Annotated in this window: 45 protein-coding genes (2 of these 45 cut by a window edge); 26 read left to right on the top strand and 19 right to left on the bottom strand. The window is 74.2% G+C overall.

From position 1 onward, the window contains the following. Together IE265_RS09405 and IE265_RS09400 are read right to left on the bottom strand one after the other, a co-directional pair. Positions 1–1,268, bottom strand: partial view of a pyruvate dehydrogenase gene (locus IE265_RS09405; protein WP_190034954.1) — the 5' portion only. It extends 475 nt beyond the left edge of the window; 1,268 of the gene's 1,743 nt are visible here — the first part of the coding sequence; its start codon is at positions 1,266–1,268; its stop codon lies beyond the left edge, outside the window. 65 nt (positions 1,269–1,333) lie between these two features. After that, entirely contained in the window at positions 1,334–3,271 is a 1,938-nt protein-coding gene (locus IE265_RS09400) for a protein phosphatase 2C domain-containing protein (protein WP_373302925.1), read from the bottom strand. A 917-nt stretch (positions 3,272–4,188) separates the two neighbouring features. Here IE265_RS09400 and IE265_RS09395 point away from each other — a divergent pair. Then, positions 4,189–5,181 (top strand): helix-turn-helix transcriptional regulator, encoded by a 993-nt coding sequence (locus IE265_RS09395; protein WP_190034952.1) that lies wholly within the window; start codon positions 4,189–4,191, stop codon positions 5,179–5,181. Between the two features lie 36 nt (positions 5,182–5,217). Next, positions 5,218–5,700 carry a DUF456 domain-containing protein gene (locus IE265_RS09390; RefSeq protein WP_190034951.1) on the top strand — a complete coding sequence of 161 codons (483 nt, stop codon included), beginning with the start codon at positions 5,218–5,220 and terminating at the stop codon, positions 5,698–5,700. A gap of 9 nt (positions 5,701–5,709) precedes the next feature. Here the strand turns inward: IE265_RS09390 and IE265_RS09385 are convergent, their stop codons facing one another. Continuing rightward, the gene (locus tag IE265_RS09385; protein ID WP_229916104.1) at positions 5,710–6,981 is read right to left on the bottom strand and encodes an SGNH/GDSL hydrolase family protein; all 1,272 of its coding nucleotides are present in this window, start codon (positions 6,979–6,981) and stop codon (positions 5,710–5,712) included. Between the two features lie 256 nt (positions 6,982–7,237). Between IE265_RS09385 and IE265_RS09380 the strand changes: the two genes are divergently transcribed. Next, complete coding sequence (locus tag IE265_RS09380; RefSeq protein ID WP_190034949.1) at positions 7,238–7,606, top strand: PPOX class F420-dependent oxidoreductase; 369 nt, start codon at positions 7,238–7,240, stop codon at positions 7,604–7,606. Here the strand turns inward: IE265_RS09380 and IE265_RS09375 are convergent. The 5 genes from IE265_RS09375 to IE265_RS09355 form a co-directional block, all read right to left on the bottom strand. After that, the gene (locus IE265_RS09375; protein ID WP_308434781.1) at positions 7,545–8,147 is read right to left on the bottom strand and encodes a methylated-DNA--[protein]-cysteine S-methyltransferase; all 603 of its coding nucleotides are present in this window, start codon (positions 8,145–8,147) and stop codon (positions 7,545–7,547) included. The two genes, IE265_RS09380 and IE265_RS09375, sit on opposite strands and share 62 nt — an antisense overlap. Positions 8,148–8,152: 5 nt before the next feature. Further along, entirely contained in the window at positions 8,153–9,571 is a 1,419-nt protein-coding gene (locus IE265_RS09370) for a bifunctional transcriptional activator/DNA repair enzyme AdaA (protein ID WP_190034948.1), read from the bottom strand. A 153-nt stretch (positions 9,572–9,724) separates the two neighbouring features. After that, positions 9,725–10,864 carry a ribosome small subunit-dependent GTPase A gene (rsgA, locus tag IE265_RS09365; RefSeq protein ID WP_190034947.1) on the bottom strand — a complete coding sequence of 380 codons (1,140 nt, stop codon included), beginning with the start codon at positions 10,862–10,864 and terminating at the stop codon, positions 9,725–9,727. Between the two features lie 522 nt (positions 10,865–11,386). After that, a complete protein-coding gene (locus IE265_RS09360) occupies positions 11,387–12,889 on the bottom strand; it encodes a cellulose-binding domain-containing protein (protein ID WP_190034946.1) in 1,503 nt (500 codons plus the stop codon). 258 nt (positions 12,890–13,147) lie between these two features. Continuing rightward, on the bottom strand, positions 13,148–14,479 hold the full coding sequence (locus IE265_RS09355; protein WP_190034945.1) for a radical SAM protein: 1,332 nt from the start codon (positions 14,477–14,479) through the stop codon (positions 13,148–13,150). Between the two features lie 307 nt (positions 14,480–14,786). Between IE265_RS09355 and IE265_RS09350 the strand changes: the two genes are divergently transcribed. The 5 genes from IE265_RS09350 (at position 14,787) to IE265_RS09330 (ending at position 21,004) form a co-directional block, all read left to right on the top strand. Then, positions 14,787–16,031 (top strand): FAD-binding protein, encoded by a 1,245-nt coding sequence (locus IE265_RS09350; RefSeq protein WP_190034944.1) that lies wholly within the window; start codon positions 14,787–14,789, stop codon positions 16,029–16,031. 156 nt (positions 16,032–16,187) lie between these two features. Beyond that, positions 16,188–17,486: an ROK family transcriptional regulator gene (locus IE265_RS09345; protein WP_190034943.1), complete on the top strand. Its 1,299-nt coding sequence runs from the start codon at positions 16,188–16,190 to the stop codon at positions 17,484–17,486. Positions 17,487–17,866: 380 nt separating this feature from the next. Then, complete coding sequence (locus tag IE265_RS09340; protein WP_190034942.1) at positions 17,867–19,129, top strand: ABC transporter substrate-binding protein; 1,263 nt, start codon at positions 17,867–17,869, stop codon at positions 19,127–19,129. A gap of 19 nt (positions 19,130–19,148) precedes the next feature. Continuing rightward, complete coding sequence (locus IE265_RS09335) at positions 19,149–20,117, top strand: carbohydrate ABC transporter permease (RefSeq protein ID WP_190034941.1); 969 nt, start codon at positions 19,149–19,151, stop codon at positions 20,115–20,117. Further along, on the top strand, positions 20,114–21,004 hold the full coding sequence (locus IE265_RS09330; protein WP_190034940.1) for a carbohydrate ABC transporter permease: 891 nt from the start codon (positions 20,114–20,116) through the stop codon (positions 21,002–21,004). Before IE265_RS09335 ends, IE265_RS09330 begins: the two co-directional genes overlap by 4 nt. A 45-nt stretch (positions 21,005–21,049) precedes the next feature. Here the strand turns inward: IE265_RS09330 and IE265_RS09325 are convergent, their stop codons facing one another. Beyond that, positions 21,050–21,550, bottom strand: coding sequence for a hypothetical protein (locus IE265_RS09325; RefSeq protein WP_190034939.1), 501 nt, complete (start codon positions 21,548–21,550; stop codon positions 21,050–21,052). Next, positions 21,547–23,247, bottom strand: a complete 1,701-nt coding sequence (locus tag IE265_RS09320; RefSeq protein ID WP_190034938.1) for a PHP domain-containing protein — start codon at positions 23,245–23,247, stop codon at positions 21,547–21,549. The genes IE265_RS09325 and IE265_RS09320 overlap by 4 nt, the downstream gene beginning before the upstream one ends. Before the next feature lie 351 nt (positions 23,248–23,598). Here IE265_RS09320 and IE265_RS09315 point away from each other — a divergent pair, with 351 nt between their 5' ends. The 3 genes from IE265_RS09315 to IE265_RS09305 all read left to right on the top strand — a co-directional run bounded on the left by IE265_RS09315 (position 23,599) and on the right by IE265_RS09305 (position 26,559). Further along, positions 23,599–24,183: a TetR-like C-terminal domain-containing protein gene (locus IE265_RS09315; protein ID WP_190034937.1), complete on the top strand. Its 585-nt coding sequence runs from the start codon at positions 23,599–23,601 to the stop codon at positions 24,181–24,183. 250 nt (positions 24,184–24,433) lie between these two features. Continuing rightward, a complete protein-coding gene (locus IE265_RS09310) occupies positions 24,434–25,819 on the top strand; it encodes a hypothetical protein (RefSeq protein WP_229916103.1) in 1,386 nt (461 codons plus the stop codon). A 14-nt stretch (positions 25,820–25,833) separates the two neighbouring features. After that, entirely contained in the window at positions 25,834–26,559 is a 726-nt protein-coding gene (locus IE265_RS09305) for a hypothetical protein (protein WP_190034936.1), read from the top strand. On the opposite strand, the gene IE265_RS09300 is transcribed toward IE265_RS09305, so the two are convergent. The 3 genes from IE265_RS09300 to IE265_RS09290 form a co-directional block, all read right to left on the bottom strand. Then, on the bottom strand, positions 26,546–26,962 hold the full coding sequence (locus IE265_RS09300; RefSeq protein ID WP_190034935.1) for an NUDIX hydrolase: 417 nt from the start codon (positions 26,960–26,962) through the stop codon (positions 26,546–26,548). The two genes, IE265_RS09305 and IE265_RS09300, sit on opposite strands and share 14 nt — an antisense overlap. A 252-nt stretch (positions 26,963–27,214) precedes the next feature. After that, positions 27,215–29,005, bottom strand: coding sequence for a DUF2264 domain-containing protein (locus IE265_RS09295; RefSeq protein ID WP_190034934.1), 1,791 nt, complete (start codon positions 29,003–29,005; stop codon positions 27,215–27,217). Between the two features lie 357 nt (positions 29,006–29,362). Then, positions 29,363–30,793 carry an RICIN domain-containing protein gene (locus IE265_RS09290; RefSeq protein ID WP_190034933.1) on the bottom strand — a complete coding sequence of 477 codons (1,431 nt, stop codon included), beginning with the start codon at positions 30,791–30,793 and terminating at the stop codon, positions 29,363–29,365. Positions 30,794–31,432: 639 nt separating this feature from the next. Here IE265_RS09290 and mmuM point away from each other — a divergent pair. After that, positions 31,433–32,380, top strand: a complete 948-nt coding sequence (gene mmuM / locus IE265_RS09285) for a homocysteine S-methyltransferase (protein WP_190034932.1) — start codon at positions 31,433–31,435, stop codon at positions 32,378–32,380. A gap of 327 nt (positions 32,381–32,707) precedes the next feature. On the opposite strand, the gene IE265_RS09280 is transcribed toward mmuM, so the two are convergent. Further along, a complete protein-coding gene (locus IE265_RS09280) occupies positions 32,708–34,261 on the bottom strand; it encodes a carboxylesterase/lipase family protein (RefSeq protein ID WP_190034931.1) in 1,554 nt (517 codons plus the stop codon). Positions 34,262–35,083: 822 nt separating this feature from the next. On the opposite strand from IE265_RS09280, the gene IE265_RS09275 reads away from it, so the two are divergent. Beyond that, positions 35,084–36,196: a LacI family DNA-binding transcriptional regulator gene (locus tag IE265_RS09275; protein WP_190034930.1), complete on the top strand. Its 1,113-nt coding sequence runs from the start codon at positions 35,084–35,086 to the stop codon at positions 36,194–36,196. Here the strand turns inward: IE265_RS09275 and IE265_RS09270 are convergent. Next, a complete protein-coding gene (locus tag IE265_RS09270) occupies positions 36,193–36,960 on the bottom strand; it encodes a ThuA domain-containing protein (RefSeq protein ID WP_190034929.1) in 768 nt (255 codons plus the stop codon). The genes IE265_RS09275 and IE265_RS09270 overlap by 4 nt on opposite strands. A 169-nt stretch (positions 36,961–37,129) precedes the next feature. Beyond that, positions 37,130–37,810 (bottom strand): hypothetical protein, encoded by a 681-nt coding sequence (locus tag IE265_RS09265; RefSeq protein WP_190034928.1) that lies wholly within the window; start codon positions 37,808–37,810, stop codon positions 37,130–37,132. Positions 37,811–37,894: 84 nt separating this feature from the next. Between IE265_RS09265 and IE265_RS09260 the strand changes: the two genes are divergently transcribed. Continuing rightward, positions 37,895–38,296: a VOC family protein gene (locus IE265_RS09260; RefSeq protein ID WP_190034927.1), complete on the top strand. Its 402-nt coding sequence runs from the start codon at positions 37,895–37,897 to the stop codon at positions 38,294–38,296. Positions 38,297–38,357: 61 nt separating this feature from the next. Here IE265_RS09260 and IE265_RS09255 read toward each other — a convergent pair whose 3' ends face one another. Beyond that, positions 38,358–39,077, bottom strand: a complete 720-nt coding sequence (locus IE265_RS09255; protein ID WP_190034926.1) for a DUF6597 domain-containing transcriptional factor — start codon at positions 39,075–39,077, stop codon at positions 38,358–38,360. A gap of 4 nt (positions 39,078–39,081) precedes the next feature. Then, on the bottom strand, positions 39,082–40,017 hold the full coding sequence (locus IE265_RS09250; protein WP_190034925.1) for an AraC family transcriptional regulator: 936 nt from the start codon (positions 40,015–40,017) through the stop codon (positions 39,082–39,084). Between the two features lie 80 nt (positions 40,018–40,097). Between IE265_RS09250 and IE265_RS09245 the strand changes: the two genes are divergently transcribed. Then, positions 40,098–40,934 (top strand): NmrA family NAD(P)-binding protein, encoded by an 837-nt coding sequence (locus IE265_RS09245; protein WP_190034924.1) that lies wholly within the window; start codon positions 40,098–40,100, stop codon positions 40,932–40,934. 221 nt (positions 40,935–41,155) lie between these two features. Here the strand turns inward: IE265_RS09245 and IE265_RS09240 are convergent, their stop codons facing one another. Beyond that, on the bottom strand, positions 41,156–42,307 hold the full coding sequence (locus IE265_RS09240; RefSeq protein ID WP_190034923.1) for a YihY/virulence factor BrkB family protein: 1,152 nt from the start codon (positions 42,305–42,307) through the stop codon (positions 41,156–41,158). 821 nt (positions 42,308–43,128) lie between these two features. On the opposite strand from IE265_RS09240, the gene IE265_RS09235 reads away from it, so the two are divergent. From IE265_RS09235 to IE265_RS09190, 11 genes are all read left to right on the top strand, one after another. After that, positions 43,129–45,624, top strand: a complete 2,496-nt coding sequence (locus IE265_RS09235) for a Pls/PosA family non-ribosomal peptide synthetase (RefSeq protein WP_373302919.1) — start codon at positions 43,129–43,131, stop codon at positions 45,622–45,624. A gap of 45 nt (positions 45,625–45,669) precedes the next feature. After that, on the top strand, positions 45,670–47,985 hold the full coding sequence (locus IE265_RS09230) for a non-ribosomal peptide synthetase (RefSeq protein WP_190034922.1): 2,316 nt from the start codon (positions 45,670–45,672) through the stop codon (positions 47,983–47,985). An 89-nt stretch (positions 47,986–48,074) separates the two neighbouring features. Further along, on the top strand, positions 48,075–49,079 hold the full coding sequence (locus tag IE265_RS09225) for a TauD/TfdA family dioxygenase (RefSeq protein ID WP_190034921.1): 1,005 nt from the start codon (positions 48,075–48,077) through the stop codon (positions 49,077–49,079). Then, positions 49,076–50,341, top strand: a complete 1,266-nt coding sequence (gene sbnB / locus IE265_RS09220) for a 2,3-diaminopropionate biosynthesis protein SbnB (protein WP_229916102.1) — start codon at positions 49,076–49,078, stop codon at positions 50,339–50,341. The genes IE265_RS09225 and sbnB overlap by 4 nt, the downstream gene beginning before the upstream one ends. Positions 50,342–50,400: 59 nt before the next feature. Further along, positions 50,401–51,387, top strand: coding sequence for a 2,3-diaminopropionate biosynthesis protein SbnA (sbnA, locus tag IE265_RS09215; protein ID WP_190034920.1), 987 nt, complete (start codon positions 50,401–50,403; stop codon positions 51,385–51,387). Positions 51,388–51,475: 88 nt separating this feature from the next. Further along, positions 51,476–53,110 carry an acyl-CoA dehydrogenase family protein gene (locus IE265_RS09210; protein WP_190034919.1) on the top strand — a complete coding sequence of 545 codons (1,635 nt, stop codon included), beginning with the start codon at positions 51,476–51,478 and terminating at the stop codon, positions 53,108–53,110. Positions 53,111–53,583: 473 nt separating this feature from the next. Beyond that, positions 53,584–54,909 carry a helix-turn-helix domain-containing protein gene (locus IE265_RS09205; protein ID WP_373302918.1) on the top strand — a complete coding sequence of 442 codons (1,326 nt, stop codon included), beginning with the start codon at positions 53,584–53,586 and terminating at the stop codon, positions 54,907–54,909. 193 nt (positions 54,910–55,102) lie between these two features. After that, entirely contained in the window at positions 55,103–56,485 is a 1,383-nt protein-coding gene (locus IE265_RS09200) for a hypothetical protein (RefSeq protein ID WP_190034918.1), read from the top strand. An 84-nt stretch (positions 56,486–56,569) separates the two neighbouring features. Then, a complete protein-coding gene (locus IE265_RS09195) occupies positions 56,570–57,139 on the top strand; it encodes a GNAT family N-acetyltransferase (protein ID WP_190034917.1) in 570 nt (189 codons plus the stop codon). Between the two features lie 127 nt (positions 57,140–57,266). Next, positions 57,267–57,350 carry a putative leader peptide gene (locus IE265_RS39250; RefSeq protein WP_309500612.1) on the top strand — a complete coding sequence of 28 codons (84 nt, stop codon included), beginning with the start codon at positions 57,267–57,269 and terminating at the stop codon, positions 57,348–57,350. A 128-nt stretch (positions 57,351–57,478) separates the two neighbouring features. After that, a protein-coding gene (locus IE265_RS09190; protein WP_190034916.1) for a nitrite/sulfite reductase crosses the window boundary here: on the top strand, positions 57,479–57,671 show its 5' end (the start). 1,505 nt of this gene lie beyond the right edge of the window; the window shows 193 of its 1,698 coding nt (coding positions 1–193); its start codon is at positions 57,479–57,481; its stop codon lies beyond the right edge, outside the window.

Genomic DNA, 57,671 nt, shown 5'->3' with positions numbered 1-57,671 from the left:
TGGGCTCCGACGGCCTGCGGCAGCGCGTTCGCCATCGAGCCGTGCGAGAAGGAGCCGATGATGCGGCGGCGTCCGTTCGGCGAGATGTAACGGGCCGCCCAGACATTGCACATGCCGGTGTCGACGGTGAACACCGCGTCGTCGTCGGCGAGTTCGTCCAGCACGGAGGCGACGTACTCGGGATGGATCGGGACGTGCTTCTCGACCTTGCGCGTGTACGCCTTGACGACGCCCTCGAGCGCGTCGGCGTGCTTCTTCAGCATCTTGTCGAGGAAGCGGCGGCTGCTCTTGGGGCTCACCTTCGGGGTGAGGCAGCGCAGGGTCTCCTTCACGTCGCCCCACACCGCGAGGTCCAGCTTCGAGCGCCGGCCGAGGTGTTCGGGCCGCACGTCGACCTGGACGATCCTGACGTCGTCGGGCAGGAAGGCGCTGTACGGGAAGTCGGTGCCCAGCAGGATCAGCAGGTCGCACTCGTGGGTCGCCTCGTACGCGGCGCCGTAGCCCAGCAGGCCGCTCATTCCGACGTCGTACGGGTTGTCGTACTGGATCCACTCCTTCCCGCGCAGGGCGTGCGCCACCGGGGACTTGACCTTCTCGGCGAACTCCATGACCTCGGCGTGCGCGCCCGCCGTGCCGCTCCCGCAGAACAGGGTGACCCGGTCGGCCTCGTCGATCATCGCGGCGAGTGCGTCGATCTCCGTGTCGCCCGGGCGGACACTGGGCCGTGAGGTGACCAGCGCCGTCTCGACGGCCTTGTCCGGGGCGGGCCGGTCGGCGATGTCGCCGGGCAGCGTCACCACGCTGACGCCGTTGCGTCCGACCGCGTGCTGGATGGCGGTGTGCAGCAGCCGGGGCATCTGCCTCGGGTTGGAGATCATCTCGCTGTAGTGGCTGCAGTCGCGGAACAGCCGGTCGGGATGCGTCTCCTGGAAGTAGCCGAGCCCGATCTCGCCTGACGGGATGTGCGAGGCGAGGGCGAGCACCGGGGCCATGGAGCGGTGGGCGTCGTAGAGGCCGTTGATGAGGTGGAGGTTGCCGGGGCCGCAGGAACCCGCGCAGGCGGCGAGGGAACCGGTGACCTGGGCCTCGGCGCCCGCCGCGAAGGCGGCCGTCTCCTCGTGGCGGACGTGGATCCAGTCGATCGCGGAGTTGCGCCGGATGGCGTCGACGACAGGGTTGAGGCTGTCGCCGACGACTCCGTACAGGCGTTTCACCCCCGCGCGGACGAGGATGTCGACGAACTGCTCGGCGACGTTCTGCTTGGCCATGGGTCACGCGCTCCTCGGCTGTCCCGGGATCCCTCTCGTGTTCCATGAATCCACACAGGGCGCGGTCACGCCTCCCAGACGGCGGCGGCCGTCCGGTCGTCGGCGTACCCCTTGACCCGGACCTGCGTGTCCGCGAGGAAGGCCGCGAGACCGGGCGCCCCGCCGCCCGACCAGCGGGAGGAGAGGTGCTCGACCAGGCGTGGTTCGCCGCGCAGGGGGTCGGCCAGGCCCCCGGTGCACAGCAGGAGGGTGTCGCCCGGCCGGGCGACGGACGCGCGGAAGCGGAAGGGGTCGCGCGCGGGCGGCTCGGGGGCCGGCTCGTAGGGGCTCGGGGGTGTGGTGATGCCCAGGTCCATGGTCAGGCGGTCGCCCGCGGGGCTCTCGTGCGGCAGTGAGCCGAAGCCGACGACGGGCTCGCCCGCGGTGTCGGCGACGCGCGGCTCGATGTCCTGCCACTCGCCGTCGCGCAGCCGGAAGAGGCCGCCCGCTCCGACCCCGAAGAAGACGCGCGTACGGCACTCGGGGTCGGCGGGCAGCAGCAGGCAGCGCAGGCCCGCGGTGTACTCCTCGGGTTCGACGCCCTGCTCGGCGGCGCTGGCGCGCAGTCTGCCCAGGCTCCGGTCGGTGAGCCGGTGCAGTCCCGACTTCAGGTCGCCCCGTCTGGCGGCCCTGATGTCCTCCGCCAGCCGTGCGTGGCTGCGCCCCACGGCCCGCCCGATCCACCTGCATGCCTCGGCGGCTGCGCGGTGCGCCCCCGGTGTCGCACGGGCCCCGGTCGCCATGGCGACGAGCAGGAGGGCTCCGTCGCCGGTGCCGAAGCGCGCGGTGAGCAGGGCGTCCCTGCGGGGTTCGCCCCGGTAGCGCGCCGAGTCGCCCCGCACGGACGCGGCCCGCAGGACGCAGGTCCCGTAGGAGGCGCCGTCCAGCACGGTGTCCGGCACGAGGTCGTCGAGGGCGTCCGGGTCGGCGGCGGGCAGGGCCGTGGGCTCCGCGTCGTAGGTGGGCGGTCCGGATCCGACGTGGCCGACGGGGCCGGGGGCCTCCGGGACGGCCGGCGGGTCCGACCCCCGGCCGGTGCCCTGCGGGGCGTCGACCAGGGTGGCTGAGGGGCCGTACGGGTCGCCCGGACCGGGCCCGGCGGGCCTCCCGCCGGACTCGGCCACCGCCTTGGGCTCCTCCGGGGGCGGAGGGCCGGCGGCGGGGCGGCCCGCCGGCCGTGGCGGCCACTCGGGCGCAGCGGTGTCCGTGGGGGGCGCCGCGGGCGGTTCGGGCACCCGGCCCGCTGCGGCCCGCGGGTGCGGTTCCCGGTCGTCCCCGGCGGCCGACCGCGGGCCGGGGGCCGGTGCGGAGGGCGGCGGCGGGGAGGCCGGTGGCACCGAGGGGGCGGAGCGCGGGTACGGAACCCGGGCAGGGGGGATCGCGCCGCCGGACGGTCCGGCGGGTCCGCCGCCACGGGGGCCCGTGTCCGGGACCGGCGGCGGGTTGGGGCCGGGCGGGAAGGACGCGGGGCCCCGGGACACGGGCGGCGGCGCCTCCCACGGGGCCGGCTGCCGCCGCAGCCCGCTGCGCCCCAGTGTGTCGTCCGGGGACCCTCCGGCCCCCGGACCGTCACCCGGCGGGTCCTCGGGGGCCCGTCCGGACGCGTCCGCACCCGGTCGTGCCCCGGGCGGGGCGCCACGGCGCGAACCGTCCGCCCACGAGCCGGCCGCCGGGGCGGCCCCGCGCCCCGGACCGTCCCCGTCCTGCCGGGTCCCGGAACCGTGGGGCCCGGAACCTGCGCCACTTCCGGCACCGTCCGCACCCGACCAGGCCGCACCGCCCGGACCGGCGGCCCCGGGGCCGGGTCCTGACCCGCCGGCGCGCCCTGGCCCCGTGCCCGCGCGCGGACCCGGGCCGTGCCCGGGTCCGGTCGGGGGCGCGGCTCCCGCTCCGGTGTCCGGTGCCGGACCCGCGAGTCCTCGGGGGGCGTCCGTCCACGGCCCGTGGGCCGCCCAGCCGGCCACCGGCCCCGGCGTCCCCGATCCACTGCCCGCGGGCCCGACGGGCGGCCCCGCGGCCGGGGGCCCGTCGCCGGCGGTTCCGCCCGGTCCCGCCGGACGCGGCCCGCCCGACGGCCGCCGGGGAGCGGGCGCCGGTCCGTCCACCGGCCGGCGGCCCCACTCCTCGAACGGCGTCCGTGTCCGGGGCGGGGGGACACCCTGCCCCGTGACGGGCGCGTCCGGGGGAGCGTCCTCGGCCCCGGCCACGGTGTCCGCCGCCGAGGCGAACCGGTCGTCGAGGGAGTCGGCCGCGGCTGCGGGCCCCGTGTCCCCCGTGGCGTCGTCGTACAACTGCCGCCACCAGTCGTCCTCTTGACCGGTGGGCCTCTCCCCCTGATGGCTCATGCCCATAATTGTCCACCGCCCGGGCCGGATGAAAACGGTGCATCCGGAAAAACCGGCCACGGGTTCGGGTTCGCACGGTAATGGCGGACCGCCGGACGGTCCCACCCCCCACGGGAGAACCGCCCGGCGGCGCCGGTGCGACCCCTGGCCGGCCCAGTGGGTCGGGCCCGGGGTCACGCTCTGTGCGGCCGCGCCCCTTCCGGAGCCGGCCGGTGCGGTGCGGGGCGGCCGCCTCCCCGGGACGGGGTGGACGGGTCGCCGTCCGGGAGCGGCCCGAGGGGCCGCGCCCGCACGGTCCTCCCGGACCTCGGACACCGCCTGCCACGCGCACGGCCCGGGTCGGGACCGCGCGGAGGAAGCCCGCAGCCCGGTCCACGACCGCCCTCGCACGGGCGGACGTTCACCGGGCGGCACGTCGCACCGCGGTGGCGCCACCTTGGCAGAAGGACGCGGGGTGCGGCGATGATGTGCCGAGGCGGTTTTACGCCGTGGCCCATTTCCGCCACGGCCGGTCTTTCGGGGAGGGGCGTCGCCGCATGCTGGGAGCGATAGGTCTGGACGGCACGCACGAGTCGGCTTACCGGGCCCTGGTGTCCGTGGGCGCCGCCGACGTGCCCGACCTCGCACGACGGCTCACGCTCGGCGAGCACGACACCGAGCGCGCGCTGCGCGGACTGGAGCGGCACGGCCTCGCGGCCCAGTCGTCGGCCCGCCCCGGACGCTGGGTGGCGGCGCCGCCCGGGGTCGCGCTCGGCGCCCTGCTCACCCAGCGGCGCCACGAGCTGGACCGGGCCGAGATGACGGCCGCGCTGCTCGCCGAGGAGTACCGGGCCCTGGCCGCCGAGCCCGCGGTGCACGACCTGGTCGAGGTGGTGACCGGCGCGGCGGCGGTCGCGCAGCGCTTCCTCCAGCTCCAGCTCGGGGCCGGCGACGAGGTGTGCGCGCTGGTCACGGGCAGGCCCTCGGTCGTCTCCGGGACGGAGAACGACGCCGAGGAGCAGGCGGCGCACCGCGGGGTCCGCTACCGCGTGGTCGTGGAACGCTCGGTCCTGGACCTGCCGAACGGCATCACCGAACTGTCCGCCGCGCTCGGCCGCGACGAGCAGGTGCGGGTCGTGGACACGGTGCCGACCAAGCTGGTGATCGCCGACCGGACGCTCGCCCTGGTGCCGCTGACCTCGCGGACCCTGGAGCCCGCCGCGCTCGTGGTGCACGCCAGCGGCCTGCTGGAATCGCTGTCGGGCCTCTTCGAGGCCGTCTGGCGCACCGCGCTGCCGCTGCGGCTCGGCGCGCCCGGCGAATTCGTCGAGGAGGGGCCGGACGGGCCGGACGGGCCGGATCTGGAGATCCTCTCCCTGCTGCTGGCCGGGCTGACCGACGCGAGCGTGGCGAAACAGCTCGACCTGGGCCTGCGGACCGTGCAGCGCCGGGTCAAACGGCTGATGGAACTGGCGGGCGTGACGACCCGGCTCCAGCTCGGCTGGCACGCGTACGAGCGGGGCTGGGTGGCCCGGGAGCGACAGGACTGATCTGCGGTTTCGCCCGGACTCGGGCACTCTGGGCAGATGGGAGCGTGGGAACTCCTGCTGGTCGGCGTGGTCATCCTGCTCGGCCTCGGCGGAGTGCTGGTACCGGGCGCACCCGGGTCGTGGCTCGTGTGGGCCGCGGTCCTGTGGTGGACCTTCGAGGACCCGCAGACGCTTTCCTGGGGTGTGCTCGTGGGTGCCACGGGCCTCCTGTTCGTCGCGCAGGTGATCCGCTGGCGGCTGCCGCCGCGGCAGCTGCGGACGAGCGGCGCCACGCCCAGGATGGCGGCGTACGCGGGCGTGGGCGCGCTGCTCGGCTTCTTCCTCGTGCCGGTCCTCGGTGCCATTCCGGGCTTCATCGGGGGCGGGTACCTCGCGGAGCGCCTGCGGCTCGGCGGCCCGGGCGAGGCGAAGGCCTCGGTGCGCACGGTGATGCGCAAGGGCGGGACGAGCGTGCTGGTGGAGCTCTTCACCTGCCTGCTGATCATGGGGGCGTGGCTGGGCGCCGTCATCTGGGGATGACCCCGCGCGTCAGCCGCGCAGGGCTGCCGGGTCGATGCTGTCGGCCAGCGCCCGCAGGCCCGCGTCGTTGAGGTGGAGGTGGTCGCCCGAGTCGTACGCGGGCAGCAGCCGCTCGGGCCGGGCGGGGTCGCGGACGACGGCGTCGAAGTCCACGACCGCGTCGAACAGGCGGCCCGTCCGGATGAGGCGGTTGACCGACCGGCGGACGCGCTCCCGGGCCCGTGTGTGGCCCGCGTTGCCGCCGAAGGGGGTGAGTGTGGCGCCGAGGACGCGGATGCCCCGCGTGTGGGCGCGCCGGACCAGTTCGCGGTACGCGGCCGCGATGACGGCCGGATCCCTCTGGTTGGGCGTGCTCCTGATGTCGTTGATCCCCTCCAGCACGATCAGCGTGCGCACTCCGGTGCGGGACAGGACGTCCGCGTCGAACCGGGCCCGGGCGCTGGGCCCCCGGCCTTCCAGGAGCAGCCGGTTCCCGGCGACCCCCGCGTTCAGTACGCCCTGCCGGCGGCCGGGCGGGAGCGCGCGGAGCCGCGCGGCCAGCCGGTCGGGCCAGCGGCGGTGGGCGCCCGGTGTGGAGCCGGAGCCGTCGGTGAGGGAGTCGCCGAGCGCGACGACGCTGCCCGCGGGGTGCGGCCCGAGGACGTCGACGCCGGTCACGTAGTACCAGGAACGACTGGTGACCCGGTAGGCGGTGCCGCGGACGTCCGCGGCACGGTTGCCCGCGGTGGCGACGAAGGTGGTCCGCAGGGCGGAGCGGTGGTAGGTCGCGGGGCCCGGGTCGCCCGGGGTGTGCACGGTGACGAGGAGGTCGGCGGCGCCGGGGACGCGCATCCGCAGCGGATCGCTGACGACGTCCCTGCCCGGCGGAACCGTGAACCTGGCCCGGCCGCCGAAGGTGAGGACGCGCATCGTGCCGGGCCGGGCGTCGGCGCCGGGGCGGCCCTTCGGCGCCTGCCGGGCGACGGTGGCGGCGCCGACCGCCAGCGGCCGTGTGCCGAGCCGGTTGGTCAGGCGCACCCGGACCGCCGTACCGCCGACGCTCGTACGGACCACGTTGCGGATCGAGGCTCCCGGGAGCCCCGGGGCGGTCCCGGACGCGGCGGCCTCCCAGGTGCCGGTCCAGCGCGCGGCCGGGGCGCGGAACGCCGTCGGGCCGGCGGCGGGCTGCCGTACGGGACCGGCCTGCGCCGGCGCGGGGGCCCGTACGGGGCTCGCTGGGGTGCCCACGACGCTCCCGGCGGCGCGTACGGGTGCCGGGTGGGTGGCGGCCGTGCCCGTCACCGTCAGTGTCAGCGCCCCGCCGAGCAGGATCAGGGACCGCCCGGACGGGACGGGCCAGGACCGCGGCCGCCGCCGCGTCCCGGCGGGCCGCATCCGTCCGAAAACCGCCCGTCTCCCGCGTGCGCTTCCGAGCGGTGCGCGTGCGACCTCGGCCATGCGTTCCTGCCTCCCGCCGACGGAGCCCGATGAGGGCGGGCTCCGGACCCGGGGACAGGATCCGGTGCGGACGGCGCGGATACCGTGCTTGGCTGCGGACATGACCGCATTCAGTGAAGCCGAACGGGTGTACCTGGCGTCCCAGCGGCTCGGCCGCCTGGCGACCGTCGACCAGCACGGACAGCCGCAGGCGAACCCCGTCGGGTTCCATCCGCAGGAGGACGGGACGATCCTGATCGGCGGTTACGCCATGGGGACGACCAAGAAGTGGCGCAACCTGCAGAAGAATCCGAAGGTGGCCCTCGTCGTCGACGACGTCGTCAGCCTCCGCCCGTGGAAGGTGCGCGGAGTGGACATCCGGGGTGAGGCCGAACTACTGACCGGACCGCACGAGTTGGGACCCCACTTCAGCGAGGAGCTGATCCGCGTCCACCCGAGGCGGATCCACAGCTGGGGCCTGGAGGAGTGACACCTGCGGCGACGGTCGCGGGCCGAAGGCCCTCCAGTTCCAGGAGCCGGACCTTCCGGTCGAGCCCTCCCGCGTAGCCGGTGAGGGAGCCGTCGGCCCCGATCACCCGGTGGCACGGCCGCACGATCAGCAGCGGGTTGGCGCCGACGGCTCCCCCGACGGCCCGTACGGCGGCCCGCGAGGCACCGATGCGCGCGGCGACCTCCCCGTACGTGATGGTCGTACCGAAGGGCACGGTGTCGAGGGTGTCCCAGACCCGCTCCCGGAAGTCGGTGCCGGCGGCCCGGAACTCAAGGCGGAATTCGGTGAGTTCGCCACCGAAGTAGGCGGCGAGCTGCCGGTCGGCCTCGTGGAACGGGTCGGACGCCCGCCGCCAGCCGGGCTGGACGGTCCGTCCGCCCTTCTGGCCGGGCACGGACAGCGAGGTCAGGGCGCCGGACTCGTCGGCGGTGAGCAGGAGTTGCCCGACGGGGCTGTCGAGGGTCGTGTAGTACGTCGTCTTCATGGTGGTCACCCTCGTCATCGGTGTCATCGGGCTCATCGGGCTCATCGGGATCGCTCCTCCGGCTCGTTCGGCGTCACGGGGCCGCCGGCGCCGGCCGCCGTCAGGTGGTGCAGGGCGTAGGAGCGCCAGGGCCGCCAGGCGTCGGGGAAGTCCGCGCCCGGGGGTGCCGCGTCGGGATCGCAGAGGGCACGGCGGCGGATCACCGCGACGGTGTGTCCGTCCATGCCCGGCAGGGCCCGCAGCGCGCGGTCCGCCTCCTCGCGGTCGGCACCCGGGTCGAGCCGCAGGCCGCCGTCGGCGAGCGCGGCTGCCAGTGCCCCCGGCGGGCCCTCCTCCGCGGCGAGCGCGGCCGGCTCGGGGAAGAGGTGGGTGAGGGTCCCGCAGGGCGCGTCCAGTGCCTTCCCGTGGGCGCGCACCAGCCGCTCGGCGGCCTCACGCCCGACGAGCGCCCTCACGGCCAGTTCCTCCGGGTCGGCCGAACCGGGCGACCGCAGCCCCGGCCGCGCCGCCACCAGCGGAGCGAGCCGCCCGTCGGCACCGAGCCGCTCGTCCACGGCGTACGGGTCGGCGTCGAGGTCGAACAGCCGGCGCAGCCGCTGCACGGCGGTGGTGAGGTCGCGCAGGTCGGTGAGGTGCAGCCGGGCGTCGAGCCAGCCTCCGTCACGGGCCGCGGCGCCCGGGCGGCGCTCCCGTACGGCAGCGATCCCGGTGCCGTACGGCAGCCGCAGGGTCCGCCGGTACGTGCGGGCTCCCGGGGCACCGGCGACCTCCTCGACCCCGGCGACGGCCTCTGCGGCCAGCAGGTCGAAGACGGCCTCCGCCCGGTACGGGCCCCGGTGGGCGAGCCGGAGCGGGATGCCTGCCGAGGCGGCGGCCGTACGGCGCGCGGCGGCGTCGCCGCGGGGCGCGGCGGCGCGCAGTTCGGTCGGTGTCGACGCATAGACGGCGCGCACGGTGTCGTTGAACTGCCGGACGCTCGCGAACCCGGCCGCGAACGCGATCTCCGTGATGGGCAGCTCGGTCGTCTGCACCAGCAGCCTCGCGGTGTGCGCGCGCCGGGCCCGCGCGAGGGCCACGGGTCCCGCGCCGAGTTCCGCGGTGAGCTGCCGCTGCACCTGGCGGGCGCTGTAGCCGAGCCGTGCCGCGAGTCCGGTGACGCCCTCGCGGTCCACGACCCCGTCGTCGATCATGCGCATGGCCCGTCCCACGGCGTCCGCGCGCACGTTCCACTCGGCGGAACCGGGCACCGCGTCCGGCCGGCACCGGCGGCACGCCCGGAACCCGGAGCCCTGCGCGGCGGCCGCCGTGGCGTAGAACCGCACGTTCTCCCGTTTCGGGGTCACCGCCGGGCAGCTCGGCCGGCAGTAGATCCCGGTCGTCTCCACGGCGAAGAAGAACACGCCGTCGAACCGGGCGTCCCGGCTCCGCACGGTCTCGTACCTGGTCTCCTCGTCCGTCACACCCACCAGTGTCCGTCGCCCCCGCCCCCGGAGCTGGCGGAAATCGGACGTGACATTGCCCCCACCGGGTCCCGCGGGCGGGCCCGTGGTGCCGGTCCGCACCACGGGCCCGCCGGGTGTTCCCACCCTGCCGGTACTCGCCCGGGAGGTCCTTCAGGCCCGGCGTCCCCGCTTGGCCTCCATCGCGGCGCGCCCCTCGGCCCCGCGCCGCTTCCACTCCTTGCGGATCTCCGCCCGGAGCCGGGCGTCGGTCTTGGCGACGATCCGCTGGTTCTCCCGCAGCAGCTTGCGGTAGCTGTCGAGGCGCCGTTCCGGCAGTTCGCCGTCGGACACCGCCTCGATCACCGCGCACCCGGGCTCCGCGACGTGCGCGCAGTCCTGGAACCGGCAGCCCGCGGCGAGCTCCTCGATCTCGGAGAAGACCTGTCCGACACCGCTCCCGGCGTCGTAGAGGCCCACACCCCGCAGGCCCGGCGTGTCGATCAGCACGCCTCCGCCGGGCAGCACCAGGAGGTTGCGGGTGGTGGTCGTGTGGCGGCCCTTGCCGTCCACGTCCCGAGCGGCCCGCACGAGCATCACGTCCTGCCCGAGCAGCACGTTCGCCAGCGTGGACTTGCCGGCCCCTGACTGGCCGAGCAGCACGGTGGTCCCGCCGGAGACGACGGCGGCGAGCACGTCGAGACCGCTGCCGTCGGTGGCGCTGACGGCCAGTACCGGCACGCCGGGGGCCGTGTCCTCCACGTCCCGGACCAGGTACGACAGTCCCAGCGCGTCCGGTACGAGGTCCGCCTTGGTCAGCACGACCAGCGGCTGGGCGCCGGACTCCCAGGCGAGCGCGAGGAACCGCTCGATCCGGCCGAGGTCGAGTTCCACGGCGAGGGACACCGCGATGATCGCGAAGTCGACGTTGGCGGCGAGGATCTGCCCCTCGGACCGCTTGGACGACGTCGAGCGCACGAAGGCCGTGCGGCGCGGCAGGTACTCCTGGACGTACCGGGGGTCGCCGCCGGCGTCGACGACGGCCCAGTCCCCGGTGCAGATGACCCTGAGCGGGTCGTTCGGTGTGACGAACTCGGTGTCGACGCGGACGAGTCCGTCGGCGGTGACGACATCGCACTGGCCGCGGTCGACTCGTACGACGCGGCCCGGCACGAGGCCCCGCTCCAGATGCGGGGCGAACGCGGCGGCCCAGTCGTCGTCCCAGCCGTAGGGCGCGAGCGGGTGCGCGGAAGGATCGGGCGACGGCGCCGACGGGAGAGCCGAGGCCGACGCACGTGAGGTGGAGAAAGACAAGGGAGACCCTTCGGAGGGTGGCCCCGGCCGCGCGCACTCGGGCGCGGAGGAAGAGGTGTCAGCCGGCGACCACAGGGGTGGATTCGATGAACTTCCGGATGCGGGCAGCGCCCAGTTCGACGACAGCCATCGGTCACACCTCCTGGTTCTCTGTTCTCGGCTCACAACGGCTCGGCACCCTGGCGGGGGACCCGCCGCGGGTAGCAGTGCGACCCTAGCCCGCGTCGCGCGCGCGGGCCAAGCGATTTTTTTCGTCCCTTCGCGGACGCTCCCTCACCGGCGCCCGGTGGCCTTGCGGCCGGCACCGCGGAGTCCGGTTGCGCGTGCGGCCACTCTCCGGCCCTCGGCGCCCGGGTTCCCGCGCCCCGGTGCCGGAGGCCCTCCGGGAGTCGGGCACCCGACGGTCCCGGGCCCACGGCCCCGGAGGTCCCGGAGCCCTGTCGGCGCGCAGCCCGCGGGTCCCGGAGTCCGCAGGTCCCGGGGCACGGGCGCACCGGGACCAGGGAGCTCAAGGCGCGGGCGTCAGCTCGTGTGGGTGCAGCTCCGGCCGTTGAGCGTGAACTCGACGGGAGCCGAGTTCCCGTGCTGCCACGAGCCGATGAACCCCATGACGAACGATCCGCCCGCGGCCACCGACTTGTTGTAGTCGGCGGCACGCGCGGTGACGCGGGACCCGCTCTGCCCGACGGTGCCGTCCCACATCTGGGTCACCCGCTGGCCGTCGAGGTACTTCCAGGTCACCTGCCAGGTGTCCAGCGCGTACACGGACCTCATGGTGACGGTCGCCTGGAACCCGTCCGGCCACTCGTTGACCAGGTCGTACCGGGCGTGGCAGACGGCGGGCTCGCTCGGGTCGGCACGCGGGTCGTCCGGCTCGGCGGAGGCCGAGGAGTCGCCCTGCGGCGCCGTGTCGGAGTCGGCTCCCGACGCGCCGCCGGCGCCCGAGGCACGGGGTGACGCCGTGGACCGCGCGGAGGCGGCGGAACCCGTGGGCGACACCGACGGCAGGGGGTCGAGCGACGGCTGGTCCCCCACCGTCTCCCTGCCGGCGGACTGCTCCAGGGAGTCGGCCTCGTCGTCCCCGCCGAAGGGCACCAGGGTCACGGCGAGGGCCAGCAGGGACACCACGACGGCTCCGGCCAGCAGCCCGGCCCGTCCGATCCGGGGCCCGTCCTCCGTACCGGCCGGCCGCCCGGACTCGTCGGCGTCGTCGGCCGCGCCGCGGCTGAGGCCCGACTCGACGGCCCGGCGGCGGCGTTCGAGGTAGGCGAGCCCGCCCCAGCCGATGACGCCGCCCGCGAGCGCCGCGGGCAGCCCGCCGCCGCCGAGCCGCAGGCAGGCGGCGGCCTCCGCGCACTCGACACAGCCCGCGAGATGCCTCGACAGGTCCTCGGGCACCTCGGCGGACGGCGAACGGGTCACCGCGTCGAGGAGCCGGGCGTAGCTGCGGCAGTCCTCGGAGAGCGGTGTGTCGATGTGGTTGCGGTGGCAGCGGTCCCGGAACACCCCGCGCACCTGCTGGAGTTCCTCGGCGGCTCCCTGCGGATCGAGGCCGAGCCGGCGCGCCACGGAGGCGGACGGGAGCGCCTCCACCTCGGCCAGCCACAGCAGCGCGGCGTCCGGTTCCTGCATGTCGCGCAGTCCGCGCAGCGCGAGCGGCCGGTGCAGGGGCGGCCCGGTGAAGCGGGCGGCCTTGTCGGAGCCGAGCCACAGGCGCAGTTCGGGGTCGAGCCGGTCCCCCTTGCCCCGGGTCTCCCACAGGGCCGCCGTCTGGCGTACGGCCGTCAGCAGCAGGGGGATGCGGGGCAGCAGCGGCGTACGGGCCCGGCGTCCGGGGTTCTTCCCCCCGGCGCCCGTCTCCGCGGTGCGGGCCTCGCGTATGCCGAGCGAGAAGGCCTCGGAGGCCAGTTGGCGTGCGTCGCTCGAACCACCGGTGCACAGGTCCGCGTACGAGAGGACCGCGTCCCAGCATTCCGAGAACAGTGTTGCCTCAGCGGCGTCCTGAGGGGTCGGCAGGTCTGGCATGGGCGGGGGCTTCACCTGCATCCACAAGGGGGGTCAACTCGCCTGTTCAGTACGGGAGTTGGGCAGAAGTCTCGCAACGGGGCCCGAGTTTTCCACGATTCCCGCACAAGTGACAAGCGGGACCAGTAAATCCGGTTACCGCCGGTCGCGCGACCCGCCGGGCTCCTTCCCGCCGCCCGGCGCTCCCATTAGGGGTTCGGCCCCAGGACGCCCGCGCCGGGCCCGCGCGTTCGCGCGCGCGGCCCGGCGCCGGGGTGCTCAGCGCGCGGACACCTCGGCCGTCGGCTCGTTCGCCGGCAGGCTGTCCATGAAGGAACTCACGGAGAACACGGCGTTGCCGGGCCCGGGCGGACCGTATCCGGGCGGCGAGGAGAGCCCGAACTCGTCCATCGTCGACCGGTAGGCCTCCAGCAGCCTGATGTGGTACTCCAGCGGCGCGCCCTGCGGGTTCGCCTTGCCCAGCGGGGTGGTCGGCTCGGGGCACCACGTGGTGAAGCGGGGCGTGATGCCCTGCGACATGAAGAACCGCAGCCCCTCCGTCGTGGACGCGATCGCCTCGTCGACCGTGGTGAACCCGAACGGCTCGGCCATCTCGACGCCCGCGACGAAGTTGGGGATCACATTGCGCGCCCCGAAGACCTCGGCCGAGTCGAGAATGCGCTTGTGCCACTCGTCGCGGCCCACGTAGCGCTCCTTGCCGGGGCAGTACAGCTCGAACAGGCGGCGGTCCCACACCTCGTAGTTGGGGTGGTAGATCTGCACGCCGTAGTCCTTGAAGCGCTGCACGTCGTCGCGGGGCAGCGCCTGGGCGACGACCTTGCCGATCCAGCGGCCCGGGAAGTGCTCCTCGATGGCCTTGGCGTACATGCCGTAGAAGTCGGCCTCGTCGCGGCCCTGGAGCTTGGAGGTGATCGCGCCGCCGGTGAGCGTGTACGCGGTGGACGCCTTGGCCGTGTCGTACCGGTCGATGATCTCCAGCGCCTCCAGGACCTCGTCGACGTCCTTCACACCCGTGTACGGCCGGCCCGCCGCCTTGTGCTGCCGCCAGTTGTGGTTGATGTCGCAGTACTGGCACTCCTCCTTCGCGCCGAAGTACTGGCACACGCGGAAGACCGTGAGGTAGATGAGGTAGCCCCACTGGATGGTCGGGGCCACCTCCATCACGGACTTCCCGTTGGAGAGGGTGTGCCGGTAGTACTCGGGCATCGGCGGCACACCGACGTCGGAGATCCGCTTCCCGTCCAGGTAGAGGCCGAGCAGACCGTCCTCGCCCGCGGCGACCCGGTACGGCGAGGCGGGGTTCACCCGCACCGACACGACGGTCCGGCGCAGGTCGTACGGGCCTCCGGTGAGGATGATCTCCTCCGGCGGGCGGCGCAGCGCGGCCGCTCCCAGCTCCGGCAGCGTGCCGTGGTCGAAGGAGAAGATGAAGTACGACTTCGGTTTGACGTCGCCGTCCTCGTTGTCGGAGAGCGCCGAGTCGTCGAAGGCCACGCCTCCCCGGAGCAGGTCCTCCTTGAGGACGGCTTCCCGCGGTACGTGCGGGAACCTCTCCATCAGATCCTCGACCAGCGCGGTACGGCTGCCCATCCCGTCCTCCTCGCTCCCTGCTGCGATGCTCGACTCCTCACGGTATGCCCCGCCTCCCGGCGCCCGCCGACCGGGGCCCTCCCCGGCGCGCCACGGGCCCGGCGGTCGGGACGGGCCGCGCCGGTGGACGCCCGGGCGGGGAGCGGCCCTCCGCCGGGCGACACGGGAGGGAAACCGGTCTCCGCCGCACATGGCGCGCAATGAGAGGGTCGACGACCACGGGGGTCCTTCGGCCGGGGCCCGCCGTGCACGCCGGGGACGCCCCGGCGCGTCCATCGGCGGCCGAGATCCCCGGGAGGGACGACGGATGGCAGAGCCCCTGACCAACTGGGCGGGCAACATCACGTACTCCGCGAAGGAGCTGCACCGCCCGCACTCGCTCGACGCGCTGCGGACCCTCGTGGCCGGCAGCGCGCGGGTGCGCGTGCTCGGCAGCGGCCACTCGTTCAACGGGCTGGCCGAGCCCGGCAGCGGCGGCGTACTGCTCTCCCTGACCGCCCTGCCGCCGTCCGTCGACGTGGACACGGAGGCCGGGACCGTCCGGGTGGCGGGCGGGGTGCGGTACGCGGAACTGGCGAAGGTGGTGCACGGGCGCGGTTTCGCGCTGCCCAACATGGCCTCGCTGCCGCACATCTCGGTGGCCGGATCGGTGGCGACCGGCACACACGGGTCGGGCAACGCTAACGGCTCCCTCGCCTCGGCCGTACGGGAGGTCGAACTCGTCCTCGCCGACGGTTCGGCCCTCACGATCGGGCGGGGGGACCGCCGCTTCGAGGGCGCCGTGACGTCCCTGGGCGCCCTCGGTGTCGTCACCGCGCTCACCCTGGACCTCGAACCGGACTTCGAGGTCGCCCAGCAGGTCTTCGGCCCGCTCCCGCGGGTGGGACTGGACTTCGAGGCCGTGTCGGCGTCGGCGTACAGCGTGAGCCTGTTCACCGACTGGCGGCAGCCGGGGTTCGCTCAGGTGTGGGTGAAGCGGCGCACGGACCGGCCGTGGGGCGGCTTCCCGTGGGCCGAACCCGCCGTGGAGGCGATGCACCCGGTCCCGGGCATGCCCGCGGTCAACTGCACCCCGCAGTTCGGGGTTCCGGGACCCTGGCACGAGCGACTGCCGCACTTCAGGCCGGAGTTCACGCCGAGCAGCGGGGCCGAACTGCAGTCGGAGTACCTGCTCGCGCGCCCGCACGCCCTCGACGCCCTGGGCGCGATCGACGCGATCCGCGCCGAAGTGGCGCCCGTGCTCCAGATCTGCGAGGTGCGCACGGTCGCCGCCGACGCCCAGTGGCTGAGCCCGGCGTACGGGCGGGACACCGTGGCCCTCCACTTCACGTGGGTCGAGGACACGGCGGCCGTGCTGCCGGTGGTGCGCCGCGTGGAGGAGGCGCTCGCCCCGTGGGAGCCGCGTCCGCACTGGGGCAAGGTCTTCACCGCGGCGCCGGAGGTGCTGCGCGGCCGCTACCCGCGCCTCGACGACTTCCGTTCGCTGGCCGGGGAGCTGGACCCGCGGGGAACGTTCCGCAACGAGTTCGTGGACGCGGTGCTCGGAGGGTGACGGCGAGCGGTGCGGCGCACCGCGTCGGGCGCACCCGGGGACTTTGTCCAGCCCCTTTCCGAAGCCCTTGTCGAACGTCCCCGGCAGGCCGTAGCCTTGCGCCGCGCCGGGCACGCGGGCTCCGCCGTGTCCGGGAGGACCGAGGGGGCACCACCGGTGAAGCGCACGTCACGGGACATCCGCACCGCGAACCGCTACGGCGTGCTGCGCCAGATCATCGCCCGGTCGCCCACGTCGCGCCAGGAGTTGGCGGCCGCCACCGGACTGAGCCTGGCCACGGTCGCCACGCTGGTCGGTGAACTGCTCGACCTGGGGATGCTGACGGAGGTCGGGTTCGAGGACTCCGCGGGCGGCCGTCCGCGCGGACTCGTCGCGGTGAACGCGTCGGGGGGCGCGCTGATCGGCGTGGACATCGCGGAGACGTACGTGCGCGTCGAGCTGTTCGACCTCGCGCTGAACGTGCTGGCCCGCGCCCGCGAGGGCATGTGCCCGGGCGGGACCCTTCCCGAGCAGGTCGTCGGGCACGTCGTGTCCGCCGTGGGCTCGGTGGTCACCCAGGCCGGGGTGGAGGGCGCGCGCGTCCTCGGCGTCGGCGTGAGCGTGCCGGGCCAGGTCGACCGGGAGACCGGCACCTCCGAGTACGCGCCGAACTGGGACTGGCACGACGTGCCGCTGCTGGACCTGCTCGCCGAGCACATCGCCTACCCTCTGCACCTCGACAACCCGCTGCGTGCCTGCGCGGTCGCCGAGCTGTGGTTCGGCGCCGCGCGCGGCCGGGGGGACGCCGTGGTGGTGAACCTCGGGACCGGGGTGGGCGCGGGGTTGGTCCTGGGCGGCGGCCTCCACCGGGGCGTCAGCAACAGCGCCGGGGAGTGGGGCCACACCACCCTCGTGCTCGACGGCAGACCGTGCCACTGCGGCGACCGCGGCTGCGTGGAGACGTATGCCGGCGCGCCGGGAATCATGCTGAACCTGCGCGAACTGAGCCCGGACAGCCCGCTGTTGCACCCCGAGGACCAGACGGCGACCATCGACGCGCTGGCCCGGGCCGTCGCGGCCGGGGACCCGGTGGCCGTCCAGGCGGTCCGGGACACCGCGCGCTACCTCGGCGCCGCCATCGCGAACCTGGTGAACCTGCTCGATCCCGAAGTGGTCGTGCTCAGCAGCTGGGTGGCGGCGGCGCTCGGAGAGCCGCTGCTGCGCGAGGTGCGCGAGGCCGTGGCCCGGCACGCGCTGAAGCGGCCGCTGGCCGGCACCGAGATCGTCCTCTCCCCCATTCCCACCGACCCCGTCTGCCTGGGCGCGGCGACCTTCGCCCTGGAAGGGGCGCTGAGTTCGGCGGTCCGGGGTCCCGCCGCCGGTGGACCCGCCGCCCGCCGGGCCGCTCCGGCGGCCCGTACGGCGTCCGCGCCGCGCACCGACCCGGCGAGGAGCCGCACGGCGCCGCCCGCGTGACCCGCCGGGGGTCCCGCCCCCGCCGGCCCACCCGCGGCGCCCCATCCTGAACCGCCGCCCGCCGCCCGCTGCTCCGACGCGTCCGTGGCCGCAGTGTCCGACTCCCCTTGTGGCGAAGCGGGTTCGGCCGTGTCCGTGTGCCGATGCCCGTCGGCGCCGCGCCGGGGGCTCCCCGGCTCCACGGTCCGGACGCGGGCCTCCCCGGGCACCCCGCGTCCGGGATTCCGCACAACCGGCAACGCTTCGAACAGACTTCGTCCAACCCCTTGCTGAAGCATTGGGCGAAGGTTAACGTCCCGCACCGCACCGCGAATTCCAGCCGCGGCCGTGTTCCCACGGCGAATTCGATCAGCAGCCGTACTCGAGACAAGGACGTCAGAATGTCGGCACTGAGCAGCAGCGACCGGTCCCGTCGATCCGTACTCCGAGCCGCCGCGGGGCTCGCGGCCCTCGGCCCGCTGGCCGCCTGCGGCGGCAACACCGGCCGTGAGGGCGGCGGTTCGGGCAAGAACCTGGTGCAGTACTTCCACGCGTACGGCGAGGCCGGCACCGAGCAGGCGATCAAGAGGTACGCGAAGGCCTACGACGGCGCGAACGTCTCCACGCAGTGGATCACCGGCTCCAATTTCGAGAGCAAGCTGTTCTCCGCGCTGCTCACGAAGAACGCGCCCGACGTCTTCGAATTCCACCCGCAGATACAGATGGTGAAGAGCGGTCAGGTGGCGCCGCTCGACGACATCATCGATCCGGTGAAGGACGACTTCAATCCGGCCGACATCGCCTCGCACACGATCGACGGGAAGGTGTGGGGCGTCCGGATGATCGACGACCCCCAGTTCCTGTACTACCGTCCGTCGCTGCTGGAGAAGGCGGGCATCGAGCCGCCGGGCACGCTCGACGAGCTGGTGGAGGCGGCGGCGAAGCTCACCACCGGCAAGGTCAAGGGACTGTTCCTCGGCAACACCATTACGCCTGTCATGAACCCGCTAATTTGGGCGACCGGTGCCGACACCCTCACGGACAGCAACGAGATCGCCTACCACACGGACGAGGTGGCGGCGGGCCTCGGGAAACTGCGCACGATGTTCAAGGCGGGCCATCTGCTGCTGGACGCCCCCGCCGACTGGTGGGACCCGTCGGCGCTCACCCAGGGCCTGGTCGCCATGCAGTGGTGCGGCATGTGGGCGATGCCGGTGATCCAGAAGGCGCTCGGCGACGACATCGGCATCATCCCCTTCCCCGTCGCCGCGGAGGGCGGCAAGCCCGCGGTCACCAACGGCGGCTGGTCGATGTTCGTGAACGCCAAGGCCAAGGACGTCGACCTGGCCAAGGAGTACGTGAAGTGGCTGTGGATCGACCAGAAGAAGTACCAGGAGGACTGGGCCCTGTCCTACGGCTTCCACATCCCGCCGCGCACCTCCCTCGCCGCATCGGCCACCAAGCTCAAGTCCGGCCTGCCCGCCGAGGGCGTCAAGCTCTTCACCGACTACGGGCACTTCGACAACCCCGCCTGGACCCAGGCCATGATCGTCGCGCTGGAGGGCGTCGTCGCCGACTCCGTCCGCAAGGGCGGCGACCCCGAGGCGGCGCTCGACAAGGCCGACGCGACGGTCGGGCGCGAACTCAAGAAGCTGTTCGGATAGGCCGGCGGACGGACACGGCATGCCGACCACCACCAGCGCACGCGACGCGGCGAAGGCCCACGTCGCCGCCGGGGCCACCCGGGCCGGGCGGCGGCCAGGGGTACGGGGCAGCACCCTGAGCTTCTGGCTCTTCACGGGACCGTTCCTGACCGGGCTCGCGGTCTTCGTCTACATCCCGATCGGCTGGAGCGCCTACCTCTCGTTCTTCGAGGCCCGTTTCACCGTCACCCCCAGCACCTTCGTCGGCTTCGACAACTACACCTACATGCTCACGAACGACCGGTTCACCGACTCGCTCGTCACCTTCACCGTGTTCGCCGCGTTCATCGTGCCGGTCACCTGGGCGCTCTCCCTGGGGCTCGCGCTGATGGTCGACCGGCTGCGGTTCATGCGGGCGTTCTTCCGGTCGGTGTTCTTCCTGCCGACCGCGGTCAGCTTCGTCGCCGCCTCGCTGATCTGGAAGATGTCCGTCTTCAGCGGGGTCCGCTTCGGTCTCGCGAACACGTTCCTCGGCTGGTTCGGCGTGGAGAACATCGCCTGGCTCGCGGACCCCGACCCGCCCTGGTACTGGCTCGTCATCGTGTCCGTACGGCTGTGGCTCCAGGCCGGCTTCTACATGATCCTCTTCCTGGCGGCCCTCCAGAACATCCCGCCGGAACTGTACGAGGCCGCCGCGATCGACGGCGCGAAGCCGGGCTGGCAGACGTTCCGGCACATCACCCTGCCGCAACTGCGCGCCACGTCCACCGCGGTGGTCCTGCTCCTGCTCGTCGCCGCCTACCAGGCCTTCGACGAGTTCTTCAACCTGCTCTCCAAGACCACCTGGGGCCGGCCGCCCCTCGTGGAGCTGTACTACACGGCGCTCGGCGAGAACCAGGACTACGGGGCGGGCAGCGCGGGCGCGGTGATCCTCACCGTGCTGATCTGCGGAGTGACGCTGGTCCAGGGCAGGTTCATGGGCTTCGGCAGGAACGAGGACTCCAGGTGACCACGACCCGCACCCGTCCCCCCGCCGCGGCCGGGTCCCGCGCCGCCCGCTCCCCCAGGAGGCGGGGCGGGCGCGGCGGTGCCGGGCTCCACTTCGCCGCCGCCGTCAGCGCGCTCCTCTTCCTCGTCCCCTTCTACCTGATCCTGCGCAACGCCCTGTCCACCGACGCCGAGATCACCGGCGAGGACTGGCAGTGGCTCCCCGCCGCCGTCCAGTGGGGCAACGTCACCGAACTGTTCGACGATCCGACCGTGCCGTTCGCCCGGTCCCTGTGGAACTCCGCGGTCGTCGGCGTACTGCACACCGTCGGCACCCTGCTGGTGTGCTCGCTCGCCGGATACGGCCTCGCCCGCATCCCGTACCGGCACGCCAACAAGGTCTTCTACGCGGTCCTGGTGACCCTGATGGTGCCGACCGCCGTCACCTTCGTGCCCAGTTTCGTGCTGGTCTCGTCGCTCGGCTGGGTCTCCAGTCTGCGCGGGCTGGTCGTCCCGGGCCTCTTCAGCGGGTTCGCCTGCTTCCTGTTCCGCCAGTACTTCCTCGGCTTCCCACGGGAGTTGGAGGAGGCCGCACGCGTGGACGGGCTGAGCCACTGGGGCGCGTACTGGCGCATCGTCGTGCCCAACTCGCTGAACTTCTTCGCCGCCATCGCGACGATCACGTTCATCAGCGGCTGGAACGCCTTCCTGTGGCCCCTGGTCATCGGGCAGGACCAGGAGGCCTGGACCGTGCAGGTCGCGCTGTCGTCGTACATGACCAACCAGACCGTCAACTTCCATCTGATCTTCATGGCCACGGCCGTGTCGATCCTGCCGCTGGTGCTCGTGTTCCTGTTCCTGCAGCGCTGGCTGGTGCAGGGGGTCGCGCAGACCGGCATCAAGGGCTGACCGGGCGGGCCGGCACCTCCGTCCGGTGCCGGGCCGCCCCACGGGTCAGTGGTCCGCGCAGCACGGTGTCGGATCGGGGACCTCGAACGGGACGAGCACACCGCCCGCGGCGGGCATCAGCGTCAGGACCAGCTCGCCGTCCTGCCACTGCGGCCGCACATGACCACGCGTCACCACGTCCTGTGCCGGGTCGGGTTCACCGTGGGAGCCGAGGACGGCGACCCGGTCGATCGCGGAGGCCGACAGCAGCCCGGCGACCGTCATGGTGCCCGTCAGCGCCCCGGCCCCCGGGAAGAGGACCGCCCGGCCCGCCCCGTCCGGCACCCCGGACGACACCTCGTAGGGTCCGGCCGCCAGGGCGTCGACCCGGAACGGGGACGGGGCGGTGAACGACAGCACGACCCTCGGCCGTTCCCCGCGCACCAGATGCGTACAGCCGAACGCGCCCCCGGGAAGGGCGAGTTCGGCCGCCAGCTCCACCAGCAGACGGTCGGCCGCGCGCACGTCGCGCACTCCCGCGTCGACCGTGACGGCGTACGGGCTCACGCGGGCAGCACCCACACGGGGTTCGAGTAGAACCACAGGTCGGCCCACGGGTCCGCGTCGCCCACGACGTCCAGGGCGGGCCCCGCGGGGTCGACCGCCGCCCCCCTCGCGCCCGGCGCGGAGCGCCTGCCGTCAGTGCCCCGCAGCCGGACGTACACCGGGCGGTCGACGCGGCCGAGTTCGTACGTCAGCCGGAACGTGCCGGAGGACCTGTCCACGGCGTACGACCGCACGACCCTCGCGGACGGCGCGGTGAGGGTGTCGCGGTCCGCCGCCGCTCCGGTGACGTCGCCCTGGATGACGTCGACACGGGCCGGCTTCGGCACGAAACCGGCCCAGTTGGCGCCCGAGGGCAGGGTCACGTCCACGTTCAGCGTGACCTTCGTGCCCTTCCTGACGTGCAGCGCCCCGCCGAGTGTCGCCCAGCGTCCGCCGCCCGAGACACGCACGTCGAGTCCGTCGATCAGCCGGCCGTGGTCCACCCAGATCCGGCCGGCCCGGATGCCGTCCATCACGGCGGCGTACGAGAAGCCGTCGGAGCCGACGTGGGTGCGGCTGTACTGTCCGGGCCAGTAGTCGCCCTGCGTGGTGTCGATACCGCCGCCGTACACCGGGTCCTCGTACCGCCCGTTCGCGTCGAAGTCCCCGCCCGGGCCGCGTGCGGCGGTGTCCGCGTAGACCTGGTGGGAGTCGGAGTTGGCGGTGATCCACCAGGGCCTGCCCTCGGCGATCAGGCTGTCCCACAGACCGCCGACCGTGGCGGTCATCCAGTCGAAGCCGCCCCAGGTGCGGTAGCTCTCGGGCGGATAACCGGCGAAGGAGTTGGCGCTCGGGCTGTTGTCGTAGATGCCGCGGGCCCGTCCCGGGCCGTGCGGAGCGGGCAGACCGGCCGCCTGGTGTCCCGGCGCGCCCTCGAAGCCGACGGCTATCTGGCGGCGGGCCGGGCTCGCGTCGCGCCAGGCGCGGATCTCGTGCGGCGAGTCGACGCCGCGCCGCGCCGGGTGGTTGGCCAGCATCAACGCGTCCTCGACCTTGCGCCGCTCGACCTGCTCGGACAGGAACGCGAGGCCCGCCACGGCGAGCGCCTCGTTGGCGGGCGTCGAGTCGGAGGCACCCCTCACGCTGCCGTCGTAGTCGGTCTCGAACTGCTTGAGGACGGACACCTCGTTCCGCCCCGGGTGGACGAAGACCGTGCCGTGCTCGGCACCCGGGATGTTCCACTCCAGGCCCTGGAAGACGAGCGTGTCCCGGTGGACCGCCCGGGCCTCCTTGATGTCCGGGTTGACCTTCTCCACACCGATCCTGGCGTGCGTCGCGCTGCCGTGGTCGGTGATGACAAGCCAGTCCATCCCGTGCCGTGCGCCCTGCCGGACCTGGTCGACCACCCGGTACTTGCCGTCGCTGCTGTACTGCGTGTGGATGTGGTGGTCCCCAGCGAGCCACAGGAAGCCGTTCGTGCGGCGGCCGTGGCCTGCGGCGTACGCGGGGGAGGCCGCTGCCGGGGCGAGAACGCTCCCGGCGGCGAGCCCGGCGCCCAGCAGCCCGGCTCCGCGCAGCAGGGACCGGCGCGACCGCTGCTCCGGGTCGAGTGCCTCGTCGGGCACCGCGGTGTCGAGCGCGGCGGGCAGCTCCCCCGCCCCGGACCCGTGCTCGTGGTGGTGGTCGTGATGGTGCCCGTGTGCGTGCCCGTGTCCCATGGCCGGCCCCTCCTCGGTGTCCCGCGGCCACTGCGGCCACGCGAGGAGGATCGACGCGGTACATGAACCTCGGACGACCACGGGGTGATCCCCGGGCGGCCCGCACAGGGCCGATCGCCACAGCGCCCTCCGTTTCCCCAACCACCCCTCTGCCCGAGCCTGTTGCCCCTGCAACAGCGGCGCACCGGGCAGCGGGTCCGGCACCGGGACGGCGGCGGCGCTGCGGCGCGGGGCGATGCGCCACGGTTCGACTCCGGGACGGGACGGCGGCCCTTTCGGTTCCGGGACGGGCCGGCGGCCCTTGCTACCCTCACCAGGTTCCTGCCCGGACCCGAGAGAGGGTTGATCGTCATGGCCCGTGCCGGGCTCACGGCCGAGGTGCTCGTCGCGGCCGCCGCCGACCTCGCCGACGAGGTCGGCTTCGAGAACGTCACGCTGTCCGCCCTGGCCAGGCGCTTCGGGGTGAAGGACGCGAGCCTGTACTCCCATGTGCGCAACCTCCAGGACCTCCGGACGAGGACGGCCCTGCTCGCCGGCGCCGAGATGATCGACCGGATCGCCGAGGCCGTGGCCGGACGCGCGGGCAAGGACGCCCTGGCGGCCTTCGCCGGCGCCTACCGCGCGTACGCGCTGGAGCGCCCCGGACGGTACGCGGCCACCCAGATCCCCATGGACCAGGATCTCGTCGCCGGTTCCCCCGCGATGCGGCGGACCGCCGAGATCACCTACGGCATGCTGCGCGCGTACGGCCTCGGCGAACCCGATCTCACCGACGCCGTGCGGCTGTTGCGCAGCACCTTCCACGGCTACTGCGCGCTGGAGTCCACGGGCGCCTTCGGCGCCTCCCGGGACGTACAGGCGTCCTGGAACCGGGCCGTCGACGCCCTCCACGTGCTGCTGGAGCACTGGCCGAAGGAGCAGCGGCGGTCCGCCTGACCGGCGCGGCCGGACCCGGCGGCGCACGGCGTGCCGCACCGCACGCGATGTCGACGGTGCACGACAACTGGCCAGCCTCCCAGGTGGGTTGTCTGCGGCCGCGCAGCATCGGACAGGGGGCCACTGGCAACTCGGGTGGCACGCGGGCCCGTTCGGGCACCGCCGACGGTCGGCACCCCAGGCGTCCCGCCGACCACTTAGACTGGAAGCTTCGCCGGTGCACGTGCCGCCCTGGGGGAGGGAGCGCGCCTTGTCCCAACAGCAGCTCCGACGCGGTCCGTCCAGGCCCGACCCCGAACCGCACGTGCCGCACGGCCCGCGGCCCGCGCGGCTGGTGCGCTGGCTCGGCGGATTCGGCTGCGCGGCCGCCGGATACGCGGTCTTCCAGTCCCTGATCGGCATCCTGCCGACCGGCATCGACGGGGAGTCCGCGCGGTACGCGATCGCCGTGCTGAGCGGCACCGCGACGGCCGTCGCCGCCTGGCTGTCGGCGGCCCTGCTCCGGGCCAGGTACGCGGAGGACCCGCCCGCCCCCGCGGGCGGGCGGCCCGTCCAGGACCCCTCCCCCACCGAACCGGGTCCGCTCCCCGAGCTGTTCTCGGCCGCGTACGACACCCTCGCGGACCAGATCTGCGTCGTCGACGACCCGGTGCGCGGGCGGCTCACCGGATGGTCGCACTCCCTGGGGGAGAGCGGACCGGGCCGCCCCACCTCCGTGGGCACCGCGTACGGGCTGCACATCATGCTCGACCTGGGCATGCCGGAGGGCCGTATCGGCGCCGGCGACCTGGTGGACACGCTGTGGCGGCTGCGCCTGCCCGACGGCGGATGGTCGGCCCGCTCCCAGGGCTCGCAGGCGCGCCCCGAGGTCACCGCCCTGGTGCTCGGCGCGCTCGCCAGGGCGGGGGCGTCTCGGGACCGGCTCGCCGCCGAGGTGGCCGGCTGCGCGACCGGGTTCACCCGGGAACTGGACCGCACGGGTCGTGAGTTGACGCACGTCGTGACGACCGTGCTGCGCGGTCTGCTGCGCGCCGCACCGGATTCGGACGCGTTGCCGCTGCTGCGGGACGCCCTCGTCGAGGGTGCCGTGACCGATCCCCGCCGGGAGCACCGGCGTTGCTGGGGCTACCGGCTGGCCCCCTTCCACGGGCCTCCGTCCGCGCTGCACACCGCCCAGGCCGCGGTCGCCCTGGACCGCGTGGCCCGGGTGCTGGGCGAGAACGGCAACGCGCGCGCGGCCCGCGAGGACGCGGTGCGCTGGCTGCTGGCCTGCCCGGACGCGCCGCACGACGCCTGTCTCGACCTGTCCAACCTGCGGGAGGAGGTCCGCAGGCCGCGCGCCGACGACCCCTCGCGCCACGAGGTGCTGAACGTACGCCACTTCACGGCTTCCTGGGTCGTGCGCGCCCTGCTGACCCCCGGTGCCCGGGAGATCGCGCGTGAGGACGGCCTGGAGGAGGAGTGGCGTGAGCGGCTGCACGGCGCGGCGAGCGCGGTGTGGGCCGGGCAGACGGACGGCATCTGGACGTGGGCCCGGGACGACAGCGGTGAGCTGCGCCGCCCCATGTGGATGACCTATCAGGGCCTTTCGGCGCTCCGGGCCCATGCCGTATGGGTATACCGACGGAATGGGTGAGTGGGAGGGCGTGCATGGGCGGCCGACAGATCCTGGCGACGCGGAGACTGCTGACGGAGTCGCTGCACGGCGCACTGCCGGAGCACGAGCGGGTGTCGGCGGCCCGGGCGGTGGTCACCGAACTGGGCTCCCCCGAGAGGCTGCTGGAACTGGTCGCCGAACTCGCCTCCGGTGAGGGCGACCCGGCGGGCTGCGCCGGACTCTCGTACCGGCATGTCCTCGGCTTCGACAAGCTGCTGCTGGTCGACGGCGGTCCGCACCACATGCTGCGTGCCCATCTGTGGCATCCGGGGCGAGGCGCGATCGGCCGGGAGGACATCCACAACCACCGCTCTCCGCTCGCCTCCCACGTCGTACGGGGGCGGCTGGCGATGGAGTTGTACGCGCCCCGGTGGGACGGGGGCATCGAGGCCGACCGCTACCAGGAGTCCCTGGCCGAGGGTTCGGCCGACTGGCTGCTGGAGCCGGCGGGCGCGGCCCGGCTGCGTCTGACGCAGGTGGCGGAGTACTCGGCGGGCAGCAGTTACGCCCTGCCCGCGCACACCCTGCACCGGGCGTGGTGCGCCACGGCGGAGCCGACGGTGACGCTGTTCCTGGAGACGGGAGGGGGACGCCGGCGCCGTACCGACGTGTTCACGGCGGCGGGCCCGCACCCGGAGGCGGTGCCGAAGGTGCCACTGGAGGTGGACGGGTACCTGTCCGAACTGGACGCCCTGGCGGAGCTGCTCAGACGTTCGTGAGGGCCTGGCGCACGATGTCCAGGTTGTACGTGTCGATGTCGACCGTGTGCAGTTCGTGCGGGGCCAGCCAGCGGTGCTCCTGGTCGGGCTCCGGCAGGACGATGTGCCGGGAGAGCGGTCTGACCAGGAAGTTGTCCTGCCAGTTCTTGGTCTCGTGGCCCCGGTACTCGCTCACGAACGACGACCGGCCGACTTTGCGGACGACCTCGCCGAGGAGTCCCGTCTCCTCCTTGAGCTCCCGCAGCACGCCGTCCTCGGGACTCTCGCCGGGTTCCAGCTTGCCGCACGGCACACCCCAGACGCGAGGCAGGAAGCGCTCGACGGCGCTGCGGCGCACCAGCAGGACACGGCCCTTGCGCATCACGACGGCGGCGGCCAGTCGCTTGTTACCGGGGATGTCCATGATTCCTGGGTCCCTCGCCGGTCGGATTCCACGGAGTCTTATACCCACGAAAGCCTCAACGGTACCAGGCGCCCGTACGGGACTTGGGGCGTCGGCGGTCGTGGTGTCGTCCCCGGTCCCGTCGGAGGACCGGCGCGGCGGGCGGGGGCGCCGCGGGTCCGGCGCGTGCCGGGAGCGGTGTCCGGGTCCGTGCGACCGGGCTCGGGCCGGGCGGTCCGGCGGGCGCCGAACGGTCGCGGGACCGCACCGCGGTCAGCGGGGTGCCACCGTCCACGGCCGGTCCGCGGACGCCCCGGCGCCGGGTGCGAACCGGAAGCGTGCCCCCGTGCCGTCGGACCACTCGACGCACAGGCCGCGGCCGTCCTCCACACGCACGGTGACCAGGTCCGCGAGGGCCGGCGCACCGTCCTCCGCGGTGAGCCGGGCGAGGGCGACGAAGAGGGTCGGCCCGTCGGCCGTGACACCCTCGGCGTACGGGACTCCGGCGAGCGCCGGCCCGGTCTCCCCGGGGCCGGGGCCGGGTGGCGCCGAGGGGTCCGGCGGCACCGACAGGGCGTGCGCGGGCAGGAGTTCGGAGCGTCGGCCCTCCCCCGCCGCCCAGCCCGTCACCCGTACCGGCGTTCCCGGCGGGGCGTCCGCCACCAGGTGGGCGCGCACCTCCGCGGCACCGTGCGCGACGAGCAGGCTCGTGACGCGGGCGCCGCCCGCCGCCGTGTGCCGGGACGCTGCCCAACTCCCGCCGGTACCCAGGGGTTCGATCCGGGTGCGGGACGGATCGCCGCCGAGGAGTACGCAGTTGTCGTGGCCGGATGAGGGTGCCGTCGCCGTGGAGTAGGCGAGGCGCGTGTAGTACGGGTCGTAGCGGACGTCCTCGCTGCCGTGGTTGTGGAGGCGCACCAGCCCGTCCGCCCTGGTGGACTGCAGAAGCCAGTTGGGCGGGCGGACGGGCGTGACGGCGTCGGCGCGGTCCGCGGGCCCGGGTTCCTCCGGGGACGTCCACACCGCGTGGTCCGCGGGCAGCAGCAGGGCGACGAACGCCTTGGCCGCCCAGTACGGGGAGGCGGGACCCGAGTAGCCCTGCAGGACGGCCGTGTCGGGTCCGTGCCAGCCGAGCGTCAGCAGCCCCCGTTCGTCGACGGCGCCGCGGTCGAGGAAGTACCGCAGGGCGCCGGAGGCCAGCCGCCGGGTCTCGCCGGGCCGCAGGGGCGTACGTCCGGCCAGGGTGCCCAGCCACAGCGGTGCGGTCGTCGCGAAGCGGTAGGTGAGGGACCGGCCCTGGCGCATCGGCGCGCCGTCGGAGCCGAACATGCGGGCGTAGTCGGCGAGATGGCGTTCCAGGCGGCCGCCGTACCGGTCCAGGAGGGCGGCGTCGCCGGCCAGGAGGGCGTGCAGCACCGGATAGAGGTGCATGGCCCAGCCGTTGTAGTGGTCGAAGGCACGGCCCGGTCCGTCGCTGTACCAGCCGTCTCCGGCGTACCACCGCTCGACGCGGTCGAGGCCGCGGTCGATCGCGGCGCGGGACCGCTCGGGTTCGTACCCGGCCTCCGCGAGGAAGCCGCCGACCGTCACGGGGAACAACTCCCAGTTGCAGGGCCACGGTTCGGCCGTCAGCGCGTCACCGAGCCAGGACGCCGCCCGCTGCCGGACGCCGTCGTCGAGGCGGTCCCAGAGCAGGGGGCGGGTCAGCCGCAGGGCGAGGGCTATCGAGGCGGCCTCGACGAGCGGCTGACCGCGGTGCTCGATGCGGGGCCAGACGCCCGCGGTTCCCGCGGCGAGGCCGTCGGCGTACCGCTTCAGGACCTTCTCGTCCCGCCGGAACGCCGCCAGGAGCAGGGTCCTCGCGTACCCCTCCAGGCCGTCGGAGAGGCGGCCCGACCAGCTCACCCGGTCCCCGGGGAGATGGTAGAGCGCGCGGTCCCCGGTGGCGTACGGCTCCACGGCGGCGAGCAGGGAGTCCGCGACCGCCTCCCAGTGGGCGCGGGTCAGGCCGGTGTACGGGCTCAGCACGCGGTCCTCGGGCACACCGGCGGGGCCTGCGGGCATCAAAGGGACTCCTGTCGGGCTCGGCGACCGGACCGGACGGCGCGGGCATGCCACCGGCCGGGGGCGGTGGCGCGGGGCGGGCTCGGCGGCGACGGGGTGAGGGCCTGGGGCGCCCCGGTTCCGGTCGGGACGCCCCAGGGGTCCAGCTCATCGCACCGGGCGCGCGGACACCAGCCCCCCGGGCGAGGAGTTCCTCCAACCGGGCCGAGCAGTCCGGTGGTTGACCGTACCCCGGAAGGGCAAGCGCTTTCCAGTTGCCGACGCGGGGCGGAACGCCGGGCACACGCCCCGCGTCGACCGGTCCGCTCCGCCCCGGGATAAGGACGCAGCGGACCGGCGGACACGGGATCGGCCGGGTCAACCGCCCCTGGTCCACTGCTGGTTGGTGCCCCCGTTGCAGGGGTGGGTGATCACCGCCGCCGAGTTGGCCGTGGACCCGCCGTTGACGTCGAGGCACTCGCCCCCGGCCCGGGACCTGACGGTGACGTAACCGCCCGAGGCGGTGACGGTCCACTGCTGTGCGGTGGAGGAGGCGGAGCATGCCTGCTGGGTGACGTCTGCGGCGTTCTCCTGGAGGCACAGGGAGCTGTGCCGGGCCATCAGCTGGACGTGGCCGCCGCCGACGCTCTTGAACCAGAAGCGCTGGTTGCCGCCGCCGTTGCAGGTGTACTGCGTGAGCGCGACACCCGCCTGGACGGACTGGGAGGGGATGTCCGCGCACTTGCCGCTGTGCCGCGCGGTGAGGGTCTCGTACGGGCCGCCCTGCCCCGTGACCGTTCCGGCGGCCGTGTCGACGGCGACCTCCGGGTACCAGGACATGGACATCGTGGTGGACGTCGGGAAGGCCAGCGGCAGCCAGACGTAGCGCGAGTCGTTGACGGTTCCGCCGATGGAGTTGCCCCAGCGGTCGCCCATGTAGAGGTACGAGGTGCCCGAACTGCCCTGCACGGGAAGGACGTACGCGGTCTGCGACCCGTACGCCGTCGCGTCGCCGACGTCGGCCATCGCCGTCCAGGGGCCCGCGAGGGAGGTGGCCGTGGCGTACCGCTGCTGGTTGGGGCTCCAACCCGTCGCACCGGACGTCAGCATGAAGTAGACGCCGTTGCGCTTGAAGAGCGCGGGCGCCTCGCGGTGGCCGCCGTGCCAGGGGTCGGCCACGAGGCTCGCGATGCCGGTGTAGTCGGCGGTCAGGCGGTAGATCTGGAGGTCGTAGTTCTCACGGGCCGCCGAGACCATGTACCCCGCGCCGTCCGTGTCCATGAACACCGTGATGTCCCGGGACATGTGGGTGCCGAGCGGACGGAAGCTGCCCCGCCAGGAGTAGTCGCCGTCCACGGTGTTCGAGACGGCGACCGCCGCGCGGGCCTCGCCGTAGTCCACGCCGTTCTCCTTGTGCATCCACATCACGAAGGTGCCGGTGGCCGCGTTGTACATGACCTTGGGCCGCTCGATGTTGGCGGTCGCCAGCTCCGGGTCGCTCGCCTCGGTCAGGACGTGGTTGCGGAACTCCCAGTTCTTCAGGTCGGTGGAACGGTAGGCGTCCACGTACCGGAAGGTGTTGTCGGCGTTGCGGTTCTCGCCGAACCAGTAGTAGTACGTGCCGACCTTGATGACACCGCCGCCGTGCGCGTGCACGGCGGCACCGCCGACGTCCGTGAACGGGGTTCCGTTGGTGACGGTCTGGGGTGCCGCCTGGGCGGGCGCGGCGGTCACCAGGATTCCGGCGACCACGAGACAGAGGGCTGTGAGGACGGCGTACGCACGTCTCGGGGAGAACTCGCGTCTCAACTCCGACACTCCTTCAGAACGGTGAAGCGGCCCGCCGGGCCGTCGAGTTCGCCCGCACCCCCGGCACGGCGTGCCGTCGCCCGCGTCGCGGCGGCCCGGTCGACGGCCGTGCCGGATCGGGGGACGCCGACGGAGGCGCCGGAGGGGTGGGCGGACCGGTTGCCGGTGGAGGCCGCTTGCGATGGATGCGCGGGTCTGCTCGGTTGCGGAGGAACAGCTCGGCACGGGCGTCCTCCCGTGCCGACCATTCGCAATTTCGAACAACATCTGCCAATTCCGAACGCCGAAACCGTAAGGGCGTGTTGGGGAGAGGTCAACGGTTCCGGCGCGAACTGCGACGACCGGCATGGCCCGGCCCCGAGGTGCGCTCCGGCGCCCTCGGGAACCCCGGGTGCGCCGGAGCGCACCCGGAGGCTCGTCCCCGCGGGCGAAGCCTCCGCGCGAAGGGAACGGGCATCCCCGCAGGCGGTGAACCCGCGCCCGTCCGCCGTCGGGGGCCCGCCGCCGTGCCCCGCCGCAGGGCACGGCCGCCCTGCGGCGGGGCACGGACTCGCGCGGGACCGTCCCGCATGCTGGGCGCCCCGTTCGACGGACGGACCGGGACGCGGCACCGGGCGCGGCGTCGGCTAGCGTCGGGGGATGACCAGCGCGCCCGGCGCCGGGCCCTCCCCCGCCGCGCCCTCCTTCGCCGAGGCTCTCGCCACCGGCGTCCTCGTCCTGGACGGCGGGCTGTCCAACCAGCTCGAGGCCGCGGGGCACAACCTGAGCGACGAACTGTGGTCGGCCCGGCTGCTCGACGAGCGGCCCGAGGCGGTCACCGAGGCCCACCTCGCCTACTTCGCGGCGGGCGCGAACGTGGCGATCACCGCCACCTACCAGGCGACCTTCGAGGGCTTCGCCCGGCGCGGCGTCCCGCGCGGGCGCGCAGCCCGCCTGATGGCTCTCGGCGTCACGCTGGCCCGCGAGGCGGCTGGGCGCGCCCGCGCGGGAGGGGTGCGGGCGCCCACGTGGGTGGCCGCGTCGGCGGGCCCGTACGGGGCGATGCTCGCCGACGGCTCGGAGTACCGGGGCCGGTACGGGCTGGGCGTCGCCGAACTCGAACGCTTCCACCGGCCGCGACTGGAGGTGCTCGCCGCCGCGGGAGCCGACGTCCTCGCGCTGGAGACCGTGCCCGACACCGTGGAGGCGCGGGCGCTGCTGCGGGCGCTGAGAGGGCTCGGAACGCCGGCCTGGCTCTCGTACGCCGTCGCCGGGGACAGGACGCGGGCCGGGCAGCCGCTGGAGGAGGCCTTCGGGCTCGCGGCCGACGCCGAGGAGGTCGTCGCGGTCGGCGTCAACTGCTGCGCCCCCGAGGACGCGGCCGGCGCGGTGGAGACGGCCGCGCGCGTGACCGGCAAGCCCGTCGTCGTCTACCCGAACAGCGGCGAGGTCTGGGACTCCGGGGCGCGCGCCTGGCGCGGGCGGTCCACCTTCGCACCCGGCCTGGTCACCGGCTGGCAGCGGTCCGGCGCCCGGCTGATCGGCGGTTGCTGCCGCGTGGGGCCGTCGGCGGTCGCGGGCATCGCGGCGGCCCTGCGGACGGGCTGACCCCGTACGGCCCGCCCGCCGCGCCGCGTACGCCCCCGCCCGCGAACCACGCGCCCCCGTCCGGCGCCGGCTCGGGCACAAGCACCGGCACCGGCACCGGCTCTGGCACCGCCACCGCCACCGCCACCGCCACCGCCACTGGCGGAACGCCTGCGGACCCGCACCCAGCCCGAGCCCTCGGGCGCCTCACGCATCACACACGTCACACAGCGCACGTCACCCGGGCCGGGGGCGCGCACGAAGGCCGGCCCTGGCCGTCACGTACGCCGTACGCCGTACGCCGTCCCGCGACTCACCCGCACCGCGCGCCGCACACCACCGGGGTCGTCACGGACGCCGCACGCCCCCCGTCCGGCGGAAGCGCCGGACCATCGACAGCGGCAGCACGGTCCTCCTCGGGGGAACCGGGGGCGGCTCGACGGTGGTCGCGTCCGCCTCCCAGAGCGCCAGCTCGCGGTCCCTGGGCCCGTACACGACCTCGGGCTCCCCCGCCCCGAACATCCGTACGGGATGCGTGGCATCCCAGGCCTGCCAGCCGGGGTCGCCGTCGACCGCGAACCGCACCCAGGCGGAGTGCATCGCGTCGGCGAGCTCCTGCGGGGCACCGGGACCGGCGAGTCGGGCGGCCTCGGGCAGACCCGCGGTGTCGAACACGAAGCCCAGCTCCAGGGCGTGGCACGCGCCGAGCCCGGGCACGTTCGAGGGCCAGGCGAACTCGTACACGTACGAGGCGGCCCGGTGCGCGTCCGCCAGCCGGTGCAGCGGTACGCGCAGGAGGTGGTCGGTGACCATCTGGCCGACCAGGTCCCCGGTGCTCGCCCCGGGATGGATGAGGCGGTAGCCGCGCGGGACCTCGGGGCCGGAGCGGCAGCGGGCCATCGCGCCCGCCAGCGCGACCGGACCCAGGCGGTCGACCCGCTCCAGCAGTCCGGTGGGCGCGAGCCACAGCCGGTACTCCTCGCTGGTCCAGCCCAGCAGCAGCTCGACGTCCTGGGCCGCGGCGCCCCCGGTCAGCGCCTCCATCGGCTCGCACGGCACGAGGTCGCCGTCGACGACGATGCCGAACGCGGGCCCGCCGAGGACCGGGCTGGCGCGGCGGCCCGCCTCGGCCTGGGCCTCGGCCAGGGCGTCCCGGTCGGCCGCGGCGAAGGCCTCGGCCGTCGCCGGAATCCGCAGGCGGGCCGCCATCCGGCGCACCAGCCTGCGCACCTTGTCCCGGTCGGTCGCCTCGGGCGGGCCGCTCTGCAGCGCGGCCCGCCGGAACAGCCCTCGGGCGTACGGGCTGGCCAGCAGCGCCCCGATGCTGATCGCCCCGGCGGACTCGCCGAAGACCGTCACCCGTTCGGGGTCGCCGCCGAACTGCGCGATCGAGCCGCGCACCCACTCCAGCGCGGCCAGCTGGTCACGCAGTCCGGGGTTGGCGGGGGCGTCGGGGAAGAGCCCGTACCCCTCCACGCCGAGGCGGTAGTTGAAGGACACGAACACGACCCCGTCGCGGGCGAAGGCGCGGCCGTCGTACACGGGCACGGCCGACGAACCCCGGGTCAGGGCCCCGCCGTGCACCCACACCATGACCGGGAGGCGGGCTCCGGCGCCGGGGTCGGGCGTCCACACGTTGAGGTTGAGGCAGTCGTCGCCCGGTACCACCGGGTCGGCGAGCAGTCGCGCGAACGGCTCGGAGTACGGCGGCTTGGGCGCCGTGGGCCCGAAGGCACCGGCGTCGCGCACCCCGTCCCAGGGCTCCGGCGGGGCGGGCGGCTGGAAGCGGCGGGGACCGAAGGGCGGTGCCGCGTAGGGGATGCCCCGGAAGACGGCGAGACCGTTCTCGTAGCGGCCGCGTACGGCACCGTACGGGGTGGCGACCACCGGACCCTCGGTCATACGGACCAGCTCCTCACCGTGGCGACGGACTGCCCCCTAGGGCACCACACAACCCGTGGGTCACGCAGCTCAGGACCCCGGGCCGACACCCCGGACCGGGCGGTCACCCCTTCCGGCACGGGCCGTACGGAGCTTCCCGGGAGGCCCCCGAGAGAGTGCGCGGGACGGCGCGCCACACCGGCTCCACCAGGCGCGGAAGGCCGTCCGCCCGACACACGGACGACCGTCCGGCAGCACCGGTGAACCACCTGCGCGCCACACCGGGCCCGCCCGGCACGGAAGCCGGAGCACCAGCGCACGCAAGCCGCCCCCGGCACACGCACAACCGTCCACCACCACCGGTCAGCCGCCTGCGCGCACACCGGACCCGCCCACGCGCCGTGCGGGGCGCCCCCGACCGCACGGAAGGCCGCCCCCGGCACACGCACAACCGTCCACCACCACCGGTCAGCCGCCTGCGCGCACACCGGACCCGCCCACGCGCCGTGCGAGGCGCCCCCGACCGCACGGAAGGCCGCCCCCGGCACCGCGGGCCGCCGGGCCACCGCACGGGGGCCGCCCGGTCGCGGAGGCCGTCCCCCGGCGCGCGGAGGGGCCGGCCCCGGAGCCGGTCGGGCGGCGCGGACGTACCCGCGCCCGCCGGGGCACCTCGTGCGAGGCGCCCGCGAGACCCGTCTCCGCGTGGCCGAAAGTTTCGGCTCGGCCGGATTCCGCGGAGTACCCGCCACTTCCACGCGCAGTCACGGCGGCTCTAATGTAGGAAGCGCTTTCTATCCGAAACTTTCGCTGGCCCTCGCCACGGGGCCGGAGAGGTGGGCTTGCATGGTGCGTACCGGGAGCGTGGCCGGGCCGACCCTCGCCGTCGTCGCCCGAGCGGCGGGCGTGTCGGTTCCGACGGCCTCGAAGGTGGTCAACGGCCGCGAGGACGTGGCTCCGGAGACGCGCCGCCGCGTCATGGAGGCACTCGATCGTCTCGGCTACGTGCGCAGACCCCGGTTCGACGCGGTGAGGCCGCCCGGCCTGGTCGACCTCGTCGTGCAGTCGCTGGAGAGTTCCTGGTCGGGCGCGGTCCTGCGCGGGGTGGAGGAGGCGGCCCACGACGCGGGCCTGGAGGTCGTGGTCTCGGCCGGCGGCACCGCACGGCCCCCGGCGGGCCGGGGTGAGCGCGGCTGGCTGGACAAGCTCTCCGCGCGCGGCTCCAGCGGCGTGCTCCTCCACCTGGCCGGGCTGAGCCCGTCGCAGTACGCCTGGCTGGAGCAGCAGCGCATCCCGTTCGTGCTGATCGACCCGCTGCTCGAACCCCCGCCCGGGGCCGTGTCCGTGGGCGCCGCCGACTGGCACGGCGGAGTCATCGCCACGGAGCATCTGCTCGCGCTCGGCCACGAGCGGGTCGCCGTCATCGCCGGGCACCGCCGCAGGACGTGCGGGGGCGCCCGGGTCGCCGGCTACCGCTCGGCGCTCGCCGCCGCCGGCCTGCGGCACCGTCCCGAGTACCTGCGCCACGGCGGTTACGACGAGGCCGCCGCGCACCGCCGCATGCTGGAACTCCTGGACCTGCCGGAACCGCCCACGGCCGTCTTCGCCTGCTCCGACCGGATGGCCCTCGGCGCGATCGGGGCGGCGGCCGGACGGGGGCTGTCCGTACCGGACGACATCAGCGTGGTCGGCTTCGGCGACCTGCCCGAGGCCCGCTGGGCGGCACCCGCCCTGACGACGGTGCGTCTGCCGCTCGCCGAGATGGCCGCGACCGCGCTGCGGCTGCTGGTGCGCATGATGGCGGGCGAGCAGCCGGAGGGCACCCGTACGGAGCTGTCCACCCGGCTGGTGGTGCGGGCCAGCACGGGACCGGCCCAGGACGGTGGCGGCACGGGACCCGCCCAGGACGGTCGCGGCACAGGACCCGCCCAGGACGGTCGCGGCACAGGACCGGCCTAGGGCGGTGGCGGCGCGGGACCGGGCCGCCCGGACGGACCGCCCGGCCGCGTGGCGTGACCGTCGGGTCGGAGGTCCGGTGGAGTGCCGTCGTCGGTCGTCAGCCGGGCCGCCCAGCCGACGCCGCCGAGCAGGTGCCGTCGGTAGTCGGGGTCCCGGAACGCCTCCGGGGCGTGTCCGAGCGCGGTGTAGAAGACCCGTCCGGCCCCCTCGTCGCGGCACCACACCAGCGGGTGGTCGTCACCCATGCCGCCTCCGTCGTACGAGCCCTCGTCGGCGCTCGCGAGGACCCGTACGGCGGCCCGCGGGTTCGTCCGGAAGTCGTACCACTCGTCGGTGAACTCCCAGACGGCGGGCAGGTGCCGGGTCGCCGGGTGCTCGCGGTCCTCGACGAGGACCCGGCCCGGCTGGAGGGCGGGGTGCCGCGCGAACCGTGCGCCGAGCAGTTCGCCGTACCGCGGCCAGCCGTACTCGGTGCAGGCCGCTGCGTGCACGCCGACGAAGCCGCCGCCCCCGTCCACGTACCGGGCGAGTCGTTCCCGGCCGGCGGGTGTCAGCACGTCACCGCTGGTGGAGAGGAAGACCACGGCCGCGTAGGCGCCGAGGGGCGCTTCGAAGACCGCGGGGTCCTCCGTGGCGTCCACGGTGAAGCCGTGGGCCGCGCCGAGCGAGCGCACCGCCTCGACGCCGGCCGGGATCGAGGCGTGCCGGTAGTCGGTGGTGCGGGTGTGGACGAGGACACGGGGCCGGGGGTGCGGTGCCGCCATGGGTTCCCAATCTCTGCGCGGGGCGGGCGGGCCGCCGGGGACGGAGGTCCGGGACGCCGTGTCCCACGGGCCGTGCGGGAGCCCGCGCCCCGCCCGTCGCGGGCCGGGGCCACGTGGTCGTGCTCAGGACCCGTCGCACTCAGGACCCTTCGTACTCAAGCCGTCGTGCTCAACCCGTCGTGTTCACCTCGTTGTCGGGTGCCCCGTCGCCGACCGGCGGCAGGTCCCCGCGTTCGACCGGCGCGGTGGCGGTCCGCTCGGGCAACGGCGGCAGGAGGGCGTCCAGTTCGGCGGCGTCCGGGCGGTGGGCCGCCCGCGCGGCGGCCTTGAGGACCGCGCGGTCCACGCCCGCGGAGTCCGCTTCGAGCCGCACGACGTGGCCGTCGCGCAGGAGGGCGTACTCGTGGTGACCGCCGGACGTCCGGTACCAGGCGTCCCCGTCGCGCTCGCAGACGACCGCGTCGTCGGGACCCGCCCCACCCACCGGGACCCGTTCGCAGTCCGCCCCGGTGAGGGTTCCCCGGTCCACGAACAGCCCGATCCGCGCGCCGCTGCTCCGCGACCAGTACACGGCGGAGAAGCCGTCGCCCCCGTACACGCCCACCGACTGCCGGACCACGGTGTATCCGGGCGACGCGGTGACGTACACGAGTTCCGGCGCGACCCCCAACGCCTTCGCCCGGGAGTCCAGTTCGGCCGTCCCCGGAGTCGCCCTGCCCCCGGTCGCCGGGTTCGCGGCCGGCCGGTCCGCGTCCGCCGTGGCGGCCGGGCGTTCCGTGCCGCAGGCTCCGAGCACGAGCGGCAGCACGGGCAGCAGCAACAGGGACAGGGCTCGGGCCGCACGGTTCATGATCGCCATCCTGCCCCAGGGGCGTCGGCGCGTGCGTCCGATTCGTTCAAGACGCCGCTCCGCCGCTCTCCGTACGGTGGGGACATGACTCCACGATTCGACGTCGTCGGCCTGGTCGTCTCCGACATGGCCGCCTCCCTCGCCTTCTACCGCAGCCTCGGGCTCACCTTCCCCGAGGGCTCCGAGAGCGCTCCGCACACCGAGGCGGAGCTGCCCGGCGGACTGCGCCTCGCCCTCGACACGGAGGCCACGATCCGCTCGTTCCACGCCGATTGGCGGCCTCCCACCGGCGGGGGCCGGGTCGGGCTGGCGTTCCTGTGCGACAGCCCCGCGGAGGTGGACGCCACGTACGAGGCCCTCGTCGCCGCCGGCCACCGGGGCGAACTCAAGCCCTGGAACGCCGAATGGGGCATGCGCTACGCCGTGGTCCTCGACCCGGACGGCAACGGCGTGGACCTGTTCGCCCGCCTCGGCGACCCGTCCTGAGTCCGCCCGCAAGCGCTCCGGTCGGCCGCGCGGACGACGCCGGCGGCAGCCGCGCGCCCGCTCAGCCGCGCAGCAGCCCGCCCAGCGTCGTACCGGCCAAGTCCCGTACGTCGCGGGCGAGATGGGCCTGGTCTGCGTAGCCCGCGAGCAGGGCGGCCGCCGCCGCCGGTGTCCCGTCCCTGGCCAGGTCCAGCGCGCGCTGGAGCCTCAGGACCCGTGCCAGTGTCTTGGGCCCGTACCCGAACGCGCCCAGCGCCCGCCGGTGCAACTGGCGCTCGCTCCAACCGGTCGCGTCCGCGGTGGAGGCGACCGACCTCCCCTCGGACAGGGCCGCCACGACGGCCCGCAACCGCGGGTCGGGCGGCTCCGCGTCGGCCGCGCGACCGACCGCCAGCGCCTCCAGCGCGGCGGCGGGATCGGCCGCCGCGTCGACCCGTTCCGTCAGTCGTCGCACCCGGGCCGCGCCCCACAGGTCGGCGAGGTCGACCCGCCGGTCGCGCAGCGCGTGCGCCGGTACTCCGAGGTAGGCGGGGGCGGTCCCGGGGAAGAAGCGGACGCCGGCGAACCGGGTGCCCGCGTCCGCGTGCGACGTGTGGGCGCGGGTGTCGGGCCCCGCGACGAAGAGCCGCCCCTCGGTCCACAGCAGGTCCATGCAGCCGTCGGGCAGCACCGGAGCCGCGTCGCCCGCCCCGGCGGTACGGGTCCACACCACCGCGCCGCCGAGCCGCGAGGCCCGCTCCCGGTAGCGGCCCGGCTCGTCCCCGCCCGGCTCGGCAGCCACCGGACTACGCCGCCCTCGTCCGGTGCTCCTGCGGACTTACCCCGTACACCCGCTTGAAGGCGCTGGAGAGCGCGAACGCGCTGCCGTACCCCACCTGTCGGGCGATCGCGTCGAGGGTGTCCCCCGTGTCGCGCAGCCGGTCCGCGGCGAGTGCGAGGCGCCAGCCGGTCAGGTACGTCATCGGGGGTTCGCCGACGAGTTCGCTGAAGCGGCGGGCGAGCGCGGCACGCGAGACGCCGGCCTTCGTCGCGAGGGAGGCGACCGTCCAGGGGTGCGCCGGATCGTCCTGGAGGACGCGCAGCACCCGGCCCACCACCGGGTCCGCGAGAGCCGCGTACCAGGCGGGCGCCGCGGCCTCCGGGCGGGAGAACCAGGCCCGCAGCGCGGCGATGACCAGCAGGTCCAGCAGCCGGTCGAGGACGACCTCCTGGCCCGGCTCGTCCCGCACGATCTCCTCGGTGAGCAGCGGGGTCAGCGGGCACTCCCACACGTCGGAGGTGAGGGTCAGCAGCGGCGGCAGCGCGTCGAGCAGCCTGCCGCTCACCTCGCCCCGCATCGGATAGGTGCCGATCAGCATCACCATGGAGCCGTCGAGCCGCTCGCCCCAGGTGCGGACGCCCAGGTCCATCGTGCCCCGCATCGAACGCCCGTCCGGGTACGTGCACACCTGGCCCGGCAGGATGACCGCGCCGGGCGGGGTCGCGGGGTCGTCGCCGCAGGTGTAGGGGTCGGGCCCGCGCGCGATGGCGAGGTCGCCCGCCCGCAGCCGCACCGGCTCGCCGCCGTCGGGCGCGATCCAGGACTCTCCGCGGATCATGAGCATGACCGTGAGTGGCGCCCGGTCCTCGATGCGGATCGACCACGGCGGCTCGAAACACGCCCTGATCATGAAAGCGCCACGCGCGCGGGGGCCCTCCAGCAGGCCAGCGAGTGCGTCCATGGACTCAGCGTAGACGCGCGCGCATGGGAACGAGAGGTTCGGCGATGTTCCCTTGTCCCGCACGGCCGTTGACTGGACGCATGACAGAAGACACGCGGAACAGGACGGTGTTGGTGACGGGTGCCTCGGGCAGGACGGGGCGCCAGGTGGTTCGTGCGGCGCGGGCCGCGGGGTTCGGGGTACGCGCCGCCTCGCGCGGCGGCGAGGTGCGCTTCGACTGGTACGACCCCTCGACCTGGGACGGTGCGCTGCGCGGCGCGGACGCGGCGTACCTGGCGTACGCGCCGGACATCGGCGCGCCCGGCGCCGACCGGAACGTGGCCGCGCTGGCGGACCGGGCGCGGGAGCTGGGCGTGGGCCGGCTGGTCATGCTCTCGGCACGCGGCGAGCGGCAGGCGGAGCCCACCGAGCGGGCGCTGCGCGACTCGGGCGCGGGGTGGACGGTCGTGCGGTCGGCGTGGTTCATGCAGAACTTCAGCGAGGGGCTGCTGGTGGAGGGCGTCCGCCGGGGCGAGTTCGTGTTCCCCGCGGGCGAGGTGCCGGAGCCCTTCGTCGACACGCGCGACATCGCCGACGTGGTGGTGACGGCCCTGGCCGACCCGGCGTTCGCGGGACGGACCGTGGAGGTCACCGGAGGACGTCCGCTGTCGTTCCGCGAGGCGCTGGCAGAGGTCTCCGCCGCGGCGGGCCGGGACGTCCGGTACGTGCCGGTGGCGGTGAAGGAGTACGGGGAGATCCTGGCCGGCTTCGGGCTGCCGGCCGAGGAGGTCGCGTTCATGGAGGAGGTCTTCGAGGGCCTGCTCGACGGACGCAACGCGGGGGCCACGGACGGTGTCCGGCAGGTGCTCGGCCGTGCCCCGCGGGACTTCACGGACTTCGCCCGGGAGCAGGCGGCGGCAGGCGTGTGGACGTCCTGACCCCGGCCCGGCCCGGATCCGGCCCGGGGTCCCGTGCGGCCGGGAACGCGACCGGGCGGACGCCGTGGCGGTCACGGCAGGGCGGCCGGGGCGGCACGGGCCGTCATGGCGGCCCGGGCGGCAGGGGCGGGGCTGGGCGGCAGGGTAGCGGCGGTGCGGGCGAGGCGGGGGCGGGCGAGGCGGGGCGTCCCGCCCTCCCCGTGGCCCGGGCGCCGCGCGCCCTACTGCTGCGGGGGCGGCTCGTCGCCGTTCTTCGGGGTGCTCCTGACGTGCGTCCGCAGCCGGGAGGTCACGTCCTCCGGGGGCAGGAAGCGGGACCAGCGCTCCGGGAACTCGGAGGGCATGTCCGGGTCGTCCGGGTCGTCCGGCAGGGCGGCCCGGGCGGCGGCCGCGCGGGCCACGAGGTCTGCGGCCTGCTCCGCGCGCAGCCGCTCGTTGACGGCACGGGCGGCGGCGGTCGCGGCGGCCGGCCAGACGCGGTCGATGGCGGCGTTGACTGCGGCCCCCACCAGCACGGCGAAGGCGGACACGCCGATCCACAGCAGCACGGCGACCGGGGCTGCCAGGGAGCCGTAGATGCTGGGTCCCTCGACGGTGTTGGTGAGGTAGATGCGCAGCAGGAAGCTGCCCAGCACCCACATCGCGAGCGCGACCAGCGCGCCGGGCACGTCCTCGACCCACGGTGAGCGCACGGGCACGGAGACGTGGTAGAGCGTCGTCAGGAACGCGATGGACAGCACGATGACGACGGGCCAGTACAGCACTTGCACGACGGTCGTCGACCAGGGGACCACGTCGACCACCGCGTCCGGCCCCGCGACCATCAGCGGCAGCGCGATCGAGCCGATCAGCAGGGCCACGAGGAACAGCAGGAAGGCCATCAGCCGGGTCTTGACGATGCCCCGGACCCCGTCGAGGCCGTACATCACGGTGATGGTGTCTATGAAGACGTTCACCGCGCGCGAGCCCGACCACAGGGCGAACAGGAAGCCCAGGGAGATGACGTCGGGGCGGCCGCCCTCCATCACGTCGCGCAGGACCGGCTCGGCGATCTGCGTGACGCCCTTGTCGGTCAGGATCGTGCGGGACGCCTCCAGGAGGTTGCTCTCCAGGCTGGCGATGGTGTCGGCGCCGGTCCAGTCGTCGACGTAGACCAGCAGGCCGAGCATGCTCAGCAGCAGCGGCGGCACGGACAGCAGCGTGAAGAACGCCGCCTCGGCCGCGAGGCCCAGGATCCGGTACTCGATGCACGAGTTCACGGTGTCCTTGAGCAGCAGCCAGGCGGTCCGGCGCTTGGAGACGTTCCGGTAGAGGGCACGCGCCCGGTGGAGGCGACCCGACGTCCTGTGGGGGGGTTCACTTGCTGGCTGCACGCCCTAAAGGTATCCGCCGCACGAGGATGCCCTCATCCCCCGTGCCACGACCGGTGCGGAGGCGGGCCCGTGTGCCGCGTGTTCCCGTACGGTTCGGTCATGCCGCAGAAAATCGGCGGCAACTCACGGGAAATCGTAAAATGAAATCGAACCCTTTTTCTGTCATGGCCTCGTTGGCTGAATTGTGGGGCACCGGCAAGCGGAGCGGGCAATGACAGATGCACCACCCGGAAGGTGAGTTCCCCGGTGGAGGGCGCGGGTCCGCCGATTTCGCGGCACGGCCCGATCGGCCCCCTACGGCGATAAATCGCCATTGCCCGAAACGCCCTTGACCCGTTCATGAGCACACCGAAAGAATTCGGATTGCATTCCGCTGGGCACCGCCGGGAACGGCTCAGTGGCATCACGACACGGGGGACTCTCAGAGGGGCCTCGACCAAGGCCCCGACACAGCCGCGTTACCCGTGATCCGCGTGGGAACACACGGATCATGCCGTGCTCCACTGCGCCTTTCACGCGGTCACTTCCATTCATTTTCCGAACCGCTTCTCTCATGAGTCGATTCCCTTGCGGACACCCCTTGCCTCCGTACGGGCTTTGCGCCGCCCCGCGGCACACCTCACCCCTTTCGGCACAGGTATTACTCGCGAAACAACGGACCCGATCCTCCCGCATTCACCTCCCGAGTATTCACCTGCCGCGCATTTCCCACCCCCCGAATTCACTTGCCCCGGCCGCCGGCCCGGTCCTGCCCGGGGCGTCCGCCGTCCACCGCCCCCGCGAACGGTCCGCATACGGAAATACACCAGCAAGGAGATCACGTGGTGGGAAAACCCGGCGAGGTCACGACAACCGCTCCGGCCGGCACCCCGGCCGTCGGTGACCCGCTGACCGGCACGGAGCGCGTCCTCGCCGACGTGCTGGCCGGTGTCGTACAGGTCGACGAGGTTCCCGTCGACAGCAACTTCTTCGACGACCTCGGCGCGAACTCCCTGGTCATGGCCCATTTCTGCGCCCGGGTCCGCAAGCTCCCCGACCTGCCGCCGGTGTCGATGAGGGACGTGTACGGGCACCCGACGATCCGCGGCCTGGCGGCGGCGCTGTCCGAGGCCCCCCTCCCGTCACCGGCCACCGCGCCGGAGCCCGCCGAACCGGCCCCGCGGGGAAGCACCGCGCGCTACCTGCTCTGCGGGACGCTCCAGTTCCTGGTCTTCGCGGTCTACTGCCTGCTCTCCGGGTTCGTGACCGCCCGGGGGTACGAGTGGATCTCCGCGGGCGGCGGCCCGGTCCGGGTCTACCTGCGCTCGGCCGTCTTCGGGGGTGCCGTCCTCATCGGCATGTGCATCCTGCCGGTGGTCGCCAAGTGGGTGCTGGTCGGCCGGTGGAAGGAGACCGAGTTCCCTGTCTGGAGCCTCGCCTACGTCCGCTTCTGGACGGTCAAGGTGCTGCTCCGGGCCAACCCGATGGCCCTGCTGGCCGGCAATCCGCTCTACGTCCTCTATCTGCGGGCCCTGGGCGCCCGCATCGGCGAGGGCGTCACGATCCTCTCCCGCACCGTCCCGGTCTGCACCGACCTGCTCAGCGTCGGCCCCGGCACGGTGGTCCGCAAGGAGTCCCTCATCCTCTGCTACCGGGCGCAGGCCGGCCGCATCCGGACCGGTCCGGTGACCCTCGGCCGGGACGTGTTCGTCGGGGAGAGGACGCTCCTGGACATCGGCACCTCCATGGGCGACGGCTCCCAGCTCGGCCACTCGTCCGCGCTGTACGACGGGGCCGCGGTGCCGGCCGGCCAGCGGTGGCACGGCTCGCCCGCGCAGCGCACGGACGTCGACTACGTACGGGTCGCGCCCGCCGACTGCGGCACCCCGCGCCGGGTCGGGTACGCCCTGCTCACCCTGGTCCAGACGCTGCTGGTGCAGGTGCCGCTCGTGGTGGGCGGCGCCTACCTGCTGCTCGGGGTGGCGCCCTCGCTGCACGTGCTGCTCGACCTGGAGACCCGGCACGTCACCTCGGCCCGGTTCTACGCGGAGGCGCTGGGGCTGTCGGCCGCGCTCTTCCTGGGCTTCGTGGTGGCCGGCGCCCTGACCGTGACCGTGGTGCCCCGGCTGCTGGCCCCGCTCGTCAGGCCGGACCGCGTCTATCCGCTCTACGGCTTCCACTACTCGGTGCAGCGGACCGTCTCCCGGCTGACCAACATCAAGTTCTTCGCCTGGCTCTTCGGGGACAGCTCGTACATCGTCCCGTACCTGCGGACCGTGGGATACGACCTCTCCAGCGTCGAGCAGACCGGCTCGAACTTCGGCACCGAGCTCCGGCACGAGACGCCGTACCTGGCGACCGTCGGCGCCGGGACGATGGTCGCCGACGGACTGTCCCTGATCAACACCGAGTTCTCGGCGACGTCCTTCCGCCTCTCCCGCGCGACGATCGGACCGCGCAACTTCCTCGGCAACCACATCGCCTACCCGGCGGGCGGCCGCACCGGCGACAACTGCCTGCTCGCCACGAAGGTGATGGTCCCCCTCGACGGCGAGGTCCGGGAGGGCGTGGGCCTGCTCGGCTCGCCGTGCTTCGAGATCCCGCGGTCCGTGGAGCGGGACAGCCGCTTCGACCACCTGCGCGAGGGCGAGGAGCTGAGCCGCCGCCTCGCCGCGAAGAACCGGTACAACCTCCGCAGCATGGGCCTGTTCCTGTTCATCCGCTGGCTGGACTGGTTCGCGCTCACCGTCATCGGCTTCGCCGCCCTCGACCTGTACGGGACCGCCGGCGCCGCGGGCGGACCGCTGATCGGCGCCTCCGTCGTCGTCGGCCTCGTGTTCAGCGTCGGCTACTACGTGCTGGTGGAACGCCTGCTGACCGGCTTCCGCCCGCTGGAGCCCCGGCTGTGCTCCATCTACGACCCGCTGTTCTGGAAGCAGGAGCGGCTGTGGAAGGTGCCCGCCGCACACCTCGTCCTCCTCGACGGCACCCCGTTCAAGAACCTGGTCTGGCGGCTGCTCGGCGTCCGTCTCGGTCAGCGGGTCTTCGACGACGGCTGCGCCATCACCGAGCGGACGCTCACCGCGATCGGCAGCGACACCACCCTGGGCGCCCACAGCAAGGTGCAGTCGCACTCCCAGGAGGACGGCACCTTCAAGTCCGACCACATCACGATCGGCGCCGGCTGCACGCTCGGGGCGGGCGCGCTGGTGCACTACGGCGTCTCGATGGGGGACGGCGCCGTGCTCGCCCCCGACTCCTTCCTGATGAAGGGCGAGGAGGTCCCGCCGCGGGCGCGCTGGGGCGGGAATCCGGCGAGCGGGACGCGGCACGCCTGACGGCGTGCGGCACGTACGACGCACAGAACGAGGGGGAGAACGACCATGGACATGATCCCGAGGTGGACGGCCGACCCGGTGCCCGGCACCGCCGACTGCGAAGTACCCCTGCCCGAGGGCCTGGTGAGGGAACCCGTCGCGCTCCTGGCCGCGCACGCCAAGGTGCTCGCCGTGCTGTCCGGCGAGCAGGAGGTCACCACCGGGTACGTCCCAGCGAAGGGGGAGCGCCCGGTGCCCTGCCGGCTGACCGTCGGCGCGGGCTCCTGGCGCGACCTGCGGCGGCGGGCGGACCTGGCCGCACACGGCGGCGGCCCGGCTCCGGACGACGGTCCGGCGGCGTACGAGACCGTGCTCGACCCGTACGGCGGCCGGGGTCCCGCGGACTGCGTGCTGCACGTGGCCGTCGTGGACCGCTCCCTGCGGCTGCGCTACCGCACCGACGTGCTCGACGCGGACGCGGCTGCCCGGATCGCCGGCTACCACCTCACCGCGCTCTCGCTGCTCGGCGGCGACCCGGACGCCGAGCACGGCCGGCAGAGCCTGCTGCCGGGCGCCGAACTGCGCTTCCAGCTCGACGGGTTGGCCGGGCCGCACCGCGAACTGCCCGACCGCAGGGTGCACGAGCTGTTCGAGGAGCGGGTACGGACGCAGCCGGACGCGGTGGCGGCGGTGCGCGGGAACGAGCGGTGGACGTACCGCGAGCTCAACTCCCGGGCGAACCGCCTGGGTCGGGCACTGCTGGCCCGCGGACTGGGCCGCGAGGACGTCGTCGCGGTCGTCATGGAACGCGATCTGGACTGGATGGCCGCCGTTCTCGCCGTCCTCAAGGCGGGCGGCGTCTACCTGCCCGTCGAGCCGCACTTCCCGGCCGAGCGCATCGCGACGACCCTGGCGCGCGCCGGCTGCGGCCTCGTCCTGACGGAGCGCGGCAGCACGGCCACGCTGGACCGGGCAGCCGGGGACCACCGCACGCTGTACGTCGAGACGGCCTACGCGGAGGACCACGCGGACGGGGACCTCGGTGTCCCGGTGGCGGCGGACCAACTCGCCTACATCTACTTCACGTCGGGCTCCACCGGTGAGCCCAAGGGCGCGATGTGCGAGCACGCGGGGTTCCTCAACCACGCCCTCGCCAAGATCGACGACCTGGGGATCGTCCCGGGCCTGGCGGTCGCCCAGACCGCGCCGCAGTGCTTCGACATCTCGCTGTGGCAGCTCGTGTGCGCTCCCCTGGTCGGCGGCCGCACCGTGCTGGTGGAGCAGGAGGCGGTCCTGGACGTGCCGCGGTTCGTCGACACGCTCGTACGCGACGGGGTCTCCGTGCTCCAGGTGGTTCCGTCGTACCTGGAGGCGGTGCTGGCCGAGTTGGAGCGGCGTCCACGTGAACTGCCGGACCTGCGCTGCGTGTCGGTGACCGGGGAGGCGGTGAGGAAGGAGCTGGTGCAGCGCTGGTTCGCCACGGCGCCGGACATCCGGCTGGTCAACGCGTACGGGCTGACGGAGACCTCCGACGACACCAACCACGAGGTCATGGACCGCGCGCCCGACGGGGACCGGGTCCCGCTCGGGCGGCCGGTCGGCAACGTCCGCGTGTACGTGGTCGACGCGTGGCTGTCCCCGGTGCCGCTGGGAGCGCCGGGGGAGATCGTCTTCTCCGGTGTCTGCGTCGGCCGCGGGTACGTCAACGACCCCGAGCGGACGGCTGCCGCCTTCACGGCGGACCCGCACCGCCCGGGCGAGCGGCTGTACCGCAGCGGTGACCAGGGCCGCTGGCTGCCGGACGGGAAGCTGGAGTTCCTGGGACGCCGGGACAGCCAGGTCAAGATCCGCGGATTCCGCATCGAGATCGGGGAGGTCGAGAACGCGCTGCTGCGGGTGCCCGGCGTCCGCGACGGCGCCGTGGTGGTCGTACGGGGCGAACGGCTGGTCGCGTTCTGCGCCGGGTCCCGGCCGCGCGGCGCGGACGACGTGCGGGAGCGGCTGGCCGCGTCGCTGCCCGCGTACATGGTCCCGTCGGCCGTCCACTGGCATCCGGGCCTGCCGCTGACCGCCAACGGCAAGACCGACCGCCGGGCCCTGGCCGCCCTGGCCGAGGAACTCGACGGCGCCGCGGACGGGGTGTGCGCGCCCCGCACCCCGAACGAACTGCGCATGGCGGCGGCCTGGGCCGAGGTGCTCGGCGTCCCCCGGGACCGGATCGGCCCGCGGGACCACTTCTTCGACCGCGGGGGCACCTCGCTCACCGCGGTGAAGCTGGCCGTCGCGCTGGACCGGGCGATCAGCCTCGACGACGTGGCCCGGCACCCCGTCCTCGCGGATCTGGCGGCGCTGCTCGACGACGTGCCGCGCGCGGCCTCCTGAGAACCCCCGCCGGGGGCCGGCCCGCCCGGCGCCCCGGCACCGCACTCCCGCACCACCGGAAACACCGCAAGACCGAAAGGAAGCACACGATGTCGCCCTCCTCTCCGGCGTTGCTCACCGACGTCGACCTGCGACCCGGCAGTCCTCCGATCCTGCGCGCCGACGCCGCGGGCGACGCGGCGGGCTGGGCAGCCGGCCACCGTGACGCGCTGCGCGCCGCTGTCACCGCGCACGGCTGCGTCCTGGTCCGCGGCCTGGGCCTGCGCGACCCGGCGACCGCCGCGGTCGTCCTGCGCCGGCTGGCCGCACGCCTCATGCCCGACCGGGAGTCCTTCGCACCCCGTCGTACGTACTCGGACGGCGTGCACTCCTCCTCCAAGTGGCCCCCGAACCAGCAGATGTGCCTGCACCACGAGCTGAGCTACGCGCTGGAGTTCCCCGGGCTGATGATGTTCGCCTGCCTCGACGCGCCCGCCGGGGGCGGCGCCACGGTGGTCGCCGACGCGGCGGCCGTGCTCGACGCCCTGCCGGCCGAGCTGACCGAGCGGTTCGCCCGGGAGGGCTGGCTGCTCTCCCGGACGTACAACGACGAGATAGGGGCGACGCTCACCGAGGCGTTCGGCACCGAGGACCGCGACGCCGTGAGCGGCTACTGCCGCAGTCACGCCATCGAGTTCGCCTGGCAGCCGGACGGCTCCCTGCGCACCCGCCAGCGGCGCAGCGCGGTCGTCCGCCACCCGGTCACCGGGCGGCGCTGCTGGTTCAACCAGATCGCCTTCCTCAACGAGTGGACGATGGACCCCGAGGTGCGCGAGTACCTGGTCGACGTCTACGGGGCCGACGGGCTCCCCTTCACCACCCGCTACGGCGGCGGCGACCCGGTCGGCGAGGACGTCGTACGGCTGATCAACGAGGTGTACGAGGCGCACACCGCGCGCGAGCCGTGGGTCTCCGGCGACCTGCTGCTCGTCGACAACATCCGTACCGCGCACGGCCGGGAGCCCTTCCAGGGCCCGCGCGAGGTGCTCGCCGCGCTGGGCGACCCGGTCCGGCTCTCCGACTGCGCGCCGACGATCGAGGTGAGTGCGGTATGACGGCCACCGGCACGGCGGACGGCGCGTCGCCGGAGAGCGGCGCGGCGGGAGCGGGCGGCACGCCCGGCCCCGGCACGGACACGGGGAGCACGGACACGGGGAGCACGGGCGCGAGGGACACGGGGGACGCCGGGGGAACGGGAGGCACCGGGGACACCGGGAACGCGAGGGACACGGGGACGGACCGCGCGACCGTACCCGGACCCCGGCCGGCACGGCCTGCTCCCGCTCCGGGGGCGCTCGGCCCTCCCCCGTTCACCGTCGTACCCGGCAGCCAGGTCGGGGCGGCCCTGGAAGGACGGGAGCCAGAGATCGCGGACCTCGTCGAGCAGGTGTACCGGCTGCACGACGCGGGCGACTCGGTGAACCCGCCGTCGTACTTCCTGCGCTTCGCGGACCGCCCGTCGTCCCGCATCATCGCGCTGCCCGCCTCGATCGGGGGGCAGCTCGGCGTGGACGGCATCAAGTGGATCTCCAGCTTCCCGGGGAACACCGCGGCGGGGCTGCCGCGCGCCTCGGCCGTGCTGATCCTCAACGACCCCGACACCGGCTACCCGTTCGCGTGCCTGGAGAGCTCGATCATCAGCGCCACGCGCACGGCCGCCTCGGCGGCGCTGGCCGCCGACCGGCTCAGCCGGGGCAGGCCCCGGCCCGCCCGGGTCGGGTTCGTCGGGACGGGCCTGATCGCCCGCTACGTCCACACCCATCTGACCGCCACCGGCTGGGCGTTCGAGGAGACCGGGGTGCACGACCTGTCCGCGGGGAGCGCCGCCGGGTTCCGCGGCTACCTGGAGCGGTCGGGCGCCAAGGGCCGGATCACGGTGCACGACAGCGCCGAGGAGCTGATCCGCTCCAGCGACCTGCTGGTGTTCGCCACCGTCGCGGCCGAGCCCCACGTCCACGACACGGGCTGGTTCGGGCACGCGCCACTCGTCCTGCATGTCTCGCTGCGCGACCTCGCCCCCGAGATCCTGCTCGCCTCGGCCAACTTCGTGGACGACGTGGAGCACTGCCTGAAGGCGGAGACCTCACCGCACCTGGCCGAACGGCTCACCGGCGGGCGGGACTTCCTCGACGGCACGCTGGCGGACGTGCTCGCCGGCCGGGTGACCGCGCCGGCCGACCGGACGGTGGTGTTCTCCCCGTTCGGCCTGGGGGTCCTGGACCTCGCGGTCGGCAGGTTCGTCCACGACGAGGTCACCCGGCACGGCGAGCCGCACGTCGTCGACGGGTTCTTCCACGAACTGCGCCGGTACGGCTGACCGGCGGGCGCCGTGCCGCACGCGGTGCGGCACGGCGCGCACGAAAGAGGGGGGACAACATGCCCGTTATCTCCGATCCCTCGGAGTTCAACGAGGACGAGCTGTACGTCGACCTGCGGGCGGCGATGGAGCTCCCGCTGTACCTGAAGTGCGAGGGGTTCAACTTCGCGGGGTCGATCAAACTCAAGGCGGCGGCCGAGATGGTGGCGGCCGCGGAGCGCGAGGGCGTCCTGCGCCCCGGCTCGGTCCTGGTCGAGTCGTCGTCCGGGAACCTGGGCGTCGCGCTGAGCGTGATCGCGGCGAGCCGCGGCTACGGGTTCCTGTGCGTGACCGACTCCCGGTGCAACCCGCCGACCCGGCGGATGATGGAGGTGCTGGGCAGCCGGGTGCACGTCATCGACGTGCCCGACGCGCACGGCGGCCTGCTCGGCGCCCGGATCGCGTACGTGCGGGCGCTGTGCGCCTCGGACGCCCGGTACGTCTGGCTCAACCAGTACAGCAACCAGGGCAACTGGCGGGCCCACTACCGCACCACGGCACCGGCCATCGCCCGCCGCTTCCCCGGTCTGGACGTGCTGTTCGTCGGGGCCGGCACCACGGGCACCCTGATGGGCTGCGCGCGCTGGTTCTGGGAGTGGCGGCGCCGGGTGCGGATCGTCGCGGTGGACAGCGTCGGCTCGGTGACGTTCGGCGGGGCCCCGGGCCGCAGGATGATCCCGGGACTGGGCACCAGCGTGCCCCCGCCGATGCTCGACCGGTCGTACGTGGACGACGTGGTGAGCGTCGAGGAGGCGGACACCATCCGCGCCTGCCGCCGACTGGCCGCCCGGGGTTTCCTGTTCGGCGGTTCCACCGGCACGGTCGTCAGCGGCGCGTCCGCCTGGCTGGACCGCGACGGCCGCCGTGACCTCACGGCGGTGGCGATCGCCCCGGACCTCGGCGAGCGCTATCTCGACACGGTCCACCGCGCGGGCTGGCCCTCGGACACCGCGGAGGAGGACCCGCTGGGCTCCGACGAACTGGCGGCGCTGTCGCGGCCCGCCTGACCGGTCCGGAGGAACCTGGTCGGCGCGGTGCCGGGGGTGCGGCGGCGGGTTGGTGACGACCGCGGTACCGGAGGGTAGGTTCGCCGGCATGGCAGCCAGCACCCACACCGTGACCAACCAGGCTCCACCGCTGGTGGGGTACGACGTCTTCACCGCGGACCGGGCCCTCGGCGAGGCGGTCGGCCGGCATGTCGATCCGGCCCTCCTCGACGAGGTGCGCACGGAGTTGTCGGACCTCGGGCGCGCCGCGGGCTCCCGGCAGGTCCAGGAGTGGGGATCCCTGGCCGACGGGAACCCGCCGGTACTGCGCACGCACGACCGCTACGGCCACCGCGTCGACGAGGTCGGTTTCCACCCGTCGTGGCACCGGCTGCTCGGCAAGGGCGTCTCGGCGGGCCTCACGGCGGCGTGGGCCCGGCCCGCCGGGCATGTGCGGCGCGCGGCCGCCTTCGTCGTGTGGTCGCAGGTCGAGGCGGGCAACGGCTGTCCGCTGTCGATGACGCACGCCGCGGTGCCCGCGCTCCGGACGGACCCGGCCCTCGCCGCCGAGTGGGAGCCGCGGCTCACGTCCATGGTCTACGACCAGGGTCTGCGGCCCGCGTCCGAGAAGGCCGGCGTGCTCTTCGGGATGGCCATGACGGAGAAGCAGGGCGGCAGCGACGTACGCGCGAATACGACGTCCGCACGGCCCCTCGCCGAGGACGGGACGTACGAACTGACGGGCCACAAGTGGTTCTGCTCGGCCCCGATGTCGGACGGCTTCCTGGTCCTCGCGCAGGCTCCGGACGGACTGACGTGCTTCCTGGTGCCGCGCGTGCTGGAGGACGGCGGCCGCAATGTGTTCCGCATCCAGCGGCTGAAGGACAAGCTGGGCAACCGGTCGAACGCGTCGGCCGAGGTGGAGTTCGACGGCACCTGGGCGCGCCGGGTCGGCGCGGAGGGGCGCGGGGTGCGCACGATCATCGGGATGGTCGCCGCGACGCGCCTGGACTGCGTGCTCGGTTCGGCCGCCCTCATGCGGCAGGCGGTCGCGCAGGCCGTGCACCACTGCACCCACCGCGAGGCGTTCGGCGGCCCGCTGGCCGACAAGCCGCTGATGCGCAACGTGCTGGCGGACCTCGCCCTGGAGTCCGAGGCGGCGACGGCGCTCGGACTGCGCCTGGCCGCCGCCTACGACGACGGCGGCGAGCAGGAGCGGGCCTTCCTGCGGCTCGCGGTGCCGGCAGCGAAGTACTGGGTGACCAAGCGGTGCACGCCCGTCGCGGCCGAGGCCCTGGAGTGCCTGGGCGGCAACGGGTACGTGGAGGAGTCCGGCATGCCGCGACTGCTGCGCGAGTCGCCGCTCAACTCGGTCTGGGAGGGCGCGGGCAACGTCCAGGCGCTCGACGTGCTGCGGGCGCTCCAGCGGGAGCCCGGCGCGCTGGACGCGTATCTGCGGGAGGTGGGTCTCGCGCGGGGCGCCGACCACCGGCTGGACGGGGCGATCAAGGGCCTGCTGACCGAACTGGCCGATCTGGAGGGCGTCGAGGGGCGGGCGAGGCGGCTGGCCGAGCGGGTCGCCCTGGTGCTCCAGGGGTCGCTGCTGGTGCGGTTCGCTCCGCCGGAGGTCGCGGACGCGTTCTGCGGCTCGCGGCTGGGCGGGAACTGGGGGTCCTCGTTCGGGACCCTGCCGCACACCCTTGACCTCGCCTCGGTGGTCGACCGGGCACGGCCCGTCGTCTGAATCGGCCGCCGCGGCGGGGTTCGGGCTCTCTCCTGAACCGGCCGCCGTGCCTGCGGCGTTCGGCGCGTCTCCTGAACCGGCCGCCTCGGCTTCGGCGTTCGGCGCGCCGCGTGGTCGCGGCCCCGTCGGGCGGGCGCGTGCGGCCGTCGGCGTCCGCCGGACGGCGGGCCCGCGGCACGGGGGTGGTGCTGCGCCGACACGGCACCACCCCCGGTCCGGCCCCGTTGAGCGGAGCACGCGCGCCGCACAGGACGGCGTCGGGTCAAGTTTTGGACACTCTGGAGAAGTCCACCAGGGTTGCAAGGGGTTGCAAGCTCCGCGCGCGGCGCGCGAAATCACCGCTTCGTGTGCGGAGTGTCGCCCTCCGCGACGGTCAGGCGGCACTATGAGGCGTGCAGTCGGTACGGGCCTTGGGTCCCTTGGCCAAAAACGGCCGGGGCCGGTTGTCCGCTCAGGCCTTTCGGGAGGACCCCATGACGCAGCCGTCGATGGACGTGGCGCGGTTCGCCGCCGGGGACGCGGCACAGGCGGCGCGGGTGCTCGACAAGGTGCGCAGCGCCACGCTGTCCGGGCAGCGCGCCCCGCTCGACCCCAGGCCGGTCATCGGGGAGTCGTGGGGGCGCATGCTGCGCAGCGGCGTCGACCCCGACCACGACGTGCGCGCCGGGGTGCTCGGGCCCGACGAGGTGCAGCGGCGGCGGCGCGAATCGCCGTTGCAGTACGTCCTGCCGGTGCTGCGGGAGGGTCTGCTGTCGGTCGCCGACCTGGCGCACCACATCATGGTGGTGGCGGACGCGGAGGGCCGTGTGCTGTGGCGCGAGGGCAGCCGGCCCGTGCTGCACAGGGCCGACGGGTTCGGCTTCGAGGTCGGCGCGGACTGGGGCGAGGACGTCGTCGGCACGAACGGGGTCGGCACACCCGCGGTCGTGCGGCGCCCCGTGCAGGTCTTCGCCGCCGAGCACTTCGTGCGCAGCCACGCCGCCTGGACCTGCACGGGCGCTCCGATCACCGATCCGCGCGACGGACGGCTGCTGGGGGTCGTCGACATCAGCGGCCCCTGGGAGACCATGCATCCGGCGACGCTGGCCTGGGTCGACTCGGTGGCCAAGCTCGCCGAGGCGCGGCTGCGGGAGCTGCACCTGACGTCCCTCGACCGGCTGCGGTCGGTGGCGGCGCCGATCCTCGCGAAGGTCCCGGGGCGCGCGCTGGTCGTCGACACGGACGGCTGGACGGCGGCGGTCGCGGGGATGCCGTACCTGGACCGGCTGGCGCTGCCGAAGGCGATCGGCACGGACCGGATCTGGCTGCCCGCGCTGGGGCCCTGCTCGGTGGAGCCGCTGCCCGGCGGCTGGCTGGTGCGGGCCTCGGACACGGTGCCGGCGCCGCGCGACGCCACGCGTATCGGCCTGGACGTGTCGCAGCCCCGGCGCTGGACGGTGACCGTCGCGGGCGGCACGGGCACCTGGACCCACGAGCTGAGCCCCCGGCACGCGGAGCTGCTGTATCTGCTGGCCCTGCACCGAGGGGGCCGCAGCGCCGCCGAACTGGCCGACGACATGTTCGGCGACCCGGCCAGGACCGTGACCGTACGGGCCGAGATGTCGCGCGTACGACGGTATCTGGGGGCGGTGCTGGAGCATCGGCCGTATCGTTTCTGCGAACACGCCGAGGTCCAAGTGACCCTGCCGGACGACCCGTTCGGCCTGCTCCCCCACTCGACCGCTCCGGCGGTGCTCGGGTCGCGCGGCACGGCGCCGGGCAGCTGGCGCCCCCGGGTCGGCGCACCGGTCACCGGGTAGGGCGAATCGGCCACCGAGGGGGTCGGGTCCGGCCACAGTCAACCACCGCCTGGCGCGATCCCTACCGATTACGGGGTATTCGACCGGACCCGACACCCCCTGACGTACCATCCATCCCACGGCCCCCCACATCCGCCGCCCCCGGCCCAACCGCCGGATCCCGGGCAGCAGTTGGCCGACGACGGGAGGACCTATGTCACAGCGGGGCAGACATCGCCGCCGGAAGAAGGGGCGCGTCCTGCGGGCCACTCTGTCCGGGGCCGCACTCGCTCTCACCGCCGCCGCCACCATCATCAGCACCTCGCAGGCCGCGGGCAGCGACAACCCGGGGCCGCTGACACCCGTCACCTCGTCGGCCGAGATCGGCAGACTGCAACTGCGCGAGAACCTGGCCGACGGGACGGCCCTGGACAGGCTGACCGGCGCCATGGGCGGACCCGTCGGCGTGGACACCGTCCTGGACGGCGCCGACCACCCGATGCGCAACCGGGCGGACTGCGACGCGGGCGAGTCCGCGGCCCTGCCCGTCGAACCGGCCGCCACCCGCGCGTACTGCTGGGACGGCGGCGACGCGACGACACAGGAGTGGCGGCCGCAGTCCGTCACGACGTCCGGTGACGCCGACCGGGACGGCAGGTGGGGCGACGACCGCGTGATCCTGGCCGGCTGGACCCGCGCCGCGTCCGCCGCGGACGCCTCCGCGGGCGAGGAGGGCCTCGCCCGGGTCGCGTTCATCGACGCGAGCGATCCGGACGCCCTGCGCTACCGCTGGGTGCTGCTGGTCGCCCCGACGGCCGACGGCGAGGACTTCGCCCCGGTCCACTCCCGCCTCGGCGGCATGGTCTGGTACCAGGACAAGCTGATCACCACCGCGGGCGACGGCACCGGCCCCGACGACGCCCTGCTCGTCTTCGACATGAACCGCATCCTGCGCGCCGACGCCGGCGGGGCCGGGGTCGGCCGCAGCGGGGACCACTGGTCGGCCGACGGCCACCGGTACGTCCTGCCGGCGGTCGGCTCGTACGACCTGCCCGGCGGGACGTGCCGGGCGCGCGACAACGACGCGCGCCCCTGCTTCGCCTCCCTCTCCCTGGACCGCACCTCCACCCCGGACAGCCTGGTCGCCAACGAGTGGTTCAGCCCCGGCGGCGGCGAGCACGCCCGGATCTGGCGCTACGACTACAGCACCGCGGGCGGGCGCACGGGCCTGCTGGCCGGTACCGCCCGGGGCGTCGTGAACGCCGACGAGGCCTACGAGACCGAGGCCGTCGGGCTCCAGGGCGTGCTGTCGCACCGGCCGGACGGCGCGGACGCCGCGGACTGGTACACGGGCCACACGCCGGGCGGCAGCGACCGGAACGGCACCCTGTGGCGGCAGAACGAGAGCACAGCCAAGGCCGCGAGGTGCGGCTCGGACCCGACGTACGCCTGCTGGGGCCGGCACACCGAGTCCCTTTCCTACTGGCAGGAGACGGGCGAGCTGTGGACGCTGAGCGGGCGGGCCGCGCGCGGGGACGACACGGGACGGGTGCTGTACGCGGTGCCGCTGGCGGACGTCGACGGCTCGGTCGAGTGACGCGGCGGCGCCCGCCGGGGTGAACATGTGCGCGGGTGGGCACCGCTTTGGAGCGGAGCCGGCCTTCGTGGTTCGCTGGGCGGCATGAGCATCGCTGTGACCACCTGGTCCCTGGAGCAGACGTCCCCGGCCGACCGGCTCCCCGCCGCGGCGCCCGACGGCGACGTCCGGATCGTCCGCGCCGAGGTGCCCTCCCCCGAGTTCGCCCGCTTCCTGTACGCGGCCGTCGGCGGCGACATCCGCTGGACGGACCGGCTCGGCTGGACGTACGCCCAGTGGCAGGAGGACCTGGACAGGCCGGGCGCGGAGACGTGGGTCGCGTACGACCGCGGGACCCCCGCGGGCTACGTGCAGCTGGACCCGCAGGACGACGGCGTCGTGGAGATCGTCTACTTCGGGCTGATCCCCGCCTTCCGGGGCCGCCGCATCGGCGGGCACCTCCTCTCGTACGGCACCGCGCGCGCGTGGGACCTGGCCGACCGCTGGCCCGGACGGGCCCCGACGAAGCGGGTCTGGCTGCACACGTGCAGCAAGGACGGGGAGCACGCGATGGACAACTACCTGCGCCGCGGCTTCACGCTGTTCGACACCAGGGTCGAGGAGGAGCCCGACGTGGCCACCCCCGGACCCTGGCCCGGCGCGCGGGTCGGCTGACCTGGCACGACACGGCGCGGCCCCGGCCGTGTGACCGAGGACACCCCCGTCTCGTATGTCGGGACTGGGGTGTCCACATTTTGGACGAAGCTGGACTGTGTCCAGAACGCCGTGACACGCTTCCGTCATGTCTGGAACTGGAATTGCCTTGGTGAGTCGGCGACACGTCGATCTCGGCCGCATGTCCAGCGCCATCTGTCCGGCAGGCTGACGAGCCGCAGCACCGCCGCACACCTCCCCCTTTGCACCGCCCTGCGCAATGACGCGCAGGTATGCCCGTATGCGCCCGTAGGCGCAGGTCAGAGCCGCGTTTTCGCCTGTCCCGAAGGACGTACAGTCATGGCCGCCACGCCACAGAATCCCGCTGCCGCCGCGCCCCGCCGCAAGGTGAGCCGTCACCGCGGCGAGGGTCAGTGGGCCGTGGGGCACTTCACGCCGCTCAACGGCAACGAGCAGTTCAAGAAGGATGACGACGGTCTCAACGTGCGGACACGCATTGAGACGATCTACTCCAAGCGGGGCTTCGACTCGA

Source organism: Streptomyces fructofermentans, from assembly GCF_014651055.1.
Classification (GTDB): domain Bacteria; phylum Actinomycetota; class Actinomycetes; order Streptomycetales; family Streptomycetaceae; genus Streptomyces; species Streptomyces fructofermentans.
Note: the sequence above shows the minus strand (reverse complement) of the source record. Positions and strands in the feature narration are given on the sequence as shown.

Excerpts from the sequence above, each read along its gene's own strand:
- IE265_RS09280 (WP_190034931.1), bottom strand. The coding sequence starts at position 34,261 with ATGACCGAGGGTCCGGTGGTCGCCACCCCGTACGGTGCCGTACGCGGC.
- IE265_RS09305 (WP_190034936.1), top strand. The coding sequence starts at position 25,834 with ATGGGCGGCCGACAGATCCTGGCGACGCGGAGACTGCTGACGGAGTCG.
- IE265_RS09195 (WP_190034917.1), top strand. The coding sequence starts at position 56,570 with ATGAGCATCGCTGTGACCACCTGGTCCCTGGAGCAGACGTCCCCGGCC.
- IE265_RS09275 (WP_190034930.1), top strand. The coding sequence starts at position 35,084 with ATGGTGCGTACCGGGAGCGTGGCCGGGCCGACCCTCGCCGTCGTCGCC.
- mmuM (WP_190034932.1), top strand. The coding sequence starts at position 31,433 with ATGACCAGCGCGCCCGGCGCCGGGCCCTCCCCCGCCGCGCCCTCCTTC.
- IE265_RS09375 (WP_308434781.1), bottom strand. The coding sequence starts at position 8,147 with ATGAGCCCGATGACACCGATGACGAGGGTGACCACCATGAAGACGACG.
- IE265_RS09360 (WP_190034946.1), bottom strand. The coding sequence starts at position 12,889 with ATGCCAGACCTGCCGACCCCTCAGGACGCCGCTGAGGCAACACTGTTC.
- sbnB (WP_229916102.1), top strand. The coding sequence starts at position 49,076 with ATGACGGCCACCGGCACGGCGGACGGCGCGTCGCCGGAGAGCGGCGCG.
- IE265_RS09265 (WP_190034928.1), bottom strand. The coding sequence starts at position 37,810 with ATGAACCGTGCGGCCCGAGCCCTGTCCCTGTTGCTGCTGCCCGTGCTG.
- IE265_RS09250 (WP_190034925.1), bottom strand. The coding sequence starts at position 40,017 with ATGGACGCACTCGCTGGCCTGCTGGAGGGCCCCCGCGCGCGTGGCGCT.
- IE265_RS09245 (WP_190034924.1), top strand. The coding sequence starts at position 40,098 with ATGACAGAAGACACGCGGAACAGGACGGTGTTGGTGACGGGTGCCTCG.
- IE265_RS09350 (WP_190034944.1), top strand. The coding sequence starts at position 14,787 with ATGGCAGAGCCCCTGACCAACTGGGCGGGCAACATCACGTACTCCGCG.
- IE265_RS09200 (WP_190034918.1), top strand. The coding sequence starts at position 55,103 with ATGTCACAGCGGGGCAGACATCGCCGCCGGAAGAAGGGGCGCGTCCTG.
- IE265_RS09205 (WP_373302918.1), top strand. The coding sequence starts at position 53,584 with ATGACGCAGCCGTCGATGGACGTGGCGCGGTTCGCCGCCGGGGACGCG.
- IE265_RS09390 (WP_190034951.1), top strand. The coding sequence starts at position 5,218 with ATGGGAGCGTGGGAACTCCTGCTGGTCGGCGTGGTCATCCTGCTCGGC.
- IE265_RS09270 (WP_190034929.1), bottom strand. The coding sequence starts at position 36,960 with ATGGCGGCACCGCACCCCCGGCCCCGTGTCCTCGTCCACACCCGCACC.
- IE265_RS09315 (WP_190034937.1), top strand. The coding sequence starts at position 23,599 with ATGGCCCGTGCCGGGCTCACGGCCGAGGTGCTCGTCGCGGCCGCCGCC.
- IE265_RS09295 (WP_190034934.1), bottom strand. The coding sequence starts at position 29,005 with ATGCCCGCAGGCCCCGCCGGTGTGCCCGAGGACCGCGTGCTGAGCCCG.
- IE265_RS09225 (WP_190034921.1), top strand. The coding sequence starts at position 48,075 with ATGTCGCCCTCCTCTCCGGCGTTGCTCACCGACGTCGACCTGCGACCC.
- IE265_RS09230 (WP_190034922.1), top strand. The coding sequence starts at position 45,670 with ATGGACATGATCCCGAGGTGGACGGCCGACCCGGTGCCCGGCACCGCC.
- IE265_RS09335 (WP_190034941.1), top strand. The coding sequence starts at position 19,149 with ATGCCGACCACCACCAGCGCACGCGACGCGGCGAAGGCCCACGTCGCC.
- IE265_RS09355 (WP_190034945.1), bottom strand. The coding sequence starts at position 14,479 with ATGGGCAGCCGTACCGCGCTGGTCGAGGATCTGATGGAGAGGTTCCCG.
- IE265_RS09260 (WP_190034927.1), top strand. The coding sequence starts at position 37,895 with ATGACTCCACGATTCGACGTCGTCGGCCTGGTCGTCTCCGACATGGCC.
- IE265_RS09210 (WP_190034919.1), top strand. The coding sequence starts at position 51,476 with ATGGCAGCCAGCACCCACACCGTGACCAACCAGGCTCCACCGCTGGTG.
- sbnA (WP_190034920.1), top strand. The coding sequence starts at position 50,401 with ATGCCCGTTATCTCCGATCCCTCGGAGTTCAACGAGGACGAGCTGTAC.
- IE265_RS09395 (WP_190034952.1), top strand. The coding sequence starts at position 4,189 with ATGCTGGGAGCGATAGGTCTGGACGGCACGCACGAGTCGGCTTACCGG.
- IE265_RS39250 (WP_309500612.1), top strand. The coding sequence starts at position 57,267 with ATGTCTGGAACTGGAATTGCCTTGGTGAGTCGGCGACACGTCGATCTC.
- IE265_RS09320 (WP_190034938.1), bottom strand. The coding sequence starts at position 23,247 with ATGGGACACGGGCACGCACACGGGCACCATCACGACCACCACCACGAG.
- IE265_RS09380 (WP_190034949.1), top strand. The coding sequence starts at position 7,238 with ATGACCGCATTCAGTGAAGCCGAACGGGTGTACCTGGCGTCCCAGCGG.
- IE265_RS09340 (WP_190034942.1), top strand. The coding sequence starts at position 17,867 with ATGTCGGCACTGAGCAGCAGCGACCGGTCCCGTCGATCCGTACTCCGA.
- IE265_RS09300 (WP_190034935.1), bottom strand. The coding sequence starts at position 26,962 with ATGGACATCCCCGGTAACAAGCGACTGGCCGCCGCCGTCGTGATGCGC.